The organism is Bifidobacterium tibiigranuli (genome assembly GCF_022655035.1).
GTDB lineage: Bacteria > Actinomycetota > Actinomycetes > Actinomycetales > Bifidobacteriaceae > Bifidobacterium > Bifidobacterium tibiigranuli_A.
On the sequence record NZ_JALCUA010000013.1, the window covers coordinates 1 to 40824 of the forward strand.

The 40824-nt window shown below is 61.3% G+C and carries 35 protein-coding genes and 2 tRNA genes; 13 read left to right on the top strand and 24 right to left on the bottom strand.

All coding sequences use genetic code 11. From position 1 onward, the window contains the following. The 4 genes from LKK40_RS09670 to ftsY form a co-directional block, all read right to left on the bottom strand. A partial coding sequence (locus tag LKK40_RS09670; protein ID WP_304310393.1) for a nucleotidyltransferase domain-containing protein occupies window positions 1–968 on the bottom strand: 968 nt, incomplete at its 3' end. Between the two features lie 217 nt (window positions 969–1185). Further along, window positions 1186–1524 carry a P-II family nitrogen regulator gene (locus LKK40_RS09675; protein WP_024463231.1) on the bottom strand — a complete coding sequence of 113 codons (339 nt, stop codon included), beginning with the start codon at window positions 1522–1524 and terminating at the stop codon, window positions 1186–1188. Window position 1525: 1 nt separating this feature from the next. Further along, window positions 1526–2812, bottom strand: coding sequence for an ammonium transporter (locus LKK40_RS09680; RefSeq protein ID WP_273220529.1), 1287 nt, complete (start codon window positions 2810–2812; stop codon window positions 1526–1528). A 563-nt stretch (window positions 2813–3375) separates the two neighbouring features. Further along, on the bottom strand, window positions 3376–4695 hold the full coding sequence (ftsY, locus tag LKK40_RS09685; protein ID WP_304310394.1) for a signal recognition particle-docking protein FtsY: 1320 nt from the start codon (window positions 4693–4695) through the stop codon (window positions 3376–3378). A 266-nt stretch (window positions 4696–4961) separates the two neighbouring features. Between ftsY and LKK40_RS09690 the strand changes: the two genes are divergently transcribed. Then, entirely contained in the window at window positions 4962–5897 is a 936-nt protein-coding gene (locus tag LKK40_RS09690; protein WP_304310395.1) for a TetR/AcrR family transcriptional regulator, read from the top strand. Window positions 5898–6002: 105 nt separating this feature from the next. On the opposite strand, the gene LKK40_RS09695 is transcribed toward LKK40_RS09690, so the two are convergent. From LKK40_RS09695 to LKK40_RS09705, 3 genes are all read right to left on the bottom strand, one after another. Beyond that, window positions 6003–7523: a C69 family dipeptidase gene (locus tag LKK40_RS09695; RefSeq protein WP_304310396.1), complete on the bottom strand. Its 1521-nt coding sequence runs from the start codon at window positions 7521–7523 to the stop codon at window positions 6003–6005. 104 nt (window positions 7524–7627) lie between these two features. Then, window positions 7628–9082: a DUF2252 domain-containing protein gene (locus LKK40_RS09700; RefSeq protein ID WP_304310397.1), complete on the bottom strand. Its 1455-nt coding sequence runs from the start codon at window positions 9080–9082 to the stop codon at window positions 7628–7630. A 212-nt stretch (window positions 9083–9294) separates the two neighbouring features. Further along, window positions 9295–9370, bottom strand: a tRNA-Arg gene (locus tag LKK40_RS09705). A gap of 103 nt (window positions 9371–9473) precedes the next feature. On the opposite strand from LKK40_RS09705, the gene LKK40_RS09710 reads away from it, so the two are divergent. After that, complete coding sequence (locus LKK40_RS09710; protein ID WP_304310419.1) at window positions 9474–10100, top strand: hypothetical protein; 627 nt, start codon at window positions 9474–9476, stop codon at window positions 10098–10100. A gap of 495 nt (window positions 10101–10595) precedes the next feature. Here LKK40_RS09710 and LKK40_RS09715 read toward each other — a convergent pair whose 3' ends face one another. The 3 genes from LKK40_RS09715 to LKK40_RS09725 form a co-directional block, all read right to left on the bottom strand. Continuing rightward, window positions 10596–11570, bottom strand: a complete 975-nt coding sequence (locus LKK40_RS09715) for a tetratricopeptide repeat protein (protein WP_304310420.1) — start codon at window positions 11568–11570, stop codon at window positions 10596–10598. A 169-nt stretch (window positions 11571–11739) separates the two neighbouring features. Next, window positions 11740–12741, bottom strand: coding sequence for a hypothetical protein (locus LKK40_RS09720; protein ID WP_304310398.1), 1002 nt, complete (start codon window positions 12739–12741; stop codon window positions 11740–11742). Next, window positions 12738–14099 carry a hypothetical protein gene (locus LKK40_RS09725; protein WP_304310399.1) on the bottom strand — a complete coding sequence of 454 codons (1362 nt, stop codon included), beginning with the start codon at window positions 14097–14099 and terminating at the stop codon, window positions 12738–12740. Before LKK40_RS09725 ends, LKK40_RS09720 begins: the two co-directional genes overlap by 4 nt. A 91-nt stretch (window positions 14100–14190) precedes the next feature. Here LKK40_RS09725 and LKK40_RS09730 point away from each other — a divergent pair, with 91 nt between their 5' ends. Next, complete coding sequence (locus tag LKK40_RS09730; RefSeq protein ID WP_304310400.1) at window positions 14191–15147, top strand: FKBP-type peptidyl-prolyl cis-trans isomerase; 957 nt, start codon at window positions 14191–14193, stop codon at window positions 15145–15147. 263 nt (window positions 15148–15410) lie between these two features. Here the strand turns inward: LKK40_RS09730 and nucS are convergent, their stop codons facing one another. After that, window positions 15411–16115 carry an endonuclease NucS gene (gene nucS / locus LKK40_RS09735; RefSeq protein WP_304310401.1) on the bottom strand — a complete coding sequence of 235 codons (705 nt, stop codon included), beginning with the start codon at window positions 16113–16115 and terminating at the stop codon, window positions 15411–15413. A 317-nt stretch (window positions 16116–16432) separates the two neighbouring features. Here nucS and LKK40_RS09740 point away from each other — a divergent pair, with 317 nt between their 5' ends. Both LKK40_RS09740 and LKK40_RS09745 read left to right on the top strand, forming a co-directional pair. Beyond that, on the top strand, window positions 16433–17407 hold the full coding sequence (locus tag LKK40_RS09740) for an ABC transporter ATP-binding protein (RefSeq protein ID WP_304310402.1): 975 nt from the start codon (window positions 16433–16435) through the stop codon (window positions 17405–17407). Further along, entirely contained in the window at window positions 17404–20214 is a 2811-nt protein-coding gene (locus LKK40_RS09745; RefSeq protein ID WP_304310403.1) for an ABC transporter permease, read from the top strand. The genes LKK40_RS09740 and LKK40_RS09745 overlap by 4 nt, the downstream gene beginning before the upstream one ends. Before the next feature lie 142 nt (window positions 20215–20356). On the opposite strand, the gene LKK40_RS09750 is transcribed toward LKK40_RS09745, so the two are convergent. The 9 genes from LKK40_RS09750 to LKK40_RS09790 all read right to left on the bottom strand — a co-directional run bounded on the left by LKK40_RS09750 (window position 20357) and on the right by LKK40_RS09790 (window position 28921). After that, window positions 20357–20647 (bottom strand): F0F1 ATP synthase subunit epsilon, encoded by a 291-nt coding sequence (locus LKK40_RS09750; protein WP_162000673.1) that lies wholly within the window; start codon window positions 20645–20647, stop codon window positions 20357–20359. Then, window positions 20647–22131, bottom strand: coding sequence for a F0F1 ATP synthase subunit beta (gene atpD, locus LKK40_RS09755; RefSeq protein ID WP_273293690.1), 1485 nt, complete (start codon window positions 22129–22131; stop codon window positions 20647–20649). Before atpD ends, LKK40_RS09750 begins: the two co-directional genes overlap by 1 nt. An 8-nt stretch (window positions 22132–22139) precedes the next feature. After that, window positions 22140–23099, bottom strand: a complete 960-nt coding sequence (locus LKK40_RS09760; RefSeq protein ID WP_304310404.1) for a F0F1 ATP synthase subunit gamma — start codon at window positions 23097–23099, stop codon at window positions 22140–22142. 3 nt (window positions 23100–23102) lie between these two features. After that, window positions 23103–24734: a F0F1 ATP synthase subunit alpha gene (atpA, locus tag LKK40_RS09765; RefSeq protein WP_152580373.1), complete on the bottom strand. Its 1632-nt coding sequence runs from the start codon at window positions 24732–24734 to the stop codon at window positions 23103–23105. A 43-nt stretch (window positions 24735–24777) separates the two neighbouring features. Then, complete coding sequence (locus LKK40_RS09770) at window positions 24778–25605, bottom strand: F0F1 ATP synthase subunit delta (RefSeq protein ID WP_304310405.1); 828 nt, start codon at window positions 25603–25605, stop codon at window positions 24778–24780. Window positions 25606–25623: 18 nt separating this feature from the next. Continuing rightward, complete coding sequence (locus LKK40_RS09775; protein WP_304310406.1) at window positions 25624–26148, bottom strand: F0F1 ATP synthase subunit B; 525 nt, start codon at window positions 26146–26148, stop codon at window positions 25624–25626. Between the two features lie 62 nt (window positions 26149–26210). Continuing rightward, a complete protein-coding gene (gene atpE, locus LKK40_RS09780; RefSeq protein WP_152580376.1) occupies window positions 26211–26441 on the bottom strand; it encodes an ATP synthase F0 subunit C in 231 nt (76 codons plus the stop codon). Window positions 26442–26520: 79 nt separating this feature from the next. Continuing rightward, complete coding sequence (atpB, locus tag LKK40_RS09785) at window positions 26521–27324, bottom strand: F0F1 ATP synthase subunit A (protein ID WP_152580377.1); 804 nt, start codon at window positions 27322–27324, stop codon at window positions 26521–26523. A gap of 547 nt (window positions 27325–27871) precedes the next feature. After that, a complete protein-coding gene (locus tag LKK40_RS09790) occupies window positions 27872–28921 on the bottom strand; it encodes a homoserine O-succinyltransferase (protein WP_304310407.1) in 1050 nt (349 codons plus the stop codon). Window positions 28922–29148: 227 nt separating this feature from the next. Here LKK40_RS09790 and LKK40_RS09795 point away from each other — a divergent pair. From LKK40_RS09795 to LKK40_RS09815, 5 genes are all read left to right on the top strand, one after another. Next, window positions 29149–29225, top strand: a tRNA-Met gene (locus tag LKK40_RS09795). A 215-nt stretch (window positions 29226–29440) separates the two neighbouring features. Then, on the top strand, window positions 29441–31090 hold the full coding sequence (locus LKK40_RS09800) for an efflux RND transporter periplasmic adaptor subunit (protein WP_304310408.1): 1650 nt from the start codon (window positions 29441–29443) through the stop codon (window positions 31088–31090). Between the two features lie 4 nt (window positions 31091–31094). After that, the gene (locus tag LKK40_RS09805) at window positions 31095–32231 is read left to right on the top strand and encodes an ABC transporter ATP-binding protein (protein WP_304310409.1); all 1137 of its coding nucleotides are present in this window, start codon (window positions 31095–31097) and stop codon (window positions 32229–32231) included. Beyond that, window positions 32231–33457, top strand: a complete 1227-nt coding sequence (locus LKK40_RS09810) for an ABC transporter permease (RefSeq protein ID WP_304310410.1) — start codon at window positions 32231–32233, stop codon at window positions 33455–33457. Before LKK40_RS09805 ends, LKK40_RS09810 begins: the two co-directional genes overlap by 1 nt. 111 nt (window positions 33458–33568) lie before the next feature. Next, entirely contained in the window at window positions 33569–34345 is a 777-nt protein-coding gene (locus LKK40_RS09815; protein WP_304310411.1) for a hypothetical protein, read from the top strand. A 718-nt stretch (window positions 34346–35063) separates the two neighbouring features. On the opposite strand, the gene LKK40_RS09820 is transcribed toward LKK40_RS09815, so the two are convergent. The 3 genes from LKK40_RS09820 to LKK40_RS09830 form a co-directional block, all read right to left on the bottom strand. Next, a complete protein-coding gene (locus LKK40_RS09820; RefSeq protein ID WP_304310412.1) occupies window positions 35064–35651 on the bottom strand; it encodes a type IV toxin-antitoxin system AbiEi family antitoxin domain-containing protein in 588 nt (195 codons plus the stop codon). A 156-nt stretch (window positions 35652–35807) separates the two neighbouring features. Continuing rightward, window positions 35808–36119 (bottom strand): transcriptional regulator, encoded by a 312-nt coding sequence (locus LKK40_RS09825; protein ID WP_304310413.1) that lies wholly within the window; start codon window positions 36117–36119, stop codon window positions 35808–35810. Window positions 36120–36123: 4 nt separating this feature from the next. Further along, on the bottom strand, window positions 36124–36624 hold the full coding sequence (locus LKK40_RS09830; RefSeq protein ID WP_304310414.1) for a hypothetical protein: 501 nt from the start codon (window positions 36622–36624) through the stop codon (window positions 36124–36126). 183 nt (window positions 36625–36807) lie between these two features. Between LKK40_RS09830 and LKK40_RS09835 the strand changes: the two genes are divergently transcribed. Continuing rightward, window positions 36808–37440: a DNA alkylation repair protein gene (locus LKK40_RS09835; protein ID WP_304310415.1), complete on the top strand. Its 633-nt coding sequence runs from the start codon at window positions 36808–36810 to the stop codon at window positions 37438–37440. A 90-nt stretch (window positions 37441–37530) separates the two neighbouring features. On the opposite strand, the gene LKK40_RS09840 is transcribed toward LKK40_RS09835, so the two are convergent. Continuing rightward, window positions 37531–38763, bottom strand: a complete 1233-nt coding sequence (locus LKK40_RS09840) for an MFS transporter (RefSeq protein ID WP_304310416.1) — start codon at window positions 38761–38763, stop codon at window positions 37531–37533. Between the two features lie 285 nt (window positions 38764–39048). On the opposite strand from LKK40_RS09840, the gene LKK40_RS09845 reads away from it, so the two are divergent. Continuing rightward, window positions 39049–39936 (top strand): LysR substrate-binding domain-containing protein, encoded by an 888-nt coding sequence (locus tag LKK40_RS09845; RefSeq protein WP_304310417.1) that lies wholly within the window; start codon window positions 39049–39051, stop codon window positions 39934–39936. Window positions 39937–40192: 256 nt separating this feature from the next. Next, a partial coding sequence (locus LKK40_RS09850; protein ID WP_304310418.1) for an MFS transporter occupies window positions 40193–40824 on the top strand: 632 nt, incomplete at its 3' end.

Sequence of the window (40824 nt, forward strand, 5' to 3'; positions counted from 1 at the left end):
GGGTCGAGCAGCTGGAAGAAGGCGAAACGCGGCCGTTCATGCGTCAGCGCATGCTTGGCCCGCGACGAGGTGAACTCCCACGAGAACGCTATCTGCCGCCCGATGCGGGCGAGCAGCATCTGCAGGTCGTCGATGGACCGTGCAGCGCGCTCGTCCTCGGGCAGCGTCGGATCGGCCAAGCCCAAGGTCTGCGCGACATCCGGCTGGTATCGGGTGAGCATGAGGTTCGTGTCCTTGGCGGCCGCGAGATGAATGCAGTCGCGCACATCGAGCAGCCGCTCGACCGCATCATCGTAGTTTCCATGCGGCCGGTCGGCCAGCCAGGATGCCGCCAGCGCGGAAATGATCACCGTGTCGCGCAGACCGCCGCGCGACTCCTTGATGTCGGGCTGGTTGAGGTAGGCCATGCGGCCGAAGCCGTCGAGTCTGGACTGCGCGGATTCCAGCAGCTCGGGCAAGCGCTTGCGGGCGGCTTTGCGCCAACGCTCGAGAATCGAGCCGGCAGTAGACGTAATCAGCTCGGCATCGCCTGCTATCGGCTTGACATCGAGCCAGCCCACGGCGGCCGGCAGATCGTGATCGGTCACGCCTTCGCACTGCTGGCGCGTGCGCACCGAGTGATCGAGGTCGAGGCCGCTGTCCCACAAGGGGTACCAGAGCGCGTCGGCAAGCGCATTGAGCTGGGAATCGTTCAGCGCACGCGGCTCGTAGATCAGCACCAGATCCACATCGGAGCACGGCCCCATCTGCCCGCGAGCCAGCGAGCCGACGGCCGCCAAGCCCACGCCGCGCTCGGGAAGCGCGAAGGGCAGCGCGCCCGTCGCCTCATCCCATAGCTGCCCTATGGCCGACATGGCCAGCGCGGTTCGCGCCGCCCGCTTGCTCGCCCCGTCACGATATACGCCGTCATCATCGGGCCGGCTCAACTCCATGAACCGCGCTCCCAGACCATCAACCGCCGATGCCAAGAAATTCCCCTTACGTTGTATGCGTTATATGCCTATGCCGGCACCTCTGCCAGCCATGCCAATTCAGCTGCGTCTCCAGCAAACCGTGTCTCCAGCAAACCGCGCAGCCAACAGGCCAGATGCCCAGCAGCAATAAATTCGGGGACGACCCATGACAATGGATCGTCCCCGAATCGCTTACTTACTGATAATTACTGATTGCAATCAGCCCAAATCGTCAGATCGCGGCCGAACCGGTCTCCCCGGTGCGCACGCGCGACACCGAGTCGAGCGGAGCAACCCAGACCTTGCCATCGCCTATGGTGCCGGTTCCGGCAGCCTTGACGATGACAGAGACCAAGGTATCCGCATCGGCGTCGTCGGACAGGACCTCGACGCGAATCTTCGGAATCAGATCGACGGTGTATTCAGCGCCGCGATAGACCTCGGTGTGTCCGCGCTGACGGCCGTAGCCGTTGGCCTCGGAAACCGTGATGCCATGCACGCCGGCGGCTGCAAGAGCCTCCTTGACGTCGTCGAGCTTATGAGGCTGGATAATAGCGGTGATCAGCTTCATGTCACTTCACCTCCTTGAGGATCGAGCTGGCAGTGCCAGCGAAATCGTAGGCCGTTTCGCCCTGGTCGGACAAATCGACGCCTGCGACCTCCTGGGCCTCGGTGACGCGCCAGCCGACCGTCTTCTCAAGCGCGAAGGCGATGATGGCGGTCATAACGCCCGAGAACAGTATAGCAATTGCCGCGATGCAGATCTGGACCACGAGCTGCCTCCAGTTGCCGCCTGCGAACAGGCCGGTGCCCGAGCCGAAGAAGCCGATGAGGACGGTGCCGGTGACACCACCGACGCCGTGCACGCCGACGACATCGAGCGAATCATCGTAGCCGAGCATGAACTTCAGGTTGCATGCCAGGCAGGTGAGCACGCCGGCGATTGCGCCAAGGACCATGGCCCACAGCGGCGAAACCACATCGGCGGCAGGGGTGATGGCGACCAAGCCCGCGACCATGCCGGAGGCGGCACCAAGAGCGGTGTAATGTCCGGTGCGGATCCGCTCGGTGAAGCCCCAGAACAGCATGGCGGCTGCCGTGGCTGCCGTAGTGCTGACCCATGCGTAGCCTGCGGTGCCGTTCGCTCCGAAGGCCGAGCCGGCATTGAAGCCGAACCAGCCGAACCACAGCAGGAAAGCGCCGAGCATCACGAAGGGCACGTTATGAGGCTTGATCGGCTGCTTGCCGAAGCCCTTGCGCTTGCCGATAATCAGCACGATCACCAAAGCCGCGACTGCCGCATTGATATGCACAACGGTGCCGCCTGCGAAATCGTGGGCCGAAGCACCGATCGCCTGGGAGATGGCACCCGTGGGAGACAGCAGGCCGCCGTTCCACACCATATGCGCCATCGGCGCGTAATCAAAGGTAATCCACAGCGCCACGAAGATCATCCAGGTGCTGTACTTGATGCGCTCGGCCAAAGCGCCGCTGATCAGCGCCACCGTGATCATCGCGAAGGTGGTCTGGAAGGCCACATCGATGCTCACCGGGTAGTGGTTGGCATTGTTGGTTGCAGCAGTGAAGACGCCGTGGTCAGAGACCATCGAATCCTTCAGCAGGAAACCAGTGGCGGGATCGCCGAAGATGCCGCCGATATCCTTGCCTGCATATGCAATCGACCAGCCCCAGAACGTCCATACAATGGCAGTGACCGCCAAAGCGCCGGCGGACAGCATCAGCATGTTCAGAACCGCCTTGGCTCTCACCATGCCGCCATAGAAGAACGCCACGGCGGGCGTCATGAGCAACACGAAAGACGCGGATGTCAACATCCACGCAGCATTTCCTGAATCCATTGTCTACCTCCCTCTCTCATATTGATTATGGAGCGCCACGACCGGTCAAAGCCGTGCGCTGCCGTATTCGTTATGCAGCTCCTCATAGCGAGAAACCTACAACTGATATCGAACGCCACTCCGATTTTCGTCAGGTTACGCAAGGTTACGAGCATGTTACGTCCATCCTCCATCGCACCCTGATTCTGACTCTAGTCGCACAGGCATAACGCGGGCTCGGAGCACCCTGACACCATGCGCCACAATGCGCCGAAACCGTGGCGCTTTGCGATTGTTCTGCGCGTGTCGAATGCGCATCCGGCCCGGCTGTGAGCTGCGTCTCACTGCACGCCAGCCGCATGGCCGCCGTAACATGGCGTTTACAAAAGTCCTTCCGCGGCCACGCACAGCTGCCGGCGGGCGTGCCGCGCTTCGCGGCGAGGATGAACTGGGCTGGACTGGCTGGGCTGAGTTGAGCTGGTTTGTGCGAGACGGGTTTGGCTGGTCTAGCTTGGTTGAGTCGGCTGGATTTGGTAGTCGAGCTTAGTCAGCATATAACCAAACAAACCAGTCAGTCAGCCTGCTCAGGCCAGAATGCCGTCGACGAAGGCCGCCGCATCGAAGGGCGCGAGATCGTCCGGGCCCTCGCCCAAACCCACGAGCTTAACCGGCACGCCGAGCTCCTTCTGCACGGCGACAACGATGCCGCCCTTGGCCGAGCCGTCGAGCTTGGAGAGCACCACGCCGGTGATGCCAATCGCCTCGGCGAAGACCTTGGCCTGCGCCATGCCATTCTGGCCAGTGGTGGCGTCGAGCACGAGCAGCACCTCGTCGACAGGCAGGACCTTTTCCGCGACGCGGCGGATCTTGCCCAGCTCGTTCATGAGATTCGCCTTGTTCTGCAGGCGGCCGGCCGTATCGATGATGAGCACGTCGGCGTTGGCGTCCTTGGCCTGCTGCGCCGCATCGAAGGCGACCGAGGCCGGATCGGCCCCGTCCTTGTCGGAGCGCACGACGCTCACGCCGACCTTGGCGCCCCAGGTTTCAAGCTGATCGGCAGCAGCCGCGCGGAAGGTATCGGCCGCGCCCATGACCACCTTCTTGTCCTCGGCGACGAACAGCCGCGCGAGCTTGCCCGCGGTGGTGGTCTTGCCGGTGCCGTTGACGCCGACCATGATGATGACGCTGGGCTGCGGGGATTCGGGTTGGGCGGCGTCGGGATTGGCTGTGTCCGAGCTGGCTGCGTTCTTATCAGCGTTCAGCCGCCGATCGGTGTCCGTGCCCACCAAGTCGAGCAGCTTGGAGCGCAGCGCATCGCGCACCTGCGCGGGATCGCTGGCACCGGTGACGCGGGCATCGTTGCGCAGCTCCTCGACCAGCTGCGCGCTGGCGTCGGCACCTACATCGGCGAGCAGCAGCGTGTCCTCGACATCCTCCCAATCCGTCTCGGAGAGATGGTCCTTGGCCAGAATGTTGAACAGCGCACGACCGAAGGGATTCGAGCTTTTCGCAAGCTTCGCCTTGAGCCGAACAATGCGCGAACCGGCGGATTCCGGCGTTTCCACGGGCCGCTCGGCGGGCGTGGGACTTGCTGATTGCGCTGTGGGGCTGACTGCGGACTCTGTTGTTGCCTGCTGGGGAGCCGATGCGGCGGGTGCAGCAGATGCAGGCGGTTGAGCGCCGGCGGACTGGGCGGTCTGCTGCTTCGAAGCCTCGGAAGAGGACTGCACGGTGGCAGGCGCAGCGGCTTCGGGCTGCTGCGCTGAGCGTGTACGCGATGGGGAATCGTCGTGCGCGCCCGTTGCACGACGCTTGTGCGAACGGTCGACGAGCACGGCGGCGACCACAGCCGCAATCACCAAGGCCACGAGTACGACGATGCCGATAATCATTGTGGTATCCATACCAATAGCCTATGGTTTTCAACGGACAGGCCACCGCCGCCCAAGCAATCAAGCAATCAAGCAATCCAAAGCCTATCGGCGCTACTCAACGTCGCTTTATGACCGCTAACTCGACCCTAACGGTAAAAATGTCACGTTATATGTCTCTCAAACGTAGCATTTCCTACGTTAGGGTCGAGTTAGCGGTCATAAGGCGACGCAAACGGCCCGGTATCTCCAATCTTCGCCGGGTGTGGGAGACTGGAGACATGGCCAATGCTTCCAGAATGACGTCGTATCAGCGCCGCGAACAGCTGCTGATGATCGGGCGATCCCTGTTCGCCGCAAAGGGCTTCGAGGCGGTGAGCGTCGAGGAGATCGCGGCGAGCGCCAAAGTGAGCAAACCCATCGTCTATGAGCATTTCGGCGGCAAGGAAGGGCTGTACGCAGTGGTGGTGGATCGCGAGATGCGCGCCCTGAATGATGCCCTCACCAAGGCGCTGGCCGATCCGCAGCAGCATCCGCGCCAGCTCGTGGAGCGCACGGCGCTGGCCCTGCTGACGTATATCGAGGAGAATACCGAGGGGTTCCAGGTACTGGTGCGCGATTCGCCGAGCACCGATCCAGCCGGGTCGTTCAACTCGCTGCTGGGCGATGTGAGTATGCGCGTCGAGGAGATTCTCGACGAATCGTTCAAAAACCAGCATCTGCCTGCCAAAGGCGTGCCCTACTACGCGCAGATGCTCGTAGGCATGACCGTGTTCACCGGGCAATACTGGGCCAACCAACGCAAGATAGGCAAGGAGCAGCTCGCCGCGCACATCGTGAATCTGGCGTGGTATGGCCTCTCCCGGCTTGAGGCAAAGCCCGAACTGCGCTTCGAGGGCGACAAGGCCAGAAAGGCGCTGCAGCGGCGCAAGGCTAAGCAAGCCAAGGAAGCAGCCCGCCATGCCAAAGAGCCGAAGAGCGATGTCAGGACCGACGCCGCTCCCGAGCACGGCGACGATGCCGATTCGAATGCCGAACCTGCGACCAGTGCCACAACAAGTACCACACCCAGCGCCGCAACCAGCACGGCACCCACCCAATCCGGCCGCGATGCTGCATTTGGCTCCGATTCCACGTTCGACTCCGACCCCGGCGCTACGTCCGGTTTCGGTGCCGGCACCGAAACCGATGCGAACGCTCCTGAAGCCGCGATTCAGGAATCAGATTCAATCTGATTCAATCTGATTTCGTGTGAGCCGCCAGGAATTTCATCGGACTCGATGCCGGACTCAATGCTGCGCCCGTGCCCGAATCCGAATCCGGCCGCAGCCGGTCTCCCCTCACCTATCAGACAACGAGAAGGAGTTGTTCATCAGGTTGCTTGAGGTGAACAGGACCTGGGTCAGCAGCGCGTTCGTCCGCTGACGCAGGTGGCTGGCCATGGTCTCGTTGGCCTGTTCGAGCATATCGGGGATGCTGTCGATGCCTTCCTTCTTGGCTGCCGTATCGGTATCGGCTACAAGCCTGTGCCCATAAGCCAATATATCCTCGCGGAAATGCTCGAGATCCGCGCTGTTGCTGAGGAAATGCGGGTCGGCGATGGCTGCGATGATGCGGTTCGTCCAGTACAGCGCATCGGTCGTCACTTCGCCGCTCGTGCAGGCCAGATACTCCGGTGTCGCGCGTACGTTGGTATAGAACGGCGCGACCGAAGTGAAGGGATTCGAGCCGAACGCCAGCCACATCACCGCGCGATTGGCCTCGGACTCGTAGGGTCGCAGCTGCAGCACGGCGAGATGGCCGTTGCGATTGATGCCGATCGGGCGGTAGCGGTGGCGCGATTCCTCGGTGCCCTGCGTGCCATACACGTCATAGGGCGTGTCCTCGTAATGCGAGCTCATGATGAAATCGATGTCCTCGATCGTCACCTTGTTCTCGGGCACACGGCACCACGGGATGTCCTCCGAGATCGGCGTGAGCGGCGCGGCGGGCGAATCCCAGTCCTCGCTGGGGTTGAGGGTGCGCTGCATGTACCAGGCGCGCGGCGTGTTGTAGATATGGTCCTTCGGCGTGGCGGTGCCGAACAGCTTGCGCGGATTCAAGTGCCTGACGTGCTCGGGGCTCTCGTCCATGCTGCGGTCGAGGTGATTGGCCGCGATGAATTCGCGCATATCCGCGCTGCACATGTGATTGTCCTGCGCGCCCAGCGCGTCGTCCAGATCGAAGTCGTCGATGCCGAGCTGGTTGGGAATCGTGGCGTAGCAGTCGTCGGGCACGCGCCGAGCGATCCAGTGGTGGCCGCCGATCGTCTCGACATACCACACCTCGTCCACGTCGCTGATGCCAACGCCGTTGACCTCGTAGGTGCCATGCTGCCCAAGCAGCGCGCCGAGCCGCTGCACCGCCTCGCGCGCCGAATGCACATACGGCAGCACGAGCGTGATGAAATCCTCCTCGCCGATGCCGCCCGGCTGCTCCGGCACGTAATCGGTCGACTGCGGGTCATCGCCGCCTTGCGCCGGCTTGAGCGCCACCATCGGGTCCGCGCCAAGCACGCGCTCGTTGACGGCCAGGGTCTCGGTCGCGGTCATGGCCACGTTGCGCTCGCTGATGCCGGCCTCGGCGAGAATGCCGCGATTGGGCAGTGCGTTGGGCGCGATCGAGTAGCGGCAGGGATTATCAGGCAGCTCGATGCTCACGTGGCTCAGCGTGCTGCGGTAATGGCGCGGCTGGTCCTCGGAATTCACCGCCACGAAGCGCTTGGGATCGAATTTGCCGTGGCCGGTGTCATCGTCGCGCGCGATGATCGTCGACCCGTCGTAGGTTGCTGATTTGCCGATGAGAATAGTTGTGCAAGGCATGGGCACTACTCTATGAGAGCCTCGGACGAAACGCCATGAGCGTTTATATGGCATTGCTCACGTCGTAAGCCACCTGTGGCCGAACGCGCCTGAATCCCAGAGTCTTACGCTAATTCCGACGCCTCGACGCGACCATCTGCAATGGCCTGCTTGTATGCCTCGTAGTCTTTGCCCATCTGGTCGGCGTAATCCAAAGACCACGCGCCCACCGCACGGTCGAAGACATCCGACTTCCCCAGATACCCAGCGATCCAATAGCATGCGGGGCTCTGCGCGTGCGCCCGGGCCAGCAGTATGGCGCAGGTGCGAGCGTAGCGGGCAAGCATCGACCCGCCGATGGTATCCACATCGACGCTGCCTTTCATGTCGCGGAACTGGCGCACGTAATAGTCGCGATCCTCGAAGCTGAGCCAGCCCAGGAAATTGTCGGACACGCTCTGCAGCACCTGCTGGCAGGCGACGACGCGGCGGCCTTGGGAATATGCATCGCTCAGCACGCTTTTCGCAGACATCGTCGGCGAGAGCGCGGCGGCCAAATCCCCGCTTTCGCCAGCGGCATCCAGCGGCTTGGCCTTCGGTGCGCGCAAAGTCTGGGCGCGAGTGATGACCGATTCCTGCGCTTCTTTGATCTGCAGCACGATCGGGAGTCCGTCGGGCCCTTCCAACGCGACCACATAGCAGCGCGTCCCCACGCTGCCCACGCCGACGACGCGCAGCGCGATGTCGACCGGTCTGGTGTTGGCTACCAGCAGGGCGATATCGGGCCTGGCACTCGACAAGTACTGCGTGGTCAGCTCGTTCACGGCATACTGATCCGCGGATCGCAAGTGCTGCAGCACCGGAGGCTCCTCGCGGAACCGACGCCAGCCATCAGGACCCGTGACCATGAGCTTTTGGACAGCCTGCTCCGAAGTGCGCCGACGAGCCTTCTCCGTGACGCGCGTGAGCTCCTGGCGGCTGCGCCCATTCAGACTGTCGATGAGCATGTCATCGCGCACGGAAAGATAGTATCGATCGACCATCGGCATCTCCGCGAAGTCCTTCATCGCCCGCCGATACTCGCCCACGGCCTTGGTCGCCACCCGTTCGGCGGCCTTGCGATCGTTATCATGCGCCAGGGAAGCCATGGCAACGCTCGCGGCCATGCGCTTGACATCCCACTCCCACGGCCCCGGCGCCGACTCATCGAAGTCATTGAGGTCGAACATGAGATTGCGTTCCGGCGACGCATAGAAGCCGAAATTGCCGATATGCGCATCGCCGCAGATGATGACATTCACCCCGGTATCGGCCTGGCCGGCCAGATCGTAGGCCATGAGACCGGCCGTGCCCCGATAGAAGCGGAAGGGGCTGACCCCCATCCGGGCATGGCGCAGCGGCACCAGCGAGGCGAGCCGTGACTCGTCCTGCGCGGTAATCAGATCCACCGGGTCGCGGCCGTCAATCGAGCAATCCCGCGCCGCGCTCCTGGGCAGGCTCTTGCGGGCCTGACGCCCTAGTTCTTCCTGCTTCTCGACGGAATGAAGCCCCACCGGAGGCACTGCGATTTGTCTGTACATGCGTTTTAGGGTAGCACTGGCGACTGTGCGGCCGTGTGCCGATGGCCGGGAAAATACTATGGAACGCGCCGCAAGTGCAGCGCGTCACTCTGGTGCTAACACTTCATCGTGCGACAACTCGTAGTTTCGTCACGCGAACAGGGCTGTTTCCGTGACGAAACTACGAGAACTGCCACACAATTCCTGCACGCTGCCAATGAACGACAAACATATGGTGGGCTTAATGGGATTCGGACCCACGACCTTCCGCTCCGGAGGCGGACGCTCTATCCACTGAGCTACAAGCCCTCAGCACCCCACTACTCTACACGCACTCCCGACTTTACGCGCCAGAACGATGTATTTACGGCCATGCTGTCTTTACGACTAGACTGTGCGTATGGGAACTGTGATGGACAACGCGCTGAACGACTTCGAATACGAGCGGCGCTTCTTCTGCCGCGAGATGCCGCCCGAGCTGGACGACGGCGACGCGCCGGCGCTGATCGTGCAAAGCTATTACGTGCATGCCGACAACTATGCGTTGCGCGTGCGGTTGGTCAGCCATGCGGTTCGCGTCGACATGGCTGTGAGCACCGATCCGCTTAGCGTGCTAAGCACCTATCGCGACAAATTTTCCGAGGCCTATGTCACGGTCAAGGGGCCGTCGGTGGGCGGCACGCGCTACGAGGCGGAGCGCGAGATCGACGCGCATATCGCCGCCGAACTGATCAGTCGCGGGGGTGAGCCGATTATCAAGAACCGCTTCTCCGCATGGATTGGCGAGGACGGGTGGAGCATCGACGTGTTCGGAGGCGCCAACGCGCCGCTTATCGTGGCGGAAGCGGAACGCAGCGGCCCGGTCACCAATCTCGTCATCCCGAATTTCTGCGTCACGGAAATCACCGATCAGCCGCGATTCTCCAACGATGGACTCGCCGCCCACCCCTTCGGCACCTGGCGCGCCGAATTCGAGCAGGAGCTCGCAACGCAGGGCCCGCACTTCGAGCAGTTCTTCGGCAGGAACCGCATGCAGTGACATCGCATACATTGCGTAGTGCCTACGGCCCTACGACGGCGCTGCTGCCAATCAGGGCAAACAAGCTCCGCGCAACCGTCACAACCCCCGCATTATCGAGACATCAGTGCGGGCGTTGTAATGTTTCAACGCCAAATACCATCACAACCCCCGCATTAACTCGACCTTTATGCGGAGGTTGTGACGTATGGCAGCGGTTATACGGCGCAAATCCCGCACAAGGGTCAGGTTAGTGCGGGAACCGTGACGTTTGAGAACAAGCGATGGGCGCAACACCCAAAAGATGATGCAGCACAATCTGGTTCATAACGCCCATCAACGCCCATCAACGTAGCCTTATGACCGCTAACTCGTGTCTAGCGTACAAAAGGCGACGCAAAAGACCCAATTAACGTTGCATTTTGTACGCTAGGGTCGCGATAGCGGTCATACGGCTACGCGGACCCCGGCATACGGCTACGCGCAACCGCCTCAACACCTACCAGCATCAATGCATCAGTACATCAGAGTCGCAAGGCGGCGACGTGCGCGCGAAAGGCGTGGATCGGCGGACTCGGGGATCGCGAAGTACTCGAGCAGGCGCTGGCGCACCGGTTCGATCTGGTCGCGGTGCCCGGACGCAAGGTAATCCAGCAGTCGCCCGAAGGCATCGTCGATCTGCCCGCCGATCATATCGATATCGGCCACGGCAAGCTGCGCGTCAACGTCGTCTGGGGCCGCAGCGGCCTGCGCCCGCACCTGCCGCACATTGCTCTTCGCCGAACGAGCCAGCAGCAGTGCCTTCGAACGCTCGCGCGCGGCCAGCTCGTCATGAGGGTCCGCTTCCACCAGCTTCGCATAGGCGGCGGCAGCGCCTTCGTAGTCGCCATTCTGCGCGAGCAGATGTGCTTGCGCATGCTCGGGCGGAATCTGCGGCACCTCGGATTCAGCCTCGGATGCCTCGCCCGCCGCATCCCCATCATCGGGAATATCGGCGTACGGCGCAGTGCCCGTCACGCCGGACTGTTGGGCCAGCTGCACCAGCTGCGGAATGACCTCGTTGCACACCTGCCGAAGCTCGTCGCCCTGCGGCAAGCCTTGCAGAATCGGCATAGGACGGCCCGAAACCAAGCCGAACAGCGCGGGAGCCCCCTGCACCTGCAGCGCCTGGGCGATCGAAGGATTCGATGCGACGTCGATGCGGGAGAGCTGAATCTGCCCATTCATCGCGTTCACGGTCTCGCCCAGCGTCCGCGCCAGCTCGAACATCCGGCTGTCGGTGGGCGTCCACAGCAGCAGCACGATGGGGAAGGTCGAGGAGGTCTGCACCATCGCCTGGAAGGTGTTCTCGCTCGTATCGACGACGTAGCCTCCCGCCTTGGGCGCACCCCCGGCCTGTCCCGGCTCGGCCTCGGCCTGATGCTTCAGCGACTCAAGGTCGACCGCCCCCGCGAGCGACATCCCCGGATTGTACTGCTGTTGACCCGCCATCATGCCTCCAAAGTGTAGCGAATAGGAGCAAACTCAACTCCACACCAATCTAGCGTGCGCCTGCGCCAGCCGCCGGCGCTTGCGTCTGACAGCGCAACCCATGCGCAGGGACCCACGCCGCGTGCCATTGCACGCCACGCACCACAGTGCGCCAGTCCACGCCAAAAATCTACAGCGCCTCGACCTTAATCGGCTGGCGTTCGGCCCCGACCGCGGTGATCTTCTGATGCGCCTTGGCCGGCGGCACATAGAGCGCGACCACGTTCACATACGTTACCTTGAGCGTGCTGGTGGGCTTTGCAGCGCCGAACAGCGCCTTCTCGTCGTCATTCGCCGGCAGGGACTCGCGGCCCTGACCGGTCTGGCGGGTCCATTCGGAGTCGATGCGCGCGACCACCAGATCGCCGCCGTCGCTGGATCGCATGACGCTTATCTGGTCGGGCGCCGCGTTGAAGATCTGCCGCTGCGTGCCATTGTTGCGCTGCATGCCCTCCTGCACGGTCTGGGTCAGCTGCGTCAAGGACTGCCGGAAGTAATCGTCGGCGAAGTCGCCGGCGTATCTGCTTCCCGAACCGTTCTGCAGCAGGTCGGCATAGCGGTTGACGGCGTCCTGCGGCTTGGCGAGCAACCCCGGGTCATCAGCCTGGCCGAGCTGCGCGCCGATGTCGGGCACCGCGAACTTCGGCAGCTTGGCCCCTTGGAACAGCCTGGCCATGCCCCACAGCTGGTAGTTGCTCCGAGCGCTGTCCTGCCTGAGCACCAGCAGACGCTTGGATTGCTGATCCTGCGTCGTGGTCGTGATCGTGTACACCTCGCGCGGCCAGCCCGAATCGGTCGGGATGACCGTCTGCGTCATGTCCTTGGGGATCGTGGCGAACTTATCGAGCCCGCCAGTGGCTTTGGCGACCGTGAGCTGGCTGGTGCGCACGTCGAGCTCAGGGCCCGAGAGCCGCTGGGGCAGAAGGTCGACATTCTTCGCCGCATCCGCGTCATCAATCACCTTGAGAGTCGCAAGCCGTATCTTCTTCTCCTGCGCCGTGCTCATATCCGGAGTCGCGCTCGAACTTGCGGACGGCTGCACCGCCGGCACCTGTCCCTCGCACGCGGCAAGGCCCGTAAGCATTCCCACGGAGAGCACCACGGCAATCAGTTTCATGGAACGCGCCTTCATGACCGCTCTCCTTCCTCGTCGTTCTCGCCATCTTCGCCATCTTCGCCATCTTCGGCGTCTTTGCCCGATGCGCCTGACTCATGCGATTCATGCGCATGCGTATTGTCAACATCATCGGCATCGCCAGTATCGTCAGCAGCTGGTTGCACCGGCGTGTCTCCCGGCTGCTCCACAGCGTCTCCTACCTGTTCGGCGACAGCCTCAACATCCTCATCGTCGGAACCCAAATCAATCGAGGTGGCGTCGTCGTTGCCGGCCGCGCCCTGAGGCTGGTCGGGCGCTGCGATCTCCTGCGACAGCCGCGCGAAGTACTCCTGCAGCTCGTCCGGGGTGATGACGGAAGTCGCCTCGCCGGAATCCGCGAAGCCTTCGCCGCCGGCTGAAACGGACGCCTCGGGTGCCGCTCCCTGCTGATCGGCGACCATATTGCGCGAGGTCGGGTCGATAATCGCTGGCCCCTGCTTCGTCGACTGCGCCGCGCTCTGATCCTGAGCCTTGGCACCCTCCTGAGAGCCTGCCCCGTGGGCAGCGTGTCGACGGCGCTTCCCGCCGCCGGACTTGGGCTTGATGCGCACTGCGGTAGTCAGCCCGCGCAGGCTGCCGGTCAGTGCCTCGCCGATGGCGACCTCTTCGCTGGAACGCACCGGCTCGCTGGATATCATGCGCTTGCGTCGCTTGCGCGCCGGCATCGCGAAGACCGAGGCCGACAGCACCATCATCACCACCAGCAGCCCGCCCACGAAGTACAGCGGCGTCGCGAAATCAGGAAGCGTCTGTCGGGTCCATTGCATGGAGACCGTGGCCTTGGCGGAATCCTCGCCCAAGTCGACCAGTGCTATCGAGTTGGCGTCCTTTTGCCCGATGTCCAGCGTGACGCTCGCATTGCCGCAGTGCGCAGCACTCCACATGTCGGAATCCTGGAAGGCGACCTCATTGCCGCCGGAGCTTGGCGTGCCCTGCACCTTGGCCTGCTGCGTGGCCAGCGTCGTCCAATCGTTCAGCCCGCTGATGCGCGTGTAGGCGTTGCCCGCGACCCATCCCGCCACGTCCTTGGCGCTCCCCAGCGCCGCGCAGACGGTTGCGTCGGCGTTCTTGGCGTCGACTTTCAGACGTGCCTGCGAGTCCACCAGCTGCAGCACGCCGGGGTCGGTCACGAGGTATCGCGTATTGGAAACCGTCGCCTTGGCCGTGATCTGAGAGCTGGGCTTCCAGATCGTGGCGTTCAAATATCCCATCACGATGCTTGCCACGGCAAGCAGTCCGAGTATGGGCGCGACGACTCCGCGCATGATTATGGCGTGTTTGGAGGGCCGTTTCACGCCCGACGGCTCTTCGCGCTTATTCTGTGCAGATGTCATAACAGTACTATTCTACAGGCCCCGGCATAATAGCGCGCGAAAGCTGAGAAATCAGGGTTGGACGGTAGTGTGGTGTGCCATGCGTATTATTATGAACCGTTCCCTCCTCTCCCGGGCCGCCGTAGTCGTGTGCTCGCTGGGATTGTGCGTCTCGCTCGCCGCCTGCGGCGGCTCCAGCGCCTCGCAGAAGTCCTCGTCCAGCGCCGCGTCGTCGTCTTCGGCACCGACCGGCATGAAGCCGCTGACCGGCGTCACCGCGAGCGGCGAGCTGGGCAAGGAGCCCAAGGTCTCCTTCCAGACCCCGATGACCGTGGAGAACAACACCTATGCCGTGCTGCAGAAAGGCAACGGAGCCACCGTCGAAGACGGCGACCACGTCTGCTCGCAGGGCATCGCGCTCAGCGCCAAGGACGGCTCGCAAATGGCCAATTCCTGGACCAAGAACACCCCGGACTGCTCCATGAGCATCAACAAAAGCAGCATGAACGCCGGGTACTACCAGCTCTTCAAAGGGCAGAAGATCAACGCCACCATCGCTTTCGGCGTCAACGACCAGAGCAGCGGCAGCTCCTATATCATGGCGCTGACGCTCATCTCCAAGTCAAAGCCGCTTGCGCGCGCGCAGGGCACGCCGGCGAAGAACATTCCCGCCGATCTGCCGAAGGTGACGCTGGATGCCAAGGGCAAGCCCTCGCTCGACCTTAACGGCTACAAGCCTGGCAATGCGCTGGTCGCGCAGCCGCTGATCGTCGGCAAGGGCCGCGTCGTCAAGTCGACCGACACCGTCACCGCGCATTACACCGGCTGGACGCTGGACGCCTCCGGCAAGCTCACCCAGTTCGATTCCTCCTGGGATCGCGGCGAGCCGTCCGATTTCTCGCTCGATCAGGTCGTCACCGGCTGGAAGAACGGACTGGCCGGGCAAACCGTCGGCTCGCAGGTGCTGCTGGTCGTGCCGCCGAGCGAAGGCTACGGGGATAAGGCGCAGAGCAAGATTCCGGCGAACTCGACCCTGTACTTCGTCGTCGACATCCTCTACGCGGGCTGAACCCCCTTGCAGTGAATATCCTCGTTGGGCCTGACCGCTTCCGGTCAGGCCCAACGCATATTCGTGCTTATACGTGTTTGTTCAGCGTATTCCGCCGTCAATTGGTCATGAATTAAGCACTTTTTTCGTCAATTAAGCACTTCACACAGTAGCTGCCGAAATCAGGCACAGCATTGTGGCGGAATTCCGCCGTTTCTGGGAACCAATACATAAGACACAAGGAGCTTGAATCAGTATTCCGATCCAAATGTGCTTAATAAATTTCAGAACAGGCGCAGGCTGCCGTCTTGTGAGCCCTTCATCTCGTCATAATCCAGAATCAGGCAGGCGAAGCCGCGGTCCTCGGCCAGCGTGCGCGCCTGCGGAGTGATGGTCTGCGCGGCGAAGATGCCGTGCACCGGGGTCAGCAGCGGGTCGCGGTTGAGCAGCTTGCAGTAGCGCGTCAGCTGTTCGACGCCGTCGATGCCGCCATGCCGCTTGATCTCGATGGCGACATGATCGCCGTTCGCATCCACCGCCATGATATCCACCGGGCCGATAGCCGTCGGGTATTCGCGCCGGACCAGCTTCGCGCCTTCGCCGATGCGCTCGATCTGCTCGGCCAGGTAGCGCTGCAAATGGTCCTCGACGCCGTCCTTGACCAGCCCCGGATCCGTGCCCAGTTCATAGGCCTCGTCGGAGTAGATGTGCTGCAGGTTGATCTCCAGGATGTCACTCGACTTGTCGGCGCATACGCGCAGCACCCGCTCGGGAATATCAGTGTCCACGTCGTCATCAGCACCGGCAGGCTCAATCTCCTTGATGCTGCACGGGGCCGCCATCCAGTTGAGCGGCTTGTAGGAGCCGATCTCCGAGAAAATCAGCACGCTGTTGTCCGCCTTGATGAGCAGGACGCGCCTGGCCAGCGGCAGCGAGGCATTCAAACGGCCGGAGTATTCGGCCTGGCAGTCAGCAACTATGATTCGCACGGTATCTCACTCTAGCAAGCCGGCTGGGCGTCGATGCGTGAACGGCCTGTGCGCGCTCCTGCGTGTAATGGCAAGACGCGCGAATATCACGATAAGCTTTTTCACAGGAAATTCGCAGTCTCACCCCGCTAGACTGGTGCTAAGCTATCACGACACGACGGCGCTAACGCAAGACATATTGCAATAACGGTCACCACTTCGTCACCGTATTGCAGGTTGCATAGAACATGTTGCTGCAGCGCTGTACCACTGCAATGAACGACTCATGCAGCATTTCATACAGAATAGTCGCACGGCATCTCTCACGAATGGACATCATGGCACGGCACTCGGCGCACACACCAACCAGCACGGACACGTCACTCACTGCGGATACCGCACACAAGACAGACGGCTCATCCATACCCAAAACCACCATCAATCACACCGAGACGGCCGGAAAGCTTGCCGAGGACGGTGTTGTGGCCTATGCCGTCGACCTGAGCAAGACCTACGGAACCAAGGACGCAGTCGTCACCGCGCTCGACCATGTGCATGTGGAATTCGGGCGCGGCCAGATGACCGCGATCATGGGCCCTTCGGGCTCCGGCAAATCAACGCTGATGCATTGCATGGCGGGCTTGGACACACCCACATCCGGGCAGGTCTTCGTGGAGGGGCTGGAGGTCTCGGCCATGAACCAGCGCCAGCTCACCGACCTGCGCCGCAAGGAGATCGGCTTCATCTTCCAGTCGTTCAATCTGGTGCCGACCCTCACCGCCGAGGAGAACATCCTGCTCCCGCTGCAGATTTCGCGCAAGCCCATCGACCGCGCCTGGTTCGACCAGATCGTGCGCGTTGTCGGGCTGGAGCAGCGCCTGGGGCACCGGCCCAGCCAGCTCTCCGGTGGCCAGCAGCAGCGCGTGGCCTGCGCCCGCGCCATGATGGCCCGGCCCTCCGTCATCTTCGCCGACGAGCCCACCGGCAACCTCGACTCGCGCTCAAGCCGCGAGGTGCTGAGCTTCCTGCAGGACTCCGTACGCGAGTACGGCCAGAGCATCGTGATGGTGACCCACGACCCGCGCGCCGCCTCCTACGCGAACCGCGTGCTCGTGCTCGCCGACGGCCAGATCACCCAGGACATGCACGAGCCCTCCTATGAGCAGATTCTTCAGGTATTCGCTTCTGAAGGCGACGACGATCAGCAGAGTGCTTCTGAAGGAAGCGACAATCAGCCCAACAACGCAGCGCAAGCAACCGCGCAACCCACTACCTCCACCCAGCCCACCAATCCCAGCGAGGCCTCCCTATGATTCGAATCGGACTGCGTGACGCCAGGAGCCATTTCGGCCGCTTCATCATGTCGATCATCGCCATCGCCCTCGGCGTGGCCTTCGTGGTCGGCTCGTTCTGCTTCCGCGAAATGCTCAACACCCAGGTCTCCACCATGATGGCGACCAACTCCGACCACGACGTGTACGTGCGCGGCGTCGACAAGGCCAAGAACAGCAGCGCTTCGCCGATGTCGGGCAGCGGTGCCAGCGAGAACTACAACCAGATCGACAACAGCCTGGCCACCACCATCGCGAAGGTCGAAGGCGTCTCCTCGGCGAGCGCCACCACCACTATCACCGGCACGGTGCTGGTGGACCGCGACGGCAACGCCGTATCAACTATGGGCGCGCCCACGATGGCCATCGGCATGAGCAGCAGCGAGCCCTGGCGCTCGGCGCATTTCACCGCAGGCAGCTATCCGAAGGGCGAGAACGAGATAGCGCTGCACCAGTTCGCCGCTGACAAGGCGAAGCTAAAAGTGGGAGACACCACCACCATCGTCTACGAGGACGGCCCGAAGAAAGTCACCGTCTCCGGCATCTTCACCACGCAGACGAGCCAGGCTGGCGCCGTCATCATCGGCGTCGACCCGTCGGTGGCCAGGCACTACTATGCCGCGACAGCGCCCGACCCGAATACCTCGGCGCTTATCGGCGTGTATGGCAACGCTTCGACACCCTTGAGCAACCAAGCCCAGCAGCAGCTGGCCGACAATATCAACAAGGCGCTTCCCGCCGGCTCGCGCGCGCACGCCGTCACCGGCGATGAAGTACGCAAGGAGGCGACGAAGTCCATTCAGGATGCGCTGGGCTTCATTCAGCCGCTTATTCTCATCTTCGCCATCATCGCACTGTTCGTTGGCTCCTTCATCATCGCGAACACCTTCGCCATGATCGTGCGCGAATCGATGCGCGGCTACGCCTTGCTGCGCTCCGTCGGCGCTTCGCCCCGGCAGGTGTTCTCCACCGTGATCATCCAGGCGGTGATCTTGGGAATCGTGGGCTCCGGCATCGGCATCGGGCTGGGCTGGGGCATTATCAAGCTTATCGTCGTCGGGCTTGCACAGCTCGGCACACCGCTGAGCGGGCAGAGCACCCCCACCGTAAGCGGCATGATAATCGGCATGGCGGTCGGGCTGATCGTCTCGCTGCTCGGTGCGGCTATCCCGGCGCGTGACGCGGCCTTAGCGCCGCCTATTCAGGCGATGAACGAGACGGTCAATCCCGAGAAATCGGTGACACGGCGCGGCATCATCGGCGCGGTGATGTGCGCGCTGGGCATCGCCTGCTGGGCATTCACGCAATCGCTCGTCACAGCGGGCGGCAACGGCCCTACGCCATGGAAGACAGTCAACGACATCACCACGGGATACCCGTTGGGATTCGGCGCGGCACTGCTGATCGTCGGTGCCATCGTGCTGGGGCCTGCGCTGGTAAGACCGGCTGGCTCTGCGCTGGGGTGGCTGCCCTCGCGCATCTTCCGCGTGACCGGAAAACTCGCCACGCGCAATCTCTCGCGTTCCATGCGACGCACCGCCAACACGGCCGCCGCGCTGTTCGTCGGCGTCGCGATCGTCAGCTGTCTCGGCGTCGTTGCAGCCTCCGCCAAGGCCTCCGTGGCCGATATCATCGATACGGGGCTGAAAGCGGACTTCGCCGTCAGCTCGGCTTCCTATGGCAGGCTGCCGCATGGCGCGATTGACGCAATCGGCAAAACCAGCGGTGTGAAGTCAACCGTCACGAATCGCATGGTCATGGGTGTCAAATACAACGGCAAGTCCATCGACTCAGCCATAACCACCGCCACGCCCGCCGCAATGTTCTCCGAAGTGTTTGCCGCCACCACCACGGGCGGCAGCGCCGAGCAGGCCATCGCAGCAGGCAAGCTCGTCGTGGCCAAGAACATCGCCAATGACAATAACTGGAAGGTCGGCGACACCATAACCGTCTCGGCCACCAGCACCGTCATCGACGAGGAGGCCACCAAGCAGGCGCAGGCCGGCTACCAGACCCAAGTGCAGGCCGAGGTGCAGCAGCACATGGCCGCCGGAGACAAGGCGGGTGCGCAGCAGGCCATGAACGAGGCGAAGAACGTCGACCCGGCCACGCTCGTGAAAACCAAATCCGTCACCAAGGAGCAGCCGGTCAAGGTCGGTGCCATCGTCACCAATTCGGCCTATGCCGGCGGCATCTACATGAGCGACACGATGGCGAATGACCTTTCCGATAGCCAGATGCAGATTGCGCGCAATCTCTTCGTCATCGCCAAGCCCGGAGAAGACCTCACCGCGCTCCATGAGCGTCTGCTCAAGGCCGTCAAGCCCTATTACGTGGTCACGGTCATGGATCACGACGAGTACAAGTCCACGACGAGCTCGATGGTCAACCAGATTCTGGTGATTCTCTACGCGCTGCTCGCGCTGTCGATTATCATCGCGATCTTCGGCATCGTGAATACGCTGGCCCTCAGCGTTTCCGAACGTACTAGGGAAATCGGCCTGCTGCGCGCCATCGGCACCTCGCGCGGGCAGGTTCGCGGCATGCTGGCCATCGAAGCCGTGATTATCTCCGTCTTCGGCACGCTGCTGGGGCTCCTTATCGGAACGGGCGCCGGCGCGATGATTCGCTCGGTCTACAAGAGCAGCGGGTTGGAGAAGCTGAGCATACCGTGGAGCCAGCTCGTCATATTCTTAGTGCTTGCCGTGGTCGTCGGCCTGATTGCCAGCGTCTCCCCCGCGAGCCGCGCGCTCAAGAAGCCCGTGCTCGACGCCGTGTCCAGCGAATAGGCACAGTCAGGCGAATAAGGCGAGAAACCCGACCGGCCAGACTACCCCGGTACAACCAACCCCATCCAAAACAAATGTGGCCCGCAGCACGTGAATGAACGTGCTGCGGGCCACATTGCTATGAAGACGAAGCGAATAGCGCTTAGTCGGCTCCGGAGGTTCTGACCACGTCACGACCGCGTTCGACCGCGATCGTCAGCTTGTTCGAGTCGAAGGAGATGAATCCATCGGCGACCTCGAAGGAGTGGCGTTCGCCACTGGGGTCCACCACGCTCACGGTGCCGCCCTTGATAATCGAAAGCAGTGGCTCGTGATCGGGCAGAATGCCCATCTGGCCCTCAGTGCCAGGGATGGTCACCGAGGTGGCCGTGCCCGACCACACGGGGTGATCGGCCGCGACCATGTTGACCTGCAGGACTTTCTTATCGGCCATCACGCACCGAATTCCTGCTTCATATCGTGCCACTTCTTCTCAAGGTCGTCGATGCCGCCGATGCCGGAGAACGCCTGCTCGGAGACGTCGTCATACACGCCGTCGCAGATGCGGGTGAAGGCTTCGATGGTCTCGTCAGCCGGCACGTAGGAGCCCTCGCGGCCGGTGAACTTCTCGGCCACGTAGAAGTTCTGGCCAAGGAACTGCTCGATCTTGCGCGCGCGGTTCACAATGGTCTTGTCTTCCTCGCTCAACTCGTCGATGCCGATCAGGGCGATGATGTCCTGCAGCTCCTTGTTGCGCTGCAGAATCGCCTTGACGCGATTCGCGCAGTCGTAGTGCGCCTGGCCCACGTAACGCGGATCGAGGATTCGCGAAGTGGAGCCCAGCGGGTCGACGGCCGGGTAGATACCCTTCGAGGCGATGTCGCGAGACAGCTCGGTGGTGGCGTCCAAGTGGGCGAAGGTCGTAGCCGGGGCCGGGTCGGTGTAATCGTCGGCGGGCACGTAGATGGCCTGCAACGAGGTGATCGAGTGGCCACGGGTCGAGGTGATGCGCTCCTGCAGGGAGCCCATCTCGTCGGCCAGATTCGGCTGGTAGCCCACGGCGGAAGGCATACGGCCCAGCAGCGTGGAGACCTCGGAGCCGGCCTGTGTGAAGCGGAAGATGTTGTCAATGAAGAGCAGCACATCCTGATTCTGCACGTCGCGGAAGTACTCGGCCATCGTCAACGCGGTCAGCGGCACGCGCAGACGCGTTCCTGGCGGTTCGTCCATCTGGCCGAAGACCAGCGCGGTCTTCTCAAGGACGCCAGCCTCCTGCATTTCGCCGATCAGATCGTTGCCCTCACGGGTACGTTCGCCGACGCCGGCGAACACGGAGACGCCGCCGTGGTTCTGCGCCACGCGCTGGATCATCTCCTGGATGAGCACGGTCTTGCCCACGCCAGCGCCGCCGAACAGACCGATCTTGCCGCCCTGCACGTACGGGGTGAGCAGGTCGATGACCTTGATGCCCGTCTCGAACATCTGGGTGCGCGATTCAAGCTGATCGAAGGCCGGCGGATTGCGGTGGATAGGCCAGCGCTCCGTGATCTCGGCGACTTCGCCATCCTTCTTGTTGAGGATGTTGCCCGAGACGTCGAACACGTGGCCCTTGGTCACGTCGCCGACTGGCACCTTGATGGGGCCGCCGGTATCGATGACCTTTGAGCCACGCACCAAGCCGTCAGTAGGCTTGAGCGCCACCGTACGGACTGTCGAGTCGCCGATCTGCTGCTCCACCTCCAAGGTGATGTGCGTGGCGGTGTTGCCCTCGGTGTGGCCGACACCGCTGATCTCGGCCTTCAGGGCATTGTAGATATCGGGCAGGTGGCCGACCGGGAATTCGACGTCGATGACCGAGCCCGTGACGCGTGTGATGCGCCCCGCACTCGACTCTTGCGCCGTGTCCTCGGGAGCCGCTGTGGTCTGGTTATCAGCCATATGCGTTCCTACTCTTCCTCTTTGTTCAGCGCGTCGGCGCTGCCGATGATTTCGGTAAGTTCTTGGGTGATGGCCGCTTGGCGGGAAGCGTTGAGCTCGCGGGTCAGGCTGTCGATCAGATTGTTGGCGTTATCCGTGGCCGTATGCATGGCGTTCTGCCTGCTTGCGGTCTCGGAAGCCGCTGCGGTGAGCAGGCATTCGTGGATGCGCGACTGGATGTACTTGGGCAGAATCGCGTCCAGCACCTCGTCGACGCTCGGCTCGAAGGAGTAGAGCGGCGAGACCTCGCTGGCTGGATCATCCGCATCGTCGGATTCAGCCAGCTCGGCCATCGTGATGCCGTCGGAGGTATCCACAGCCGGGCGAATCAGCTCCACGGGGAGCATGCGCAGCACGCGGACCTTCTGAACCACCATGTTCACGAATTCCGTGAAGACGACATAGAGCTCACTGACTCCATGCTCGCCTTCGGGCTTCATGTAGGCGTCCATCAGCGCGGTGGAGATGGACTCGGCCACCTCCACGCCCGGGTGATCGCTGTCGCCATCCCAAGTGCCGGCCACATCGCGGTTGCGGTACTTGTAGTAGGAGACGCCACGACGTCCGTAGACGTAGAGCTGCGGATCCTTGCCTTCGCTGTCGAGATGCGCAAGCAGTCCTTCGGTCTCACGAATGATCGAGGAGGTGTAAGCGCCGGCCATGCCGCGATCGGCGGTCAGCGCGAGAACGGCGACGCGAGCGTGGCCGTCCCCGCGATCATGCGTCTTCATGATCGGATGGTCGATATGGGTATGCGCAGCCAGCGCCTGCACCGCATCGAAAATCGCGTCCGTGTACGGCTTGGCATTCAGGGCCACGTTACGCGCCTTCGCGATATGCGAGGACGCGATCATCTCCTGGGCGTTGAAGATCTTGCCGAGCGACGTGGTGGAGTTGATTCTTGATTTCAGTGCAAGTTGGGAGGCCATTGCTTACTTCTTCTCTCCCGCGATGAACTGCTCCTGCTCCACCTCGGTCGGCTTGACAGCATCCGGCTTCTTCTCGACGAGCGGCTTGCCGGCCTTCGTCACGTAAGTCGTGCGGAACTTGTCAATGGCCGCATCCAGCGCCTTCTCCGTCTCAGCGGTGAAGTCCTCGGTCTCACGGATGGTCTTTAGGATATCCGTGTTGTGGTCGAGGTAGTCGAGCATGCCCTTTTCGAAGGGCAGCACGTCTTCGATGTCGAGATCGTCGAGCTTGCCGTGCGTGCCGACCCAAACCGACACGACCTCGTTCTCCATGGGGAAGGGCGAGAACTGCGGCTGCTTGAGCAGCTCGGTCAGGCGCGCGCCACGAGTCAGCTGGGCCTTGGAGGCCGCATCCAAATCGGAGGCGAACATGGCGAAGGACTCAAGCGAGCGGTACTGCGCCAGCGAAATCTTGAGCGTGCCGGAGACCTTCTTCAAGGCCTTGGTCTGCGCGGCGCCGCCGACTCGGGACACCGAGATGCCCACATCGACAGCCGGGCGCTGATTGGCGTTGAACAGATCGGACTGCAGGAAGATCTGGCCGTCAGTGATCGAGATCACGTTGGTCGGAATGTAGGCGGACACATCGTTCGCCTTCGTTTCGATGATCGGCAGGCCGGTCATCGAGCCCCCGCCCAGATCGTCGGAAAGCTTGGCGCAGCGTTCGAGCAGACGGGAATGCAGGTAGAACACGTCGCCAGGGTACGCCTCGCGCCCCGGCGGGCGACGCAGCAGCAGCGAAATCGAGCGATACGCCTCTGCCTCTTTGGACAAGTCGTCGAAGACGATGAGCACATGCTTGCCGTGGTACATCCAGTGCTGGCCGATGGCCGAGCCGGTGTACGGGGCGATGTACTTGAAGCCTGCGGAATCGGAAGCCGGGCTGGCCACGATCGTCGTGTACTCCATCGCGCCGGATTCCTCAAGGCTCTGACGCACCGAAGCGATGGTCGAGCCCTTCTGGCCAATGGCGACGTAGATGCAGCGCACCTGCTTCTTCGGGTCGCCGGTCTTCCAGTTGTCCTTCTGGTTGATGATCGTATCGATCGCGATGGCCGTCTTGCCGGTCTGGCGATCGCCGATGATGAGCTGGCGCTGTCCGCGGCCGACCGGGGTCATCGCGTCGATGGCCTTCAGGCCCGTCGACAGCGGCTCCTCGACTGGGTGGCGGTGCATCACATCCGGGGCCTGCGCCTCAAGGATGCGTCGTCCTTCGCTTGCGATTTCGCCCAGGCCGTCGATGGGGTTGCCCAGCGGGTCGACCGTGCGGCCCAAGTAGCCGTCGCCGACCGGCACGGAAAGCACTTCGCCGGTGCGGCGCACTTCCTGGCCTTCCTCGATGCCGGCGAAGTCGCCGAGAATCACCACGCCGATTTCCCTGGCGTCGAGGTTCATCGCCAGACCGAGCGTGCCGTCCTCAAAGGTCAGCAGCTCGTTCGCCATGCAACCAGGCAGTCCTGCCACGTGCGCAATGCCGTCGCCAGCCGTGGCCACGTAGCCCACCTCTTGGGTGGGGGTGTCCGACGGCGTGTACGACTCGACGAAATCGTCGAGCGCCTTGCGTACCGCGGCGGGATCGATGGTAAGTTCTGCCATGATCACTCCTTATTGATGTTGTGTTGACTGGTAAGTCTCATTGTCAGACGCCGACTTTCACGGTGTCCTGCAGGTGCCGCAGCTGAGCAAGCACCGTATTGTCGGTGACTTCCTCGCCCACCTGGATGCGCATGCCGCCGATCACGGAGGCGTCGACCACGGCGTTGACATGCACCGGGCGGCCCAGCTTGGCCGAATAGACATCGACCAACTTCGCAATCTGCTCGTCACTCAAATGCGTCGCCGTCGTGACCGTGACCAGCGATTGACCCATATGCCGGGAGAATTTGCCGATAAGCCATTGGATGGTGGACAGATAGCGACGTTTGCGCAGGTTGGCGGTCGCGTGCTCCGCAAGACGCAGCGTGACTATGTTGAAGCCGCTGCCGTCCAGAATGTCGTGCAGCAGCTTGACCCGGGCGTCGGAATTCGCGCGCTCATCCTGCAGACGGGCACGCACCACAGGCAGATCGATCAGGGCCGAGTGCAGCTCGGCGAGCTCGATGGAAACCTGTGCGGTGCTGTCGGTGTGGTCCGCGTAGTACATCATCGCGTCCACGCCGAAGTCCTCGACCGCATTCGCGATATCCGCCGACCGGCTCCACGGGCGCTTGACGAGATCCGCGAGGATCGTCATCGTGAACTCATGGGCCTGATCGCCGAATATGCCGCGCAGCAAGGCCATCTTGTCCTCGTTGGAGCGCGAAGCCTCGGTGAGCGCATGCTCAAGCGCCGCGTTGCCGTCGAGCAGGGCGGTGATAGAGAACAGCTCGTTGCCGATGCGCCACGTATCCTCGCCGATGCCGCTGAACTGCGCCGCGAACGAATCGCGGGATTCGCGATCTGCTAGGCGTGAAGCTTCACCACGCATGCCTCACCTCGTTTCCGCTCACCGATCGTCACCCGACAGGTCGTCGATCATCTGGTCAAGCATGGTCGATTGCACCGAGTTGTCGGCGAGCTTGGAGCCGAGGATCTTGCCTGCAAGCGCGGTCGCCAACGTGCCGACCTCGCCCCTGAGCTTGACCATCGCCTGCTGCTGCTGCGTCTCCAAGGAACGCTGGGCGTTGGCCGTAATCTGCGCAGCCTCGCCTTCAGCCTTCGTGCGGGCGTCGCCGATGATGTGCGAAGCCTCGGACCGCGCATCGTCACGAATCTTCGACGCTTCGACGCGTGCAGTATTCAGCTGCTCCTCGTACTTGCGCTTGGCTTCGTCGGCTTCCTTCTGGGTCTTCTCGGCATTGGCGATGCCGCCTTCGATTTTCTTGGCGCGTTCGTCAAAGACCGATTGGAATTTCGGCAGGAAGAACTTGTAGAAGAACACTGCGATGATGACCAGCACGATAGCCGACCACACCAGATCATATGTCTCAGGCAAAAACAGTTGAATGCCTCCGGCAGCTTCAGTACGCATACCTGCCTCCTTTCGTGTCACTCATGTCGGCACACAGCCGATCCGTTACCGATCAGCTGCGCTTACTTCATGATGAAGAAGGCGATGAAGCCCAGGAGCGCAAGAATCTCGATAAGGCCGAAGCCGAGCCACATCAGGGTCTGGATACGACCGCCGAGCTCAGGCTGGCGAGCTGTGGACTCGATGGCCTTGCCGAAGACGATGCCGATGCCGATGCCGGGGCCGATAGCCGCGAGGCCGTAGCCGATGGTGCTGAGATTGCCGGAAACCTCGGCGAGTGTGATGAGATCCATGGTTGTGTTTCCTTTCTTATGGTTCTCGACTAAGTCACATTGTGGAAAACTGTTACAGCTGGTTATTGCCGGATGAAACTCATTCCGGATAGCTGAGATTGATGTACACCGCGCTCAGCGTGGCGAAGATGAACGCCTGGATGGCGGCCACGAAGGCCTCGAACAGCGTCATGACGAAGCCGGCCACGAAAGTGACCGCGCCAAGCCCGATGAACGCCTTGTTCGCGGCGTCGATGAGGAAGAACTGCGTGGCGGCGAAGCACAGCGCCACAAGGATATGCCCGGAGATCATGTTCGCGAAGAGTCGAATGGTCAGCGAGAATGGCCGGATCAGCACGATGTCGAGCAGCTGCATCGGCACCAGGATGATGTAGATGGGCCACGGGACGCCGGCCGGAAGTAGCTCGTCCTTGAGGAACTTGCCCAAGCCCTTGCCCTTCACCGCCGCAACCCAATACTGGGCGAACGCCCACAGCGCGAACAGCAGCGGCATGGTGATGGTCGCCGTCGCCGCGATGTTCAGACCCGGGATGATGCCGCACAGATTGAACACGAAGATGGTCATGAACAGCGTCGTAATCATCGGCACATACTGCTTGCCGCGCAGCTCGCCCATGACCTGGTAGACGATGTTGTCTCGGATGAACTCGATAAGCCATTCGATGGCGCCTTGCCAGCGCCCAGGAATGAGCTTGGCCCGCGCCGCCGTGATGCCCAGCATCAGCAGCAGCACGACCGTCGCGATAAGACGGACGATGATAATGCGGTTCAACGCGAAAGGAGTCCCCTGGAACAGGATCTCGGGAGGCATGAACTCGTCGACGCTCGGCACCTGGAAGGAGCCGGCCGCGAGTGATATCCCTACCCCGCTCACACCAATCATCCATTCCTCCTAACCTGCTGTTTGCAACAGCTTTCAGTCTAGACCTCATTGCCGAAACGATGTAACGTCCCGGTTACCTGCGTCATGGTCATATCCTAGCTACAGCGCAAGCCATTTCATTGCCCGCTCATTGCCTGTGGGCGCATGCGTTGCCGTAACCACGGTGTGGCCGATATCAGGCAATCATACGACGTGAATGGGCAAGTTTCCCGCAGCCCTTGCAGGGCAAGCGGCGCACGGCGTTTCTGCGCGGGTGGTGCCTGGGTGTCGTTTGAGAGCGCGCCGGGCCTGGCTGGGGGCGTGCTGGGCGTGCAGCGGGCGTGCTTGGGCGTGTGGGAGAAACGACGGATTGACAAAGGTGACCACATAGTGGTCACCCCAGGCCCTGCGCGGGTCACATAGTGGTCATTGCGTCAGCTGTGCGTTATCGTGCGCCCCGCTCGCCCCTGATTCGTGCTCCATGCCCTGCGCTCCGGGCCCTAATCCTGTGGGTCCTAGTAGCAACGTCACGCAAACCAGCCTCGTTGCGTGATGAATGTACTAGGAGTCAGTCCGACTCGGGAATTGCGCGGCCCATGCCGTAGCTGCGTCCTTCGAACGGTGCGAAACCGTCCGCGCGCGGACTGCCCGGGGCATGGCGGATCGAGCGTTCGGTGCCCAGGCGCTTCTCCGCCCGCAGCTGCGGGACCTCGCGCAGGTCGTACGGCGTGGTCTGGTAGACCCAGTTGAGCCAGTTGCGCCACAGCAGGTTCGCGTGCGCGCGCCACGAGAACAGCGGCTCCACGTTCGGGTTGTCGTCGGGGAAGTAGTTGCGCGGGAAGGGCACGTTCGTCATGCCTTTATCCATATCGCGCTTGTATTCCTCGGCGAGGGTGTACTTGCCATACTCCCAGTGCCCCAGCGCGAAGACCTCGGAGAAGTCGCGCGTCGCGATCAGCCCCGGCCCGGACTGCGGACCCCAGGTCAGTACCTGCAAGTCGGGATTGGCCGCCACATCGGCCTCGTTGACCCCGGCGAGGCGCGAATGCGGCTGCAGGGCAATCTCGTCGAAGCCATTGGTCAGGAAGCAGTATTCGTCCTGCAGATACTGCGGGAAGACGCCGAAGATCTTCTCGTCCAGCAGCTCCTTGCGCACCCCGTAGCGATAGTTGAGCGCGCCCATCGCGCCCCAGCACAGATACATCGTCGAAAACACATGACGTGAGGCCCAGTCGACGATCTCCTTGAACTCCGGCCAGTAGTCGACCTGCTCGAAGTCGAGATGCTCGACCGGCGCGCCGGTGATAACCAGTCCGTCATAGTAGTTGTCGGCGAACTCGTCAGGGTTCTCGTAGAATTTCACCAGATGGTCGGAGCTGACATGCGTGCCCTCATGCGTCGAGGTCTTCATGAAATCGACATCCACCTGCAGCGGGGATTTGGAGATCAGCCGCAGCAGCTGGGTCTCCGTCTCGATCTTCTTGGGCATGAGGTTAAGGATCACAAGCCGCAGCGGACGCACGCGTTGTTGTTCGGCCTCGGGCTTCTCCAGCGCGAAGATGCGCTCGGAGTCGAGGATGTCACGAGCGGGCAGGCCGCTTGGGATCTTGATAGGCATATCCCTATTATCGCGGGGCCACGGATAAGCGACGACCGGCGCACTGAATACGGTTCGTGTCGCTGCGTTTATTCGACGTTTTCACTGCCTGCAGCCCTTGTGCGCAAAGGGATTCGTATACTTGCAAGGCATCCTCGTCCATCGTTCGCTGGGCGCTGAAACTCGCCGACGGTTTGACTTTTAGGATTCCGCACCTATTGTATATAGAGCTGCTTGAAGGCAGCCGACGCGGGATGGAGCAGCTCGGTAGCTCGCTGGGCTCATAACCCAGAGGTCTCAGGTTCAAATCCTGATCCCGCTACCATCAAAGGCTAGGAATCACAAGGTTCTTAGTCTTTTTGCGTTCTCGGCCAGCGCGGTGCAGGCATCGAATCAGGACAAAATTCGGACAATAATAATGTGGGCATACCTGCTGCCTTTCTCAGAAACCAGCCCTTCTCATGGAAAGTTCAGCGGTTTCCCATTGCTTTTTGTCACGAATGGGAGCTTTTATTCGTTGTTGAGGCGGATAACTAAATCGTGGCAAGAAACGATGCCGCGAAAGCTAGTGCCGGTGCGGAAGCCAAAACCGGGGCAAGCGGTCAGATCGCGGCAAAAAAACACAATTGGCTCAATATCATTCTTATCGCCGTTATCGCCGTTATCGTGATTGGTCTGCTGGCGTGGCTAGTCGTGATTCCGGCGGTGAATTCGCGTTCGAAATCGTCAATCGGCACGCAGCGCACGGCGAGCGTCGAACGTGGCTCGGTGACGGCCACGGTGTCGGCACAGGGCAATGTCACGGCGCAGACGGTCGATAATCTGGCATTTGTCAACTCCGGCACCATCAGCGGACTTTCGATCAAGGTCGGCGACACCGTCAAGGCAGGGCAAACGCTGGCGACGCAGACCTCGACTACCGCCACGACAGCGCTCGATTCGGCGAAAGCCGCGGTAAATCAGGCCAACTACCAAATATTGTCAGCCAACGCCTCATTGACGTCAGCCAACAACTCCTTGTCGCAGGCGCAGGCGAATCAGGCCGCCGGCTGCCCGACGACGGCAGCGACTGTCAGCAGCACCGGCAGCTCAGGTTCCAACGGCAGCGGCTCCACCAGCACGGCCCGCACAGACAGCGGTTCGAGTGCTGATTCCAGTTCCTCCGCATCGAACTGCTCAGCCTCGACACTGGCCTCACAAGTGGCCTCCGCCCAAGCGCAGGTCTATTCGGCCCAGTCGCAGGTGGCCTCCGCCCAGGCCTCGCTGACGACCGACCAATCGAATCTGTCAACAGCCCAGTCGGATGCCGACAATACGGCGATCGTCTCGCCCATTGATGGCATGGTGACAGCCGTCAACTACGCAGTGGGGCAAAACGTCACCGGCTCGACCAATGCGGTCAGCTCCGGCTCCTCGTCGGTTTCGAGTTCGGGATCCTCTTCGGGCTCAGGCTCGGGCAGCAGTTCCGGTTCCGCATTGGCTTCGGGTAACGGCGGCAGCAGCGGCGGATCCGGCTCTGCTGCGGCGAGCAGCGCTGGCACGTCGTCATCCTCTTCGAGCTCCACCAGCTCCGGCAGCACGGTCATCACCGTGCAATCCAACAAGAATCTGGAGATCATCGGCAACTTCGCCGAGGCGGATGCCGCCAATATCAAGGCCGGCCAGGCGGCCACGGTCACTTTCCCGGCCATCAGCGGGCAGACCGGAACCGGCAGCGTCGCAGCCATCTCGCCGACCGCCACGACTTCCAATTCCGTGACGACGTATCCTGTCACCATAACCTTGAGCGATTATCCGACCACGCTGAAACTCGGCCAGACCGCCACAGCATCCATCACGACCAAATCGGCTTCCAACGTCCTCTATCTTCCCAGCAATGCGGTGATCATCGGCTCGGACACCTCGTCCGGCACGGTGCAACTCATCGGCTCCGACGGCAAGGCAACGACCCAGACGGTCGGCGTCGGCGTGCAGGGCGATTCGACGGTGGAAATCACCTCAGGCCTGAAATCCGGCGACAAGGTGCTGATCTCGACCGATACGGCGACTGGCGCGACCTCAGGCACCACAAGCGGCTACGGCAGTCGCAGCGGCTTGGGAGGCGGCGGCTATGGTGGTTTGGGCGGCAGCATGGGAGGCCTAGGCGGCGGCTCGATGGGCCGTAGCTCAGGCTTGGGAAGCCGGGGCTGAGCTGATGCGCAATGCGAATGACAGCTCCGCCGATGCTCCGGTTGACAATGTGTCCACCGGCAACGCGTCCACCGGCAACGCGTCCAGCGACGATGCGCTCACCGACGTTTCTGCGAGAATGCCTGGCGCGTCCGAACAGCTTGATGCGAACGGTCAACTGAGCGGCTCGCCGCGCGACTGGTCGGAAACCGAAGTGCTACCGCCTGTCCAGTCGACGGCTCGAATACCAGTGCAAGCAGCAATACCCGTGGCGGCGCAGCCAATCGGACTCGCAGCCTCAACGAATGACGGCCCGCAGACCCCCGTTATCGAGATTCACGATCTGCGTCGCACCTACGGCGAAGGCGAGTCGGTGGTGCAGGCCCTCGCCGGGGTCGATCTGCGCGTGATACCGGGCGAATTCCTCGCCATCATGGGTGCCTCGGGTTCGGGCAAATCGACCATGATGAACATTCTCGGACTGCTGGACGAGCCGGATGGCGGCAGCTACTATCTGGACGGCGACGACGTCTCGCATTTGCGCGGCCGCGATCTGGCGCTGATACGCAACCGCAAGATCGGCTTCGTCTTTCAGTCCTTCAACCTCATATCGACCATGACGGCTCTGGCCAATGTCGAGCTGCCCATGGCCTATGCCGGGGTCGCCCGCCGCGAGCGCCAGGAGCGGGCCGAACTGGCGCTTTCGATGGTCGGTCTGGCCGAGCGGGCCAAGCACTTCCCTTCGCAGCTTTCCGGCGGTCAGCAGCAGCGGGTGGCCGTGGCCAGGTCGCTGGTCAACGCGCCGGCTCTGATTCTGGCCGACGAGCCGACCGGCAATCTCGATTCCAAAGCCACCTCGGACGTTCTTGATGTATTCGCCGAAATCAACGCCCAAGGCCGCACGGTGGTGCTCATCACGCATGAGGATGACGTGGCCGCGCGCGCCAGCAGGGTCGTCACTATGAAAGACGGCCGGCTTATCGCCGATAGTGCTGTTGCGCCGACTGCGGCAACGACAACGCCATATGCAGCGGTTGATTCACCGCTGGCTGCGACTTTGCAAGGCTATGCAGACCCGGACCTGGCCGCTTTGGCAGGCGGGGATGGCGGAGCGATTGCGGGCAGCAACGCAGGCGACCCCGCGCAAACGGAGGTGATCTGATGGGCTTGGGCGAGATCTTCTCCTCGGCGTTCCGCTCGATCGCCTCGAACCTGACCCGCGCGGCGCTGACCTTGCTGGGTGTCCTCATCGGCGTCGGCTCGGTTATCCTACTAGTCGGCGTCGGCTCCGGGGCCTCGGCCTCGGTGACCTCCCGCATCGAAGGGCTGGGTACCAATATCATCACCGTGTCGAGCGGCATGAGCCGATACGGGAATGCCGGCGGAGGCTCTGGCTCAGGATCAACCAGCGCGCAGAGCCTGACTATGGCTTCTGCGAATGCCTTGCAGAAGCCGGATGCCGCGCCGGATGTGGCGCAGGTCGTGCCGCAGGTTTCGACCTCGACCACGGTGGCCTACGGCTCGCAGTCCACTTCGACGCAGGTGCTCGGCGTGACCCCGAACTACTTCACGGTGACCGACACCAAGCTGGCCCAGGGCACGGCCTTCCAGACCATCGACAATACGCTGGCCCGCAATACGGCCGTCATCGGCGCCGACTTGGCGCAGACCCTGTTCGGCTCCGGCGATAACGCGGTCGGCAAGACCATAACCGTCGATTCCACGCCGTTCACCGTCTACGGCGTCATGGCTGAAAAGGACACGACCGGCGGCTCCTCGGTCAACGAGGATGTCATCGTGCCCATCGCCCGGGCCCAGCGTTCGCTGACCGGCTACGGCAATCTCTCCTCGCTGACGCTGCAAGCCAAATCGACGCAGGCCGTGAACAATGCGGCGGCCGAGGCGACCGATATCATCGCCGGCCAGATGGGCATCCAGCCGGCCGACGCGACCTTCACCGTGACCACCCAGTCCGAACTGCTCTCGACCACCTCGTCGATGACCTCGTCACTGACCACCATGCTGGCGGCGATTGCGGCCATATCGCTTGTCGTCGGCGGCATCGGCGTGACCAACATCATGCTCGTGACGGTTTCGGAGCGCACCCGAGAGATAGGCATTCGCAAAGCGCTCGGAGCACCCCGATGGGTGATTTCCCTGCAGTTCATCATCGAGGCGACGATTCTGTCGACCGTCGGCGGGCTTCTAGGCGTCGGCACGGCCTTCGCCCTGTCGTCCATGACCATTGCAGACATCAAACCCGTCATCACGCTCGGCTCGGTGGCGCTGGCCTTCGGCGTCAGCGTGGCCATCGGCATCATCTTCGGCGGCTATCCGGCCATCCGGGCCTCGTCGCTGAAACCGGTCAAGGCGCTGCGGCATGAGTAGCGCGGCGTAGGCAGCAGGACCGTATAGGGACGACGTCAACGACGTCGCATAGGCCGGCAGATACAGCATGTACCAACACAATTATCATGTACCAAGAAAGCAAGCAAGATCATGACCAATCCTAATCCGCAGCCTCAGAGCGGCAACAACATCCAGCCGAATCAAGGCAAGCCCCAGTATCAGCAACCACAACAACCACAACAGAGTTTGCCGCAGCAGCCTCAACCTCAACCCCAGCAAGGCCAAGCCCGAGGGCCATATATCCAGCAACCCGGTCAACAGTCTCAGCCCATCCAGTCGCAGCCCATCCAGTCGCAGCCGAGACCGGCTTACAATCCCAACACGGCGCGAATTCTTTCCACGCCACCCAGCTCCGCCGCTTCGGTTGCTGTCGCACGCGAAAACGGCCCCAAGATCAACACGGTGACCTGGATACTGATTGTCGTCGTCGCGGCGCTGATATTCGGCGCCGGCGGCTTCTTCCTCGGCCGGAGCACAGCACCGGCCTCCTCCGCGTCATCGTACAGCCGCTACGGCATGAGAAACCGGAACGGCGGCACCGGTTCAGGCTCAGGCAGCGGCGGCATGATGGGCGGCTTCGGCGCACGCGGCACGGTGACAAAGGTCGACGGCGACACCATCACCATTAAGGAGGCAGACGGCACGACGGTAACCGTTCAAGGCTCCTCCTCGACGCCGGTCACGGTGACCTCGAAGGGCAAGATCAGCGACCTCAAGTCCGGCGACACCGTGACCGTCATCGGGCAGAACGACAACGGCACCATCAGCTCGCCCCAGTCCATCATGGAAGGCCAGATCGGCCTCGGCGGCATGCGCGGCAGCTTCGGCGGCGGTACCGGCTCGAATTCCGGTTCCAGCAACAACTGACGTAGACGAACAGGCATGAATGAGAGGCGCATGGAAATCTATTAAGCAGATTTCCATGCGCAAACGCTCAAACAGGGCTTCACGGAGCTTCGCCACACAGTTCGGATTGGCGGAATTCCAATGATTACATGATTGCGCACACGCCGCATACTTCATGCATGTGCTTAATAGACGAAAAAAGTGCTTAGTAAGCGTCTACAACGCGGTTTGCCCGATCTGCCCGCTCGGGCAAGCGTCCACATAAGCCACCGGCAAACCAACGTCATCGGTCACCCGTTAATTAAGCACTTTTTTCGTCTATTAAGCACTTCTCAAAGTAGTCTCCAAATTTGCTCGCTACATTTTGGCGGAATTCCAACGTTTCCGAGAACTGACATATGAGTGTTTTCTCGCGCCCGACCATCTCGTTCACTCAAATCTGCTTAATAGCTGTTCAATCAGCAGCCGAATGCAACTCGGATGAATAATTCAGACGTACTGCACCATAAATTACACACGTCAGAACACAATAAGGTACATAAAGCTAAAGCACTTGCGGCGATTCAGCGCCAAATCGCCGCAAGTGAACGAGATACACTCCCGCAGACGCCCCTTTCCCGCAATCACTTGCCCTCGGCTATGTTGCGGAGCATGTTCATGTGCCCAAAGCTGGAACACCTGCTGGGGCTCGATGCCAAACCGATGGGCCTTATGGACGACGGCGAACCGCATCTGTTGCTCATTCAGCATCGGTCAAGACCTTCCTGATGCGCGTAGGGACGTTAAGTTTGTTCACGTATTGCCCCAACCGATCGAGATTTTTGTCCGGGTCAGCCAAGTAAGTCCGCAGCACCTCTTGTTTGACGTCACTAAAAATTTCCTTTGCGACCAGCACATCCAGCAGTGTCTTCTCGCGGTCAGTCACGCTAATTTCGTTTCCCAGCCAGTTGTCCATTGTTGATCGGCCGGTTTCGTAATGCACCGGAGTCGCAAAAAAAGGCTTGATCCGTTGCCTTTTGATGCTCTCACTGTGATATCCGTAGGGAAAAGTCATCTGGTAGAACGCGGGCGTCGCCACAGTGTAGCCATAGAGGGAAGCCGCCGACTCATGGCTGAACACACCGCGCGGAAAACGGTACTGGTCCACCATCATGTCGTCAATCGGATAATCAGGCAACGCATAGATACCATGAGACAGCCAAAGCAAATCGCCTCGACCCACCGCCTTGCGCAAAGCTTCTCGGCTGATGGATTGAGTCTGCGCCTGTTCCGCAGTCAAAACCCCATCATGGCTCTCGAATGCCACTCGCGTCCGTTCGCTCAGCATATCGACAACCTCCTTGGCACCATATTCGCCCTGTAGTGCAAAAGTCAACTATTGATTTAATATAACAATATGTAGTGTAAAAGTCAACTAAATTATTGTTTTCTGATCTAGCGACGCACACCCCGATAGAAATTCGCAGATGCCCTTTCCCCGCAATCACTTGCCCTCGGCTATGTTGCGGAGCATGTTCATGTGCCCGTCGAAGGCTCGGCGGCCTTGCTTGGTGAGCGATATCCACGACACCTGGTGATTGCTGTTCTCGCTTTTGACTTTGCTTGTGCTGACGTAATGCCGATCGGCGAGCGCCTTGACGTGTTTGGAACAGACGGCGTCGCTGACGCCGAGCGTGTCCCTGAGCGTGCTGAATCTCAGCGCAGTCGTCTGGGCCAGCAGACCGCAGATGCGCATTCTGGTGGGTTCATGGATAAGCTCATCGAATTTGGCTGGAACTTTCGTCGCATCGGTCATCGGCTCACTCGCCTGCTTCGATGGCACGGCGCTGCTCGCGGCCATACAGCACAAACAACGCCGCAGCTAGCACTTCGAACAGCAAGGCAATGCTGCAGAAGACCACCCAATGCAGCGACGTGAACAGCGCGACAGCTACGCCTCCCAAGAGTCCCACAAGTAAACTTACGCTGCTGAGCACGTAGAGGACGCCAGCTTTTCTGGTTCTGGGATGGACGATGCCTACGCCCGAACGAAGCGAATACCAGATGGATATGCCGATAAAAATAACGCATACCGTCATAATCGGTATAAGCAAGGCAAGATTGTTCTCTCGAATCATGAAACCCGACATCACTGCGAAGGCGAACATCACGAACCCGCTCAGCAGGGCGTACCAGGTAGACACGGTTGCCTTGCCGCTGAGGGCCCGCCGGTCGACAGCGAGAGAGTCGAGGAGCTCTTTGGCCTGCGTTGCAGACGGCTCATTGCTGTTATTACTGTTATCCATGATGGGCTCCTTCACTGCCGTGCCTCGCAAGAGAGTTCGAGGCTTTTACTTTCCGATAAGGAAAGCATAATATTTTCCGTTAGGGAAAGTCAAGTAGAAGCGACCAAAGCGTGCCGCGGCACATCTACAATTGAAGCAATAAGCGGTTTGAGAGCTATCGATAAGGCGTAGCGCACAGTCGGACTCGGAGACACCACAATGAACGATTACACGGATTTCCTCGCCTTCCTCGAAAAGAGATATTCCGAAAAAATCAGCTTCACGCTGATACGGGACGACGCCGAGGAATTTTACGAGTCTCATTCGCTGGAAGAATGCTATGCCATGGGATTGGCGCTTTATGAATCCGGCAATTATCAAGTTCAAGAGGCGGGCGTGTTTATGTTGGGATACTGCGCAGCCGAGAACGACGATGCGCTGCTCTTCCTCAGAGACACAGTGAGCCGGCATGATAATTGGCGAATCCAAGAGGTGCTGGCAAAGGCATTCGACAGCTATTGCCGGCTGACCGGCTACGAACAGGCGCTGCCGGTTATCGAAAACTGGTTCGATAGCGATTGCGCGAACACGCGCAGGGCCGTTTCGGAAGGGTTGAGAATATGGACGAGCCGCCCATATTTCAAGGAGAATCCGCAAGTAGCCATACGCTTACTATCCGCCCACAAGGAAGACAGCAGCTTGTATATGCGCAAATCCGTCGGGAACGCGTTACGGGATATCAGCAAAAAGCATCCAGAGCTCATCGCAGAGGAACTCAGGCAATGGGAGCTATCCTCAAGCGAGATCAGGCAGGTGCATACATTGGCTGGCAAGTTCATCAACAATCGATAACGCACTTCAGGCAGTCATTGCGAACATTCTCGGGTGATGCAGGCGCTGTGAAAATCGGCAAAATACGCGCCTTCCTTGCATCACGCACCCCTAGCTTTCGGCGGAATCAGCAAGGTCATCTGAGCCGATGCGGTTGCGCATGGCGGTAAGCATGAGGCCGATGGCGATGCACAGTACGCAGACGATGACGGCAAACGTCACGAAGGCGGCTGAGACCCCTAGCAGACCGATGAGCAGTCCAGTGAATACCGCAGGCACCGAAATCGCCGCGTATGCGACGACAAAATACGCTGCAATCACTTCTCCCTTGCGTTTCTCCGGCGCCGCTGCGGATACGATGCGGGTGCCAGCCATGAATGCCAGCCCGAACCCGACGCCGCTGAGCAACGCGCCGATAACAGCCAGCACAGCGAGCGCCTCGACTGCGCCGAAAGCCGTCAAGGATATGCCGACTGCGGAGGAGATGGCCGCAATAATGATCATCGCCCGTTCCGAAAGCGCCACATGAAGCCGAATCCATGCAAACTGGACGATGGCACCCACTCCCTGCACCGCCATGATGACAATGCCCGTGACGATATGGCCGCCAATGCCCAGCAGCTCGCGCGACAAGGTCCCGCCCAAGGCGAGATACACGCCGCCGACAGACCATGCGTTGGTGACGCATAACGCCGCCAGCACAAATTCCGCTCTCATGCCCGAAGGAATGGACAGTCGCTGAATCGCGAATAGACCAGCACCGCTGCGACGCGCATCCCAAGGCAGGAAGACCAGCACCAGCGCGATGCTCACGCCTGTGGCGATCAGCAGCACAATATACGGAATCGCAATCGCTCCGCCCGCATCAAGAATCCATCCGCACAGCAGAGCGCCTATCGCAATCGACAGCGACGTGGTCATGCTGTTTGCCGCAGCAGCCGCGTTCACATCACCATGAGGATGGGTCTGGATCAATGCGGCGCTCGCCGCCCCGGTGAGCATCCCGGTCGCCAAGCCCTGAACCAGTCTGGCGACAATCAGCATGGCGACATTGCTGGCGACGAAGCAGACCAATGACAGCGCCAGAACAACCATGCTGGCAATGATGACCGGCACTCTGCCGATGCGGTCGGATATGCCCCCGGTAGTCAGCAGCGTTATCACCACGCCGAGCGCGTACGCGGCATAGGCAATCGTCAGTGCGGCAGGAGACAGCCGCCAAGCCGCCGTCAAATCCGAATATGTCGGCGAAGGGGTACCGCTTGCCGCCAGCGCCACAGCTAATGTTGAAATCACGGCGATGTATGCGCCCCATCCATGTGGATGCCTTTTTCCCAAATTCATCAATATGCTTCCTGTTCCGAGCTATCCAAAATGCGCCGCCAACACAGCTGCAGCGGACAATCCGCAACGCTACGACGCCAAATGATGCGGCAGGGCAGTTACAATATCGATAGCGATATAGGCGAATACCTATGACCGTGGAGATGGCTGTGGATGCTATGCCGATGTTGTGCTGTCACTGCGCCGATATTGCATTAGCGCGACATCGCGGTATCTCCAGCGCACAAACGCTCCGGGCTGCACCTGCGCCACGGAGCAGCACTAACGGGAGAGGAGAGGGCTCATATGATGGACGATTCCGTGCATGACATCTCCATACGACATCTACAGTATGCCTTGGCGGTCGCGGAAGCCGGCTCGGTGACGCAGGCCGTCGAACGGCTCAACATCGCGCAGCCGAGTCTCAGCCAGCAAATCCTCAAACTTGAGCAGCGCCTCGACACGCGGCTTTTCGAGCGCATGCATGCAGGTTTGGTCGAAACCGCCGCCGGAGCGAAATTCCTCGACAAGGTGTCGGTGCTGCTTACGGAATTCGAAGACGCAGTGCGGGAACTGGACGGAGCAGACCAGCACTGGACCTTCGGCATCAGTCCCGGAATCGACACCAGCCTCGTCGCCCAGGTCGAGCACCAGCTCAATCTATACAGCAGCAAGGCGAATATCGAACTCATCGCGCAGCCGTCATCCGCGCTCATCGAAGGGCTGCTGCACGGCAAGCTCGATCTCGCCTTCATACGCCCGCCGTTCTCCGCAGACGGTCTCGTGTCACACGTAGTCGCCACCAATCCGCTCGGCGTCGTCATGGCACACAATCACCCGCTCGCGCGCAAACCCAGCATCGCATGGGATGATATGGCACGCTATAGGCTCCTCTGGTTCGACGCCGACCGCGCCCCAGGATTCGCGCATCACACCATTGAGTGGATAGGACAGCACGGCTGGAATCCCGAACTCGTCCGGGGGACGGACCGCTACACGCTGTTCGAACACCAGCTCCTGCACGACCACACGCTCGTGGCCCTGCGTCCGGCGTATACGGTGCAGACAAGCTCCACGCTCGTCTGGCGTCCGTTCGCACATGAGCCGCCGATTGAACGTATCGCGGTGGCAGCGGTCACCGAAACCCGAGGAGCGACGCTCATTGGCTACATCACCAAACATGAGCACCAGTAGCATAAAACCGTCGCGATATGAACGATGCCCGCTGCATGCCTTGGCAGTCGCCGCGCAGCATGGCCTGATGCGCATGCCGCTTGACTATTCCATGTATTGAATCGAGCAACCGCGCAGCATACAGGCACACGCTATACTGCTAGGGTCAGCAGGGAATTCTTGCGCAAACAACTAGTGGCCACAGGTACAGCTCACTGGGCTGTGACGGGAACTCCTTACTTACGCTTACGACGGTTCACGCAGGATGAATGAAACAGTGACACAGGACGAAGAGGAGGCACGGCCCGGGATGGCGCACGGTATGGAGCAGAACGCGAAGGCGGATCAGACGGATTTTTTGCGGCACTTGTTCGTGCCGGTGTATATGCCCGCGATTCTCTTCGCGACCGGTGAGGGCGCGCTGATTCCGGTGGTGCCGCTGACCGCGACGGCGCTGGGGGCGAATGTTGCCACGGCGGGCATCATATCCGGCCTGCTCATGATCGGCGTGGTGATAGGCGACATGCCCGCAGGCATCATCGTCGCGCGTTGGGGCGAGACCTTCGCCATGCGATTGTCCGCAATCGTGGCAATCGTGTCAGCGGTCATCTGCTGGAGGGCCCCGAACCTCGCCATGCTGGCCGTCGGAGTGCTGATGATCGGCATCGCCTCGGCCGCCTTCAACCTCGCACGCCACACCTTCCTCACCGTATGGACCCCGCTGTGGTACCGCGCCCGCGCCATGTCGCTGCTCGGCGGCACCACCAGGGTCGGGTACTTCGTCGGCCCGTTCCTCGCCTCCCCCGTCATCGCGTTCGCCGGCTCGCGCAGCGTGTACTGGCTGCATGTGGTCGCCTGCATAACCGTGCTGATCGTGCTGTGGGTGATACCCGATCCCGAGCAGATGCT

Excerpts from the sequence above, each read along its gene's own strand:
- atpD (WP_273293690.1), bottom strand. The coding sequence starts at position 22,131 with ATGGCTGATAACCAGACCACAGCGGCTCCCGAGGACACGGCGCAAGAG.
- LKK40_RS09840 (WP_304310416.1), bottom strand. The coding sequence starts at position 38,763 with ATGAATTTGGGAAAAAGGCATCCACATGGATGGGGCGCATACATCGCC.
- LKK40_RS09675 (WP_024463231.1), bottom strand. The coding sequence starts at position 1,524 with ATGAAGCTGATCACCGCTATTATCCAGCCTCATAAGCTCGACGACGTC.
- LKK40_RS09760 (WP_304310404.1), bottom strand. The coding sequence starts at position 23,099 with ATGGCCTCCCAACTTGCACTGAAATCAAGAATCAACTCCACCACGTCG.
- LKK40_RS09815 (WP_304310411.1), top strand. The coding sequence starts at position 33,569 with ATGACCAATCCTAATCCGCAGCCTCAGAGCGGCAACAACATCCAGCCG.
- LKK40_RS09790 (WP_304310407.1), bottom strand. The coding sequence starts at position 28,921 with ATGCCTATCAAGATCCCAAGCGGCCTGCCCGCTCGTGACATCCTCGAC.
- LKK40_RS09710 (WP_304310419.1), top strand. The coding sequence starts at position 9,474 with ATGGACAACGCGCTGAACGACTTCGAATACGAGCGGCGCTTCTTCTGC.
- LKK40_RS09810 (WP_304310410.1), top strand. The coding sequence starts at position 32,231 with ATGGGCTTGGGCGAGATCTTCTCCTCGGCGTTCCGCTCGATCGCCTCG.
- LKK40_RS09845 (WP_304310417.1), top strand. The coding sequence starts at position 39,049 with ATGATGGACGATTCCGTGCATGACATCTCCATACGACATCTACAGTAT.
- LKK40_RS09775 (WP_304310406.1), bottom strand. The coding sequence starts at position 26,148 with ATGCGTACTGAAGCTGCCGGAGGCATTCAACTGTTTTTGCCTGAGACA.
- LKK40_RS09770 (WP_304310405.1), bottom strand. The coding sequence starts at position 25,605 with ATGCGTGGTGAAGCTTCACGCCTAGCAGATCGCGAATCCCGCGATTCG.
- LKK40_RS09725 (WP_304310399.1), bottom strand. The coding sequence starts at position 14,099 with ATGACATCTGCACAGAATAAGCGCGAAGAGCCGTCGGGCGTGAAACGG.
- LKK40_RS09745 (WP_304310403.1), top strand. The coding sequence starts at position 17,404 with ATGATTCGAATCGGACTGCGTGACGCCAGGAGCCATTTCGGCCGCTTC.
- ftsY (WP_304310394.1), bottom strand. The coding sequence starts at position 4,695 with ATGGATACCACAATGATTATCGGCATCGTCGTACTCGTGGCCTTGGTG.
- LKK40_RS09715 (WP_304310420.1), bottom strand. The coding sequence starts at position 11,570 with ATGGCGGGTCAACAGCAGTACAATCCGGGGATGTCGCTCGCGGGGGCG.
- LKK40_RS09700 (WP_304310397.1), bottom strand. The coding sequence starts at position 9,082 with ATGTACAGACAAATCGCAGTGCCTCCGGTGGGGCTTCATTCCGTCGAG.
- LKK40_RS09720 (WP_304310398.1), bottom strand. The coding sequence starts at position 12,741 with ATGAAGGCGCGTTCCATGAAACTGATTGCCGTGGTGCTCTCCGTGGGA.
- LKK40_RS09825 (WP_304310413.1), bottom strand. The coding sequence starts at position 36,119 with ATGACCGATGCGACGAAAGTTCCAGCCAAATTCGATGAGCTTATCCAT.
- LKK40_RS09750 (WP_162000673.1), bottom strand. The coding sequence starts at position 20,647 with ATGGCCGATAAGAAAGTCCTGCAGGTCAACATGGTCGCGGCCGATCAC.
- LKK40_RS09690 (WP_304310395.1), top strand. The coding sequence starts at position 4,962 with ATGACGTCGTATCAGCGCCGCGAACAGCTGCTGATGATCGGGCGATCC.
- atpB (WP_152580377.1), bottom strand. The coding sequence starts at position 27,324 with ATGATTGGTGTGAGCGGGGTAGGGATATCACTCGCGGCCGGCTCCTTC.
- LKK40_RS09695 (WP_304310396.1), bottom strand. The coding sequence starts at position 7,523 with ATGCCTTGCACAACTATTCTCATCGGCAAATCAGCAACCTACGACGGG.
- LKK40_RS09820 (WP_304310412.1), bottom strand. The coding sequence starts at position 35,651 with ATGCTGAGCGAACGGACGCGAGTGGCATTCGAGAGCCATGATGGGGTT.
- LKK40_RS09805 (WP_304310409.1), top strand. The coding sequence starts at position 31,095 with ATGCGCAATGCGAATGACAGCTCCGCCGATGCTCCGGTTGACAATGTG.
- LKK40_RS09680 (WP_273220529.1), bottom strand. The coding sequence starts at position 2,812 with ATGGATTCAGGAAATGCTGCGTGGATGTTGACATCCGCGTCTTTCGTG.
- LKK40_RS09740 (WP_304310402.1), top strand. The coding sequence starts at position 16,433 with ATGGCACGGCACTCGGCGCACACACCAACCAGCACGGACACGTCACTC.
- atpA (WP_152580373.1), bottom strand. The coding sequence starts at position 24,734 with ATGGCAGAACTTACCATCGATCCCGCCGCGGTACGCAAGGCGCTCGAC.
- atpE (WP_152580376.1), bottom strand. The coding sequence starts at position 26,441 with ATGGATCTCATCACACTCGCCGAGGTTTCCGGCAATCTCAGCACCATC.
- LKK40_RS09730 (WP_304310400.1), top strand. The coding sequence starts at position 14,191 with ATGAACCGTTCCCTCCTCTCCCGGGCCGCCGTAGTCGTGTGCTCGCTG.
- LKK40_RS09835 (WP_304310415.1), top strand. The coding sequence starts at position 36,808 with ATGAACGATTACACGGATTTCCTCGCCTTCCTCGAAAAGAGATATTCC.